Source organism: Homoserinimonas sedimenticola (assembly GCF_026094475.1).
GTDB classification, from domain to species: Bacteria; Actinomycetota; Actinomycetes; order Actinomycetales; family Microbacteriaceae; genus Homoserinimonas; species Homoserinimonas sedimenticola.
In genome coordinates, this window is record NZ_JAPELL010000001.1 from 400458 (window position 1) to 457064 (window position 56607).

The 56607-nt window shown below is 66.3% G+C and carries 49 protein-coding genes, 1 tRNA gene and 1 other RNA gene (1 of these 51 cut by a window edge); 24 read left to right on the forward strand and 27 right to left on the reverse strand.

The annotated features are described in order from the left end of the window. From OH146_RS01825 to OH146_RS01850, 6 genes are all read right to left on the reverse strand, one after another. Positions 1–95: the beginning of an alanine racemase C-terminal domain-containing protein gene (locus OH146_RS01825; protein ID WP_265156802.1), read on the reverse strand. It extends 598 nt beyond the left edge of the window; only the first 95 of its 693 coding nucleotides appear in the window; its start codon is at positions 93–95; the stop codon falls past the left edge of the window. Between the two features lie 5 nt (positions 96–100). Next, complete coding sequence (locus tag OH146_RS01830; RefSeq protein ID WP_265156804.1) at positions 101–850, reverse strand: type 1 glutamine amidotransferase; 750 nt, start codon at positions 848–850, stop codon at positions 101–103. Then, on the reverse strand, positions 847–2127 hold the full coding sequence (locus OH146_RS01835) for a MurT ligase domain-containing protein (protein WP_265156806.1): 1281 nt from the start codon (positions 2125–2127) through the stop codon (positions 847–849). Before OH146_RS01835 ends, OH146_RS01830 begins: the two co-directional genes overlap by 4 nt. A gap of 4 nt (positions 2128–2131) precedes the next feature. Next, positions 2132–3412 (reverse strand): RNA polymerase sigma factor, encoded by a 1281-nt coding sequence (locus OH146_RS01840; protein WP_265156808.1) that lies wholly within the window; start codon positions 3410–3412, stop codon positions 2132–2134. A 215-nt stretch (positions 3413–3627) separates the two neighbouring features. Then, a complete protein-coding gene (locus OH146_RS01845; RefSeq protein WP_265156810.1) occupies positions 3628–4941 on the reverse strand; it encodes an MFS transporter in 1314 nt (437 codons plus the stop codon). Between the two features lie 55 nt (positions 4942–4996). Further along, entirely contained in the window at positions 4997–5923 is a 927-nt protein-coding gene (locus OH146_RS01850) for a proteasome assembly chaperone family protein (RefSeq protein WP_265156812.1), read from the reverse strand. An 88-nt stretch (positions 5924–6011) separates the two neighbouring features. On the opposite strand from OH146_RS01850, the gene OH146_RS01855 reads away from it, so the two are divergent. The 3 genes from OH146_RS01855 (at position 6012) to sucB (ending at position 10889) form a co-directional block, all read left to right on the forward strand. Continuing rightward, positions 6012–7502, forward strand: a complete 1491-nt coding sequence (locus OH146_RS01855; protein WP_265156814.1) for a leucyl aminopeptidase — start codon at positions 6012–6014, stop codon at positions 7500–7502. Between the two features lie 92 nt (positions 7503–7594). After that, the gene (gene lpdA, locus OH146_RS01860) at positions 7595–8968 is read left to right on the forward strand and encodes a dihydrolipoyl dehydrogenase (RefSeq protein WP_265156816.1); all 1374 of its coding nucleotides are present in this window, start codon (positions 7595–7597) and stop codon (positions 8966–8968) included. A 52-nt stretch (positions 8969–9020) separates the two neighbouring features. After that, positions 9021–10889, forward strand: coding sequence for a 2-oxoglutarate dehydrogenase, E2 component, dihydrolipoamide succinyltransferase (gene sucB / locus OH146_RS01865; RefSeq protein ID WP_265156818.1), 1869 nt, complete (start codon positions 9021–9023; stop codon positions 10887–10889). Here sucB and OH146_RS01870 read toward each other — a convergent pair. Next, entirely contained in the window at positions 10886–12322 is a 1437-nt protein-coding gene (locus OH146_RS01870) for a protein kinase domain-containing protein (protein ID WP_265156820.1), read from the reverse strand. The genes sucB and OH146_RS01870 overlap by 4 nt on opposite strands. 120 nt (positions 12323–12442) lie before the next feature. Here OH146_RS01870 and OH146_RS01875 point away from each other — a divergent pair, with 120 nt between their 5' ends. Then, entirely contained in the window at positions 12443–13159 is a 717-nt protein-coding gene (locus tag OH146_RS01875) for a DUF4191 domain-containing protein (protein ID WP_265156822.1), read from the forward strand. Between the two features lie 24 nt (positions 13160–13183). Here OH146_RS01875 and OH146_RS01880 read toward each other — a convergent pair whose 3' ends face one another. Continuing rightward, positions 13184–13594, reverse strand: a complete 411-nt coding sequence (locus OH146_RS01880) for an RDD family protein (RefSeq protein ID WP_265156824.1) — start codon at positions 13592–13594, stop codon at positions 13184–13186. Between the two features lie 140 nt (positions 13595–13734). Between OH146_RS01880 and glnA the strand changes: the two genes are divergently transcribed. Further along, positions 13735–15159: a type I glutamate--ammonia ligase gene (glnA, locus tag OH146_RS01885; protein ID WP_265156826.1), complete on the forward strand. Its 1425-nt coding sequence runs from the start codon at positions 13735–13737 to the stop codon at positions 15157–15159. 111 nt (positions 15160–15270) lie between these two features. On the opposite strand, the gene OH146_RS01890 is transcribed toward glnA, so the two are convergent. Then, positions 15271–18219 (reverse strand): bifunctional [glutamine synthetase] adenylyltransferase/[glutamine synthetase]-adenylyl-L-tyrosine phosphorylase, encoded by a 2949-nt coding sequence (locus OH146_RS01890; RefSeq protein ID WP_265156828.1) that lies wholly within the window; start codon positions 18217–18219, stop codon positions 15271–15273. Between the two features lie 8 nt (positions 18220–18227). Beyond that, positions 18228–19565 carry a glutamine synthetase family protein gene (locus OH146_RS01895; protein ID WP_265156830.1) on the reverse strand — a complete coding sequence of 446 codons (1338 nt, stop codon included), beginning with the start codon at positions 19563–19565 and terminating at the stop codon, positions 18228–18230. A gap of 68 nt (positions 19566–19633) precedes the next feature. Between OH146_RS01895 and OH146_RS01900 the strand changes: the two genes are divergently transcribed. From OH146_RS01900 to gdhA, 3 genes are read left to right on the forward strand one after another with little or no spacing between them, the layout of a single operon-like run. Further along, positions 19634–21370 (forward strand): NAD+ synthase, encoded by a 1737-nt coding sequence (locus OH146_RS01900; RefSeq protein WP_265156832.1) that lies wholly within the window; start codon positions 19634–19636, stop codon positions 21368–21370. Between the two features lie 38 nt (positions 21371–21408). Next, positions 21409–22242, forward strand: coding sequence for a 3-methyl-2-oxobutanoate hydroxymethyltransferase (gene panB, locus OH146_RS01905; RefSeq protein ID WP_265156834.1), 834 nt, complete (start codon positions 21409–21411; stop codon positions 22240–22242). A 34-nt stretch (positions 22243–22276) separates the two neighbouring features. Then, on the forward strand, positions 22277–23629 hold the full coding sequence (gdhA, locus tag OH146_RS01910) for an NADP-specific glutamate dehydrogenase (protein WP_265156836.1): 1353 nt from the start codon (positions 22277–22279) through the stop codon (positions 23627–23629). A gap of 9 nt (positions 23630–23638) precedes the next feature. Here the strand turns inward: gdhA and OH146_RS01915 are convergent, their stop codons facing one another. Further along, positions 23639–23812, reverse strand: coding sequence for an SPOR domain-containing protein (locus tag OH146_RS01915; protein ID WP_265156838.1), 174 nt, complete (start codon positions 23810–23812; stop codon positions 23639–23641). A gap of 33 nt (positions 23813–23845) precedes the next feature. Between OH146_RS01915 and map the strand changes: the two genes are divergently transcribed. Together map and ppgK are read left to right on the forward strand one after the other, a co-directional pair. Then, positions 23846–24712 carry a type I methionyl aminopeptidase gene (gene map, locus OH146_RS01920; RefSeq protein ID WP_265156840.1) on the forward strand — a complete coding sequence of 289 codons (867 nt, stop codon included), beginning with the start codon at positions 23846–23848 and terminating at the stop codon, positions 24710–24712. A 15-nt stretch (positions 24713–24727) separates the two neighbouring features. Continuing rightward, entirely contained in the window at positions 24728–25492 is a 765-nt protein-coding gene (ppgK, locus tag OH146_RS01925; RefSeq protein WP_265156842.1) for a polyphosphate--glucose phosphotransferase, read from the forward strand. A 1-nt stretch (position 25493) separates the two neighbouring features. Here the strand turns inward: ppgK and OH146_RS01930 are convergent, their stop codons facing one another. From OH146_RS01930 to OH146_RS01955, 6 genes are all read right to left on the reverse strand, one after another. After that, on the reverse strand, positions 25494–26255 hold the full coding sequence (locus OH146_RS01930) for a L,D-transpeptidase (RefSeq protein WP_265156844.1): 762 nt from the start codon (positions 26253–26255) through the stop codon (positions 25494–25496). Positions 26256–26350: 95 nt separating this feature from the next. Further along, positions 26351–27733: a hypothetical protein gene (locus OH146_RS01935; protein ID WP_265156846.1), complete on the reverse strand. Its 1383-nt coding sequence runs from the start codon at positions 27731–27733 to the stop codon at positions 26351–26353. 374 nt (positions 27734–28107) lie between these two features. Then, positions 28108–28496, reverse strand: an RNA gene (gene rnpB, locus OH146_RS01940) — RNase P RNA component class A. Positions 28497–28528: 32 nt separating this feature from the next. Further along, positions 28529–29269 carry a zinc ribbon domain-containing protein gene (locus OH146_RS01945; RefSeq protein WP_265156848.1) on the reverse strand — a complete coding sequence of 247 codons (741 nt, stop codon included), beginning with the start codon at positions 29267–29269 and terminating at the stop codon, positions 28529–28531. A gap of 44 nt (positions 29270–29313) precedes the next feature. Continuing rightward, positions 29314–30132 carry a Nif3-like dinuclear metal center hexameric protein gene (locus OH146_RS01950; RefSeq protein ID WP_265156850.1) on the reverse strand — a complete coding sequence of 273 codons (819 nt, stop codon included), beginning with the start codon at positions 30130–30132 and terminating at the stop codon, positions 29314–29316. A 32-nt stretch (positions 30133–30164) separates the two neighbouring features. Then, positions 30165–33227, reverse strand: coding sequence for a purine-cytosine permease family protein (locus tag OH146_RS01955; protein ID WP_265156852.1), 3063 nt, complete (start codon positions 33225–33227; stop codon positions 30165–30167). Positions 33228–33349: 122 nt separating this feature from the next. On the opposite strand from OH146_RS01955, the gene OH146_RS01960 reads away from it, so the two are divergent. Together OH146_RS01960 and OH146_RS01965 are read left to right on the forward strand one after the other, a co-directional pair. Beyond that, the gene (locus tag OH146_RS01960) at positions 33350–34933 is read left to right on the forward strand and encodes a sodium-dependent transporter (RefSeq protein WP_265156854.1); all 1584 of its coding nucleotides are present in this window, start codon (positions 33350–33352) and stop codon (positions 34931–34933) included. Next, a complete protein-coding gene (locus OH146_RS01965) occupies positions 34930–35073 on the forward strand; it encodes a methionine/alanine import family NSS transporter small subunit (RefSeq protein WP_265156856.1) in 144 nt (47 codons plus the stop codon). Before OH146_RS01960 ends, OH146_RS01965 begins: the two co-directional genes overlap by 4 nt. Positions 35074–35139: 66 nt before the next feature. Here OH146_RS01965 and OH146_RS01970 read toward each other — a convergent pair whose 3' ends face one another. From OH146_RS01970 to OH146_RS01990, 5 genes are all read right to left on the reverse strand, one after another. Next, entirely contained in the window at positions 35140–35823 is a 684-nt protein-coding gene (locus tag OH146_RS01970; protein ID WP_265156858.1) for a hypothetical protein, read from the reverse strand. Positions 35824–35979: 156 nt separating this feature from the next. Continuing rightward, positions 35980–36642, reverse strand: coding sequence for a response regulator transcription factor (locus OH146_RS13850; RefSeq protein ID WP_265156860.1), 663 nt, complete (start codon positions 36640–36642; stop codon positions 35980–35982). Continuing rightward, positions 36629–38755: a sensor histidine kinase gene (locus OH146_RS01980; RefSeq protein WP_265156862.1), complete on the reverse strand. Its 2127-nt coding sequence runs from the start codon at positions 38753–38755 to the stop codon at positions 36629–36631. The genes OH146_RS13850 and OH146_RS01980 overlap by 14 nt, the downstream gene beginning before the upstream one ends. 98 nt (positions 38756–38853) lie before the next feature. Further along, a tRNA-Val gene (locus OH146_RS01985) sits at positions 38854–38926 on the reverse strand. A gap of 39 nt (positions 38927–38965) precedes the next feature. Further along, positions 38966–39427, reverse strand: a complete 462-nt coding sequence (locus tag OH146_RS01990; protein WP_265156864.1) for a peroxiredoxin — start codon at positions 39425–39427, stop codon at positions 38966–38968. Between the two features lie 185 nt (positions 39428–39612). Between OH146_RS01990 and aceE the strand changes: the two genes are divergently transcribed. The 7 genes from aceE (at position 39613) to OH146_RS02025 (ending at position 48388) form a co-directional block, all read left to right on the forward strand. After that, the gene (gene aceE, locus OH146_RS01995; RefSeq protein ID WP_265156866.1) at positions 39613–42339 is read left to right on the forward strand and encodes a pyruvate dehydrogenase (acetyl-transferring), homodimeric type; all 2727 of its coding nucleotides are present in this window, start codon (positions 39613–39615) and stop codon (positions 42337–42339) included. 8 nt (positions 42340–42347) lie between these two features. Then, a complete protein-coding gene (locus tag OH146_RS02000; RefSeq protein WP_265156868.1) occupies positions 42348–43556 on the forward strand; it encodes a PucR family transcriptional regulator in 1209 nt (402 codons plus the stop codon). 96 nt (positions 43557–43652) lie between these two features. Further along, positions 43653–44570, forward strand: a complete 918-nt coding sequence (locus OH146_RS02005) for an ACP S-malonyltransferase (protein ID WP_265156869.1) — start codon at positions 43653–43655, stop codon at positions 44568–44570. Continuing rightward, positions 44567–45571, forward strand: coding sequence for a beta-ketoacyl-ACP synthase III (locus tag OH146_RS02010; RefSeq protein ID WP_265156871.1), 1005 nt, complete (start codon positions 44567–44569; stop codon positions 45569–45571). Before OH146_RS02005 ends, OH146_RS02010 begins: the two co-directional genes overlap by 4 nt. Positions 45572–45611: 40 nt before the next feature. Continuing rightward, the gene (locus OH146_RS02015) at positions 45612–45860 is read left to right on the forward strand and encodes an acyl carrier protein (RefSeq protein ID WP_265156873.1); all 249 of its coding nucleotides are present in this window, start codon (positions 45612–45614) and stop codon (positions 45858–45860) included. An 88-nt stretch (positions 45861–45948) separates the two neighbouring features. Continuing rightward, positions 45949–47184 (forward strand): beta-ketoacyl-[acyl-carrier-protein] synthase family protein, encoded by a 1236-nt coding sequence (locus OH146_RS02020; protein WP_265156875.1) that lies wholly within the window; start codon positions 45949–45951, stop codon positions 47182–47184. 10 nt (positions 47185–47194) lie between these two features. After that, positions 47195–48388, forward strand: coding sequence for a glycosyltransferase family 4 protein (locus OH146_RS02025; protein WP_265156877.1), 1194 nt, complete (start codon positions 47195–47197; stop codon positions 48386–48388). On the opposite strand, the gene OH146_RS02030 is transcribed toward OH146_RS02025, so the two are convergent. The 5 genes from OH146_RS02030 to OH146_RS02050 all read right to left on the reverse strand — a co-directional run bounded on the left by OH146_RS02030 (position 48385) and on the right by OH146_RS02050 (position 53360). Next, positions 48385–48888, reverse strand: a complete 504-nt coding sequence (locus tag OH146_RS02030) for a DUF3145 domain-containing protein (RefSeq protein WP_265156879.1) — start codon at positions 48886–48888, stop codon at positions 48385–48387. The two genes, OH146_RS02025 and OH146_RS02030, sit on opposite strands and share 4 nt — an antisense overlap. A 152-nt stretch (positions 48889–49040) precedes the next feature. Further along, positions 49041–50681 carry a bifunctional 3'-5' exonuclease/DNA polymerase gene (locus tag OH146_RS02035; protein ID WP_265156881.1) on the reverse strand — a complete coding sequence of 547 codons (1641 nt, stop codon included), beginning with the start codon at positions 50679–50681 and terminating at the stop codon, positions 49041–49043. Between the two features lie 98 nt (positions 50682–50779). Then, complete coding sequence (locus OH146_RS02040) at positions 50780–51598, reverse strand: DUF1684 domain-containing protein (RefSeq protein WP_265156883.1); 819 nt, start codon at positions 51596–51598, stop codon at positions 50780–50782. A gap of 153 nt (positions 51599–51751) precedes the next feature. Then, positions 51752–51955, reverse strand: a complete 204-nt coding sequence (locus tag OH146_RS02045) for a cold-shock protein (RefSeq protein WP_265156885.1) — start codon at positions 51953–51955, stop codon at positions 51752–51754. 199 nt (positions 51956–52154) lie between these two features. Continuing rightward, the gene (locus OH146_RS02050; protein ID WP_265156887.1) at positions 52155–53360 is read right to left on the reverse strand and encodes an MFS transporter; all 1206 of its coding nucleotides are present in this window, start codon (positions 53358–53360) and stop codon (positions 52155–52157) included. Positions 53361–53465: 105 nt separating this feature from the next. On the opposite strand from OH146_RS02050, the gene OH146_RS02055 reads away from it, so the two are divergent. The 5 genes from OH146_RS02055 to OH146_RS02075 all read left to right on the forward strand — a co-directional run bounded on the left by OH146_RS02055 (position 53466) and on the right by OH146_RS02075 (position 56426). Next, positions 53466–54239, forward strand: coding sequence for a hypothetical protein (locus OH146_RS02055; RefSeq protein WP_265156889.1), 774 nt, complete (start codon positions 53466–53468; stop codon positions 54237–54239). 8 nt (positions 54240–54247) lie between these two features. Further along, a complete protein-coding gene (locus OH146_RS02060; protein ID WP_265156891.1) occupies positions 54248–54841 on the forward strand; it encodes a TetR/AcrR family transcriptional regulator in 594 nt (197 codons plus the stop codon). Between the two features lie 111 nt (positions 54842–54952). Then, entirely contained in the window at positions 54953–55480 is a 528-nt protein-coding gene (locus tag OH146_RS02065) for a hypothetical protein (protein ID WP_265156893.1), read from the forward strand. A 27-nt stretch (positions 55481–55507) separates the two neighbouring features. Beyond that, complete coding sequence (locus OH146_RS02070) at positions 55508–55915, forward strand: PRC-barrel domain-containing protein (RefSeq protein ID WP_265156895.1); 408 nt, start codon at positions 55508–55510, stop codon at positions 55913–55915. 19 nt (positions 55916–55934) lie between these two features. Further along, positions 55935–56426, forward strand: a complete 492-nt coding sequence (locus OH146_RS02075) for a hypothetical protein (RefSeq protein WP_265156896.1) — start codon at positions 55935–55937, stop codon at positions 56424–56426. Positions 56427–56607: the final 181 nt, after the last annotated feature.

Sequence of the window (56607 nt, forward strand, 5' to 3'; positions counted from 1 at the left end):
GCACGAAGATCGGCATACAACGGCGCAGACGCGTCAGAGCGCAGACGCTCGCCATTACCGACGATCGCGCCAAGAAAGATGCGAGCTTCCCGCATCGAGCTCAGATCCGCTTGAAATGGTGCTCCGCGTTCCGGCGGATTACGGCGCGTGCCTCACTCGCGTAATGGTCCAGCGCGCGGTGCTCCTCTAGACCTTCCTGACCGGCGCCGGCCGAGTAGGTCTCGCCGCGCCTAGCAAGCGCCCGAGACAAGATCGCGTCGGTGACGTCGGGGTTCAACGGAAGCACCGGGCCACCGATGAGCGTCGCGATGGCGGAACCGATGATGACGCCCTCCGCCTGTCCCGCGGGCACGACGCCCGCGCTCACGACGCCGAAACTCTCAGCGGAGTCGTTCCGAAGCCAGCGTGAAGCGTGGTCGGCGAACCCGACGACAGGACCATCGACGGAGTCGACGATGAGGTAGCCCACCACCCGCTCGCCAGTGCGCTCGGCGCGGAACGGGAAGACGCCGACTCCCGAGAGTTCCGCCTCCCCTGCCGTGACGCCGTGCGAAAGAAGCTCCGCCCCGGCGCCGTAGGCGAAGAAGGAGACGCCCGAGTCCGCCCACAACTTCAGCGTTTGTGCATTCGCCATCAAATCAGCGTGGATGCGCCGCATCGCTGACATGGGACCGCCACCGATCACGACAATGTCAGCGTTCGCCGGAAGTTCTTGCCCGACCTCATGGCGCACGACCTCTGTCGCGTGACCCGAGCGCCGTGCCCGTGTGCTGAGTGCAAGCACATTGCCGGCGTCCCCGGCAACGCCCATCTCATCGGGGTACAGCTGCACAATCGTGAGTGCGCTCATCGCTGGTTCTCCAGCTCGCCGAAGCCGATGAGCTTGCGCGCGAGCATCATCTGCTCGTAGTTGACAACCCAGGTCTTAATGCCGCGTGAGGGTTTGGGCAGCGACCGCATGATGTCGATCGCTCGGCGGAGGTCGGGCTCGACCCGACCGATCGGAATGCCCTCGTGCTCGAGCCGAAGTGCGATCTGCCAGGCCTTGGCACCCGTGATCACGTCGACATGGTCGAGGCCCGAGAAGTCGATGTCGTAGATCCAGGAGATGTCGGGGGTGCCCTCGTCGATCGCAAGAAGCACCTGCTCGGGGGGCTCGGGTAGTGCATCGAGATTGAGCTGAAGGCTGGCGGCGTTCTTGAACATGACGAACTCGACCTGCTCGTCACCGAACTGCAGGAGCTCCCCCCGGCCATAGGCGGGTTTCATCCGCTCGAAGGCGCGCTGGGCTGCTGAGTCCACAAATCCCTCGCCGAGAACGACTGCAGCGGTGGCAAGGGCGGCCGCCGCATCAATCGCGTAGTGCAGGCCCTTCGCGGGCAGAACGATCTCAATCTCGGAGTCTCGAACGGCGACAGTGGCGGAGGCGCCCTCGAGACCACGGAGCTCCCCGAGCGCGACATGCTCCTCACTCGAAGACTCGCCGTCGCGGTAGTCCGTGGCATTGAAGAGGCCGTGCGGTGAGGAGGCGATGACCTCAGCAGATGCACCGAAGTAGGTCACGTCCGGCTGGTCGCCGACAATCCGCCTCGCGATCTTGCTGAGATACGGATCCTCACGGTTCGTGACGATGTGCTCGGTAGCCCGTGCGCTCGTGTCGAGCATCATGTCGGCGACGCGCTCTGTCTCGTAGAAGCGATAGAGCTGGTCGACCTGGGTATTGAGCATCAGGACTGTTGAGGGTCGAAGAACCTTAGTGAACTCGAGAGCGTACGCCTCATCGACTTCGAGCACGGCGATATCGGCCTTCAGCCGTCCCGTCAGGCTGACTTCAGCAAGCAGTGAGGAGGCGATGCCCTGCGGAAGGTTCGCCCCCGAGGGATTGGTGAAGACGCGGACTCCGTGTGCACGCAGCACCTCGCTCAGCATGTGAGTCGTCGTCGACTTGCCGTTCGAGCCGAGCACGAAGACGACCCCGTGTTCGAACTGGCTCGCGACCTCATGCAAGAAGCGCGGGGCGAGCCGGAGTGCCGCGTAGCCGGGGAAGGCCGAGCCACCGCCCCTGAGGCGTGCGAGAACTCGCAGCGTCTTGCCGATGAGGATCGGCAGGACGTACGAGAACCCCATCGACCTACTCAAGGTAGTCCCGGAGCGACTGCGACCGGGACGGATGACGCAGCTTGGCCATGGTCTTCGACTCGATCTGGCGGATCCGCTCGCGCGTCACGCCGAAGGTGTCTCCGATCTGGTCCAGGGTCTTTGGCATCCCATCGCCGAGACCGAAGCGCATGCGGATGACGCCCGCCTCGCGCTCGGAGAGGGAGTCAAGCAGGCTCTCAAGCTGCTTCTGCAACATCGTGAAACCGACGGCGTCTGCCGGGACGACCGCCTCGGTGTCCTCAATGAGATCACCGAACTCGCTGTCTCCGTCTTCACCGAGGGGGGTGTGCAGCGAGATGGGCTCGCGTCCGTACTTCTGAACCTCGACGACCTTTTCCGGAGTCATGTCGAGCTCGCGGCTGAGCTCCTCCGGCGTGGGTTCGCGGCCAAGGTCCTGCAGCATCTGGCGCTGCACGCGGGCAAGCTTGTTGATGACCTCGACCATGTGCACCGGGATGCGAATCGTCCGCGCCTGGTCTGCCATCGCGCGCGTGATCGCCTGGCGGATCCACCAGGTCGCATAGGTCGAGAACTTAAAGCCCTTTGTGTAGTCGAACTTCTCGACGGCGCGGATGAGACCGAGGTTGCCCTCCTGAATCAGGTCGAGGAACTGCATCCCGCGGCCCGTGTAGCGCTTGGCCAGAGAGACGACGAGGCGCAGGTTCGCCCCCAGAAGGTGGCTCTTTGCGCGCTGGCCATCCTTCGCGACCCACTGAAGCTCACGCTTTTGGGCGGGCGAAAGTTTGTCTCCCTCGTTCGCGAGCTTGTCCTCGGCGAAGAGGCCCGCCTCGATGCGCATCGCGAGCTCGACCTCCTCAGCGGCGTTGAGAAGCGCGACCTTGCCGATCTGCTTGAGATAGTCCTTGACGGGGTCCGCTGTAGCGCCGGTGATAGCTGCGGAGTAGACGGGGATCTCGTCGTCCTCGTCGCCCATCGATAGCACGATCGCGCCGGTGGGAAGCTTCTCGTCGCTGGCGTTCGGCTTGTCGTCGTCGTCGCCCTCGGCAGCTCCGCCCTCTTCAGCGTCGACGGTGGGCTCCTCGACCGCGTCTTCCTCGCTAGCAGCGGAGGCGCTCTTCGCGGCCTTCTTGCCCGAGGAGGCGGACGTCTTCTTGCTTGCGCTGGTCTTGCTCGCCGACGTCTTCTTCGCCGCCGACTTCTTCGCTGGAGCCGTGGTCTCGTCGGCGGCGGTCGCCTCCGTTTCCTCGGGTTCGCGGGAGGTCTTGGGGGTGGTTGAGGTGCGGGTAGCCATGCGGATACCTTTCATTCGGAAGGAACGTGCCTTCCCTTCGGGCAGCACTAAGACCCATGTCAAGTCCGGTTACGAACCGCCATTGCAGCCGTCACCAGACCATCGAACGGGTCTCAAAGATCAATTATTGCACGCTTTGCAGCGGCTATCCTCCACGCTGCATCAACGGGCCGCTCGCGGAGCTGCTCGAGGGCAACAGCCGGGACGAAGGAAGTTCAGCGTGAGCGTTTCCGAAGGGTTCGTGATAATGCAACCCAAAGGGGGGCGACTCGTATTCCCTCCTCATCGCGGAGCTGCCGGCGGATACGGTCTCGAGTGATCAGGATGAAGGCCGTGCCGACCGCGAGCACGAGAAACTGCGTCGCGAAGGCGATACGGAAGGCCGACCACGTGTAGAGCCCCGAATCCTCGCCGGTGGAGGCCAGGTCGAGTGCCGCTCCCACGAGGAACATCATGGTGAGGCTGGCGACGAAGCCGCCCACGTTGACGATGCCGGTCGCGGAACCGTGACTGCGCAGCGGATTGAAGGACCGCGCGAACTCAAAACTGATGAGCGAGCCGGGACCCCCGACGCCCAGGACGATGATCAGCGTGGCGACGAGCCAGCTCGGTGGTTCCTCGGGGCGCGCAAGCACGACCGCCCAGGTCGCCGCAGTCACTCCCACAATGCCCAACACGAGCGATGAGCGGCGAAGGGGGTAGCGCACCGTCAGCACACCGAGAATGGGCCCCGCGACGATTCCGGAGATGAGGAGAAGGCTCAGGAGCCCGGCGGCGGCGCCGGCGCTGTAGCCGAGCCCTGTCACGAGGAAGGGGAAGCCCCATAGAAGGGCGAACATGGACCCCGGCGACTGTGTTGTGAAGTGCGACCAGAATCCGAGCTGCGTGCCGGGCCGCCGCAAGGCATCTCGTGCCTGGCGCAGAGCCTGCCCCCAACTCTCGCCCCTTTCCTGCCGCCCATCAGGGTCGGGATCATCACGGATCAGGCCGAATGCAATGAGAAACGAGAAGAGTGCCATGGCCGCGGCAATGCCGAAGGCGGGGGTCCATCCGACATCGTGAAGAAGCCAGGCGAATGGCAGCGCGGAGAGCAGCTGCCCCAGCTGACCCAGGTTCCCTGTCCACTGCGACACCTGCGGCAGGATCCGGCCTGCGAACCAGTGCGGCAGCAGGCGCAGGACCGAGATGAAGGTCGCGGCATCCCCAGCACCGACGAGGATGCGGCCGAGCACTGCCATCCAGAACTGTTCGGCGAACGCCACGGAGAGTTGGCCCAGGAACATCAGGATGGCGCCTGAACTGATGAGCGCTCGCGGACCTACCCGGTCGAGGAGAACGCCGACGGGAATCTGCAGGCCCGCATACACAATCAGTTGAACGACGGCGAGTGTCGACAGCACCGAGGCCGAGATGTCGAAACGGTCACTCGCCTCAACCGCCGCCACTCCGAGGGATGATCGCTGCAGGACAGCGACCAGATAGACCAGTACGCCGCAGCCCCAGACCAGCCAGGACCGTCGAGAGTTCACGGAACGAGCCTAGCTGCGATAGCACGGCAGCCAGGGCTACCACCGCGGAAGGGAGCTAGATGGCGGGCCCCTCGTCGTCACCGCGACGACGTGTCGCAAGGAACTTCTCGAGCTCGGCCGCGATCTCATCGGCGGTCGGAAGCGCTCCGGCCTCGTCCGTGAGTGGAGAGCGAACTGCGTTCCCCTCCATGTAGGCGTCGTGCCGCTCCTCGAGAGCGCCCACGAGCTTGGCGAGTTCGCCGTTCTCTGCGACCTGAAGATCTATCCGGGCAACGAAATCTCGCCCCTCTTCGCGGAGACGGTCGCTCGGGAAGATGAGCCCCGTCGCAGCGGTGATGCACTCGAGAGCCTTGACCGCGGCATCCGGAAACTCCGTGTCCGCGAGATAGTGCGGAATCAAGAGGACAAAGCCTGCGAGAGGCATCTCGGTCTCTTGAAGCGAGTACTCGAGCAAATGCAGGGCGTTTGCAGGCACGCGGGTGTGCGGGCGCCAGACCGACATCGCCTCGACGAGCTCGGAACGGGTGCCGCTGACGGTGACGCCGATGGGCCGCGTGTGCGGCACAGGCATAGGAATTGAGTGCACCCATGTGACACTGCTGACCTCGAAGTGCGCGATCAGCTCGTTCACCGCCGCGATGAAACCGTCCCACCGGTAGTCCGGCTCGTATCCCGAGAGAAGCAGGAAGGGCTTGCCCAACTCGTCGGTCAACAGGTCGAGCGAGAGCCTCGCCGGTACGTAGTTCGACAGATGGTCCTGGTCGAAGGAGATAAGCGGGCGACGCGCACGGTAGTCGAGCAACTCGTCGTTCACGAAAGCAGCGACCGTGCGCCACTCCAGTTCGTCCCTCAGGACCTCCGTGAACTGAGACACGGCATTCCCGGCGTCAGCGAATCCGGTCAGGGCCGCCACGAGCGGCAGTCCATGAGGCACCTCGGCGGCGCCATCGCCAAGCACATAGAGCGCATCCGTCCCCGTCATGCGTCAATCGTATCTAGGCACCCCCGGCGTCAGCCGTCCATTGGTGACAGCTCAGAACGCCATGAGCGAACACCAATAGCATGGGCGGATGACCACACCCCAGCTTTCCGTCGTCGGCACAGCACCCGAAAAGATCAAGGCAGACATCTTGGTTGTGGGGGTGAGCAGCGGTGACTCCGCACCCGTCCTCCACTCCGGACTGAGCGTTCTTGACCCCATCCGGGACAGGCTCACGGCCCTCGGGGTGACGGGAGCTCGGGATGAGATCGTGCGGGTGCCCGTCGAAAACATCGCCGCTGGCGCTGTCGCTCTCGTCGGTCTCGGACGGGGCGAGTTGTCGCCCGAGTCGCTCCGCCTGGCAGCAGGCAGCGCGAGCAGGCAACTCGTCGGCATCGACACGCTGGCTCTCGCCCTACCGGTCGTGAACGCCGAAGATCTCTCGGCCGTATTGGAAGGGGCTGCGATCGGGGCGTACGCCTACACCTCCTGCAGAGGCAAGACGCGAGAGAGCGCAAAGGTGCCGGCGGGCGAGATCCTCATCGCTTCCGATCTCTCCAACACTTCCAAGCAGGTCGAACGGGCCGCGGCGATCGCGCAAGCGATGGCGGTCGTTCGCGATCTGGTGAACGCTCCCCCGGCGGAGCTCTACCCTCAAACGCTCGCAGAACGAGCTGTGGCCGCCGCGGAGGGCCTCCCGATCGACGTCACGGTGCTCACAGAGATGGAGCTCGAGGCGGGCGGTTATGGCGGTCTGCTCGGGGTGGGCAAGGGGTCGTCTCGGGGCCCCCGTCTCGTACGGCTCGACTACGCCCCTCAGAACGCCAGCGGCCATCTCGCTCTCGTCGGAAAGGGCATCACCTTCGATACGGGAGGGCTTTCCCTCAAGCCCGCCGCTTCCATGGTGGGCATGAAGTACGACATGGCGGGTGCCGCGAGCGTTCTGGGCGTGCTTCTGGCTGCAGCTCGACTCGCACTGCCCGTACATCTCACGGGCTGGCTGTGCCTCGCGGAGAACATGCCGTCGGGCGACGCCATGCGGCCCAACGATGTCCTGACCGTGCGGGGCGGAACCACAATCGAGGTCCTCAATACGGATGCCGAGGGCCGGCTCGTACTGGCGGACGGCCTCGTCGCGGCGGGCGAGGAATCTCCGGACGCCATCATCGACATCGCAACGCTCACGGGTGCAGCCATCGTCGCGCTCGGCAACCGCTATTCCGGCGTGATGGGTGACGAGGCTCTTGTCTCCCGCCTTTGCGCGTCGGCGGAGCGGGTAGGTGAGAAGTTCTGGCCGATGCCCCTTCCCGAAGAGTTGCGCAGCTCTCTCAATTCCGACATCGCTGACATCGCAAACGCCAAGATCGGCAACACAGCGGGCGGGATGCTGCTTGCCGCCGTGTTCCTGAAGGAGTTCGCTACTCCGGCAGCGACAGCGGGCTCCACGATCCCGTGGGCACACATCGACATCGCGGGCTCCGCCAACAACTCGGGCTCCGGCTACGGTTTCACCGGCAAGGGCGCGACCGCGGTGGGAGTGCGGGCGCTGCTCGACCTGGCCGCCTCGTTCCGAGGAGCGTAGTACGCTGCAAAGTACGAAATATCTGCCGCTGGATGCGCACCTCCGTGCTGAGCTGCGATCCGCACAAAGCCTCATCCCCAAGGAGTTGACGGGTGCCCGAACAGACGTTTGACGTAGTGATCCTCGGTGGCGGAAGCGGCGGATACGCCGCCGCTCTGCGCTCAGTCCAGCTGGGCTTCTCCGTCGCCCTCATCGAGAAGAACAAGCTCGGCGGCACGTGCTTGCACGTGGGGTGCATCCCGACGAAGGCTCTGCTCCACTCGGCGGAGATCGCCGACGCCGCCAGGGATTCTTCTAAGTACGGCGTGAGGTCCACGTTTGACGGCATCGACATCGCTGGGGTCACCGCCTACCGGCAGGAAGTGGTGTCCAGCAAGTTCAAGGGGCTTACGGGTCTCCTCAAGATGCGCGGCATCACCGTGGTTGAGGGAGAAGGTCGTCTCGTGGCGCCCAACACCGTCGAGGTGGCCGGCACTCGGTACACGGGTAAGAACGTCATCCTCGCGACCGGCTCGTACTCTCGCACCCTCCCCGGTCTGGATATCGGCGGACGGGTCATCACCTCGGAGCAGGCCCTCGAGCTCGACTTCGTGCCGAAGAAGGTCGCCGTTCTCGGCGGCGGCGTCATCGGCGTCGAGTTCTCGAGCGTCTGGAAGTCCTGGGGCGCCGACGTCACCATTATCGAGGCACTCCCCCACCTCGTCCCCAACGAGGACGAGGCGATCAGCAAGCAGTTCGAGCGCGCCTTCCGAAAGCGCGGTATCAACTTCAAGGTAGGAGTCCGCTTCCAGGGCGTCACTCAGAACGATGAGGGTGTCGTCGTGACCCTCGAGAACGGCGAGACCGTCGAGGCCGAGCTCCTGCTCGTCGCCGTCGGCCGCGGTCCCGTAACGCAGGGCCTCGGCTACGAGGAGGCGGGCATTGCGATGGATCGCGGCTTTGTCCTGACCAACGAGCGCCTGGCCACCAACGTGCCGGGTGTCTACGCAGTCGGAGACATCGTTCCCGGTCTCCAGCTCGCACATCGGGGCTTCCAGCAGGGAATCTTCGTCGCCGAGGAGATCGCTGGCCTCAACCCGGTCGTGATCGATGACGTGAACATCCCCAAGGTCACATACTCCGACCCGGAGGTGGCGTCGGTGGGCCTCAGCGAGGCGAAGGCCAAGGAGGTTCACGGGGCCGACAACGTCTCGAGCTACGACTACAACCTCGCGGGCAACGGCAAGAGCCACATCATCGGAACCTCGGGGCTCATCAAGGTCGTACGCGTCAACGACGGCCCCGTCGTCGGTGTCCACATGATCGGCGCGCGTGTCGGCGAGCTCATCGCCGAGGCACAGCTGGTCGTTAATTGGGATGCTCACCCCGAGGACATCGCCCCGCTCCTGCACGCTCACCCCACGCAGAACGAGGCGCTCGGCGAAGCCTTCCTTGCCCTCGCTGGCAAGCCCCTCCACGCCGTCTGACCCTCTCCCGAACTATGCTGGAGCCACAGATTTCACCAAAGGAGCACCACAGATGAGCCAATCCGTCAACCTCCCGGCACTCGGTGAGAGTGTCACCGAGGGCACGGTCACGCGCTGGTTGAAGAACGTCGGGGACCGCGTCGAGGTCGACGAACCCCTCCTCGAGGTGTCGACCGACAAGGTAGACACGGAGATCCCGTCACCCATCGCTGGAGTGATCGAGGAGATCCTCGTGTCCGAGGATGAAACGGTCGAGGTGGGCGCTCCGCTCGTGCGTATCGGCGACGGCTCGGGCAGTGGCGACGCCGAGGCGGCGCCTTCCGAGTCTTCGGCTGCCGAGGAACCTGCCCCTGAAGCGGCGCCCGCAGCGACCCCTGAGCCCGCCGCTGAGGCACCCGCTCCCGCCCAAACTGAGCCCGCCCAGGCAGAGCCGGCCCAGGCTGCAGCTCCCCAAGAGACGCAGTCTTCGCAGGCTGCAGCACCCTCCGGCGGCACGGCCGTAACACTGCCGTCCCTCGGCGAAAGCGTGACGGAGGGAACCGTCACGCGACTGCTCAAGCAGGTGGGCGACAGCGTCGAGGTGGACGAGCCCCTGCTGGAGATCTCAACGGACAAGGTGGACACTGAGATCCCGTCCCCCATCGCGGGGGTTGTCCAGGAGATCCTCGTCGCCGAGGACCAGACCATCGAGGTCGGCGCAGAGCTTCTGCGGATCGGCTCCGGTTCCGATGCCGCACAGGCGCCCGACCAGCCCGCCCAGGAACAGCCCGCCCAGGAACAGCCCTCTCAGGAGCAGCCTGCCCAGGAGCAGCAGGAGTATCTGCCCTCCGAGCCTCCCGCAGCGGTTCCCTCGACCGCAGCTCCCGAGGACGACACGTCCGAGGCGGCGGCTATCGCCGCGGAGACGACTTCAGAGGAGCCCGCTGCCGCTGCGGATGAGCAGCCCTCGTCACAGCCTCAGGCCGACACAGCGCCGGCCGCCTCTGCTTCGCCTGCCGCTCAGAACACGGGCGGCGGTTCCGGCTATGTGACACCCCTCGTACGCAAGCTCGCGAACGAGCGCGGCGTCGATCTCGCCACCGTGACGGGGACGGGGGTGGGCGGCCGGATTCGCAAGGAAGACGTATTGGCTGTCACGTCCGAGACCTCTCAGCAGGCGGCACCCGAGACTTCAGCCGCAGCCCCTGCGAAGGTCGAGACGTCGCCACTGCGCGGAACGACGGTGCCAATGACCCGCCTGCGAAAGGTCGTGGCCGAGCGCGCAGTCGTGTCGATGCAGTCCTCGGCTCAGCTCACCTCAGTGGTCGAGGTCGATGTCACGAAGGTCGCTGCGCTCCGCGCCAAGGTCAAGGACGCCTTCCTTGAGAAGACGGGCACGAAGCTCTCGTTCCTGCCCTTCTTCGCCCTCGCGTCGGCCGAGGCCCTGCGGACGTACCCCATCATCAACGCCACGATCGACGGCGAGAACATCGTCTATCCGGCGCAGGAGAACATCAGCATCGCGGTCGACACCGAGCGCGGTCTCCTGACGCCCGTGGTCCGTGACGCGAGCTCCCTTGACATCGCTGGCCTGGCGAAGGAGATCGCCGACCTTGCTGACCGGACCCGCGAGAACAAGCTCAAGCCTGACGAGCTTGCAGGGGGCACGTTCACGCTGACGAACACAGGGTCGCGTGGAGCCCTCTTCGACACGCCCGTGGTGTTCCTTCCGCAGTCCGCGATCCTCGGGACGGGAATCGTCACGAAGCGGCCCGTCGTGGTCAGCGACGGCGGCAGCGATGCAATCGCGATCCGCTCGATGGTCTATCTGGCTCTCTCCTACGACCACCGCATCATCGACGGGGCGGACGCGTCACGCTTCCTCGTCGCTGTGAAGCAGCGGCTGGAGGCGGCTGACTTCGAGGGGTCTCTCGGCATCTAGGCCTCGAAGACGTCGCGAATTCTCCAGCCGGCCTCGGTTCTGATGATCAGAACCGAGGCCGGCGCCATTGTGCCCACGCTCCTGTCCCCCGCGGCGGGCGGTCGCACCTCGAGCAGGACGACTCCGCCCATCACGTCCACTACAGAGACCTCCACCTCATCACTCGAGAGTCGCTGCCATCCCAAGGTTCCCTCGCGGATCGCTGACATCCGCGCTGTATCGGTATCCCAGGCGGCCGAGTCCCGCTGCACGGCCAGCTCCAGGCAGTCCGTTGACCTCCGCTCGAAGCACTCGTCGCGCAGGCGGAGAAGCTCTTGCCCGGCAGCGACAGGATCATCTCCAGAGAGCGCAGCGCCCGGGATCACCGCGTCACGCTCGTCATCTCCGGCGTCATCAGCAGGCGGGCGGGCTCCCGAGTCCGACGGCGCTGGCGGTGCCGCCCCGTCTTTTGGCGAGGATGTGGAGGTGGCCTCCGATGCTCCCGCTTGGCCTTCCTGCGGTGAGAAGGCGAGGCCGCCGAGCGCCAGCAGCGCGACGACGCCCGCGACAGCGAGTACCCGGAATCGGGGCCGCACGGACGCCCATTGGCGCAAAGCGCGGTGAAGGAGAACCGCTGGCGCTAACTTCCACGGCTTCGCACCGGATAGCGTCTCTCGAGACGTAGACCGTCCCGAGGCACTCAGGGAAGCACGGTGATCTGAGCCGCCCTCGGCGAGTCGCTCCTTGCCGCTGAGTTGCGGTGGCCCGCCCTCATTCCACGGGATCCGAAGCGGCTCCGGCGACGCGAGATCGAAGGCGCGGGAGACAAGTTCGGAAGTGAAGTTCACGCTCTTCCAGCAGTCGTCAGACAGCCACGCCGAGAGCTTCTCAGCATCGCCGCCAGTGCAGCAGCCTGCGAGCTCCCGACTGAGTTGGGCAAGCGACCGCCGGTCCGCGAGAAGAGCCTCATTCTCGCGCTGTTCCCCCGGCGCCGGTGGTCTCGCCAACACACCCATACGCCCGCCTCCCACGAGAACGGGTGCGCCGTGGGAATCCAGCAACACCTTCGTCACCCTGAGGTCCCCGTGGACGACCCCGTTGGCATGGAGCACCGACACGGCGCGTGCCAGCGGAACGATCAGGGTGACGAGTTCCCCGGCCGAGACACGGGTGCGGATGGCAAGCAGACGGGAAAGTCCTCCCGGGTCGAGCCGCGGAAGCACCAGGCACGGACGAGTGTGATCGTCGATCGCAGCATCGAGTAGCGCGGTCACGTGGGGAGAATCCACCCGCGCGAGGGCGCGCATCTCCCGGTCCACGCTCGCGAAGTCGACGTCCGGTCTGTAAACCTTGAGCGCGACGGACGCTTCTGAGGCGTCCCTGCCGAGCCACACCTCGGCGCGTGAACCCGATCCAAGCCTACGCACCGCACGATACCCACCGAATACTCCCACGCGGCGAGTCTTGCTGGCGATTCTGGCCTCTGAGAGCGAGTTCCGGCATCCTGTGGATCGCGGACCCCCGGCGAGGGGGTGGAGGAACGGTCGGGTATCGCGAGGGCATATCCTTGATTCATGGCACGACGCAGCGACAAGGCACCGAAGGCCCCCAAGGAGCCGGGGCGCATCAAGCAGATGTACCAGGTCTTCACGATGACCCGGCGCCACGACCCCAGCTCGGTGTGGTGGATGCTTCTGGGGTTCCTGGTTCCTGCCGCGGTCATCATCGTCGCCGGCGTACTCATTTCCGGCGGCAACGTCTTCGCCATGGTCCTCTGGATCATCTCAGGCCTGCTCCTCGGCGTCCTCGTGTTCCTCATCGTCCTGAGCCGGCGGGCCGAGCGCGCTGCCTACTCTCAGATCGAGGGACAGCCGGGCGCTGTCGGGGCCGTTCTCAAGAGCTCGCTCCGCCGAGGATGGACTGCAAGCGAGATGCCCGTGGCGGTTAGCCCCCGCACCCAGGATGCCGTCTACCGCGCTGTCGGTCGCGGCGGTGTTGCGCTGATTGGTGAAGGGCCGAAGAGCCGTACGGCTCGAATGATCGACGACGAACGACGCAAGGTGGCGCGCATCCTTCCCAACGTTCCGATCAACGTCATCCATGTCGGCCCCGATGACGACTCCGTGCCGCTCCACCGCATTGCGCGAACGCTCGGAGGCTACAAGAAGCAGCTCACCAAGGCCGAGGTCTACGCCGTAAACAACCGCATTACATCTCTCGGTAGCAAGAGCGGACTCGCGATTCCTAAGGGGATCGATCCCACTCGCGCGCGTGCGCCGCGTCCGCGCTGACCGGACTGCGAGTTCCTGGCAAGCTCAGACCCTGACGAGCACAGTGCCGGCAATCTTGTCGTGAAGTCCGCGCTGATCGGTGTCCCAGATGAGTGCCGGGATCAGGAGCGCGAGGAGTACCGTTCGCACGACAGGGCGCCACACGCCTATCCAGCCACCCGTGACCGGTACGACGCGCAGGCCGAGGCACAGATGGCCGATACCGCCTGAAAGCAACGGGATGAAGAGCACCTGCATCGCCACGAAGATCAGGGTCGACGCCCACTGTTCGTCGCGGAAGAAGACCGCCCAGAGAAGCGACGCGAGCGCGAAGTCGATGAGGAGCGCGACTGCGCGCCGAGGGACTCGAGCCACGGATCGCGGTCCGCTTTCGGGAAGGCCCAGGCGACGGCCGGGCCAGTCGTGGTCGGATGGGGCGGCAAGCGGAACGGGCATCCTCCAAGTCTATGATCGGGCACACGCGTAACATCGCCGAAACAATTGCGACACCACAGAGAAACCCCTCCCCAATAGCCTCCTCATGGCTGCACACGCAGTCACCACTGAACAACCCCTCGCCCATTGGAGTCCATCGCATGTTCAATGATTCGTCCGAGGTGCTCAAGTACATCAAGGACAACGACGTCAAGTTCCTTGATATCCGCTTCACCGACCTTCCCGGTGTTCAGCAGCACTTCAACATCCCGGCCTCGACTGTCGACGAAGACTTCTTCCGCGACGGACAGCTCTTCGACGGGTCGTCGATCCGCGGCTTCGCGTCGATCCACGAGTCGGACATGCAGCTCATCCCCGATGTGACGACTGCGTACCTCGACCCCTTCCGGGCCGAGAAGACCCTCATCATGGTCTTCGACATCTTCAACCCCCGTAACGGCGAGGTCTATGGTCGCGACCCGCGCCAGGTCGCGAAGAAGGCGGAGAAGTACCTCGCCTCGACCGGTATCGCCGACACCGCATACTTCGCGCCCGAGGCCGAGTTCTACATCTTCGATGACGTGCGGTACGAAACGAAGCAGAACGCCAGCTTCTTCAGCGTGGACTCCGAAGAGGGCGCCTGGAACACCGGGCGCATCGAAGAGGGTGGAAACCTCGGTAACAAGACGCCGTACAAGGGCGGCTACTTCCCCGTGAGCCCCACCGACAAGCAGGCCGACCTGCGCGACGACATCAGCCTCAAGCTGATCGACGCGGGCCTCGTCCTCGAGCGCGCCCACCACGAGGTCGGCACCGGCGGCCAGGCGGAGATCAACTACCGCTTCGACACGATGGTGCACGCGGCAGACGACATCCTCAAGTTCAAGTACATCGTCAAGAACACGGCGAACGAGTGGGGCAAGACGGCAACCTTCATGCCCAAGCCGCTCTTTGGTGACAATGGCTCGGGCATGCACACCCACCAGTCGCTGTGGAACGACGGCAAGCCGCTGTTCTACGACGAGGCCGGCTACGGCGGGCTGAGCGACACCGCGCGGTGGTACATCGGCGGCCTGCTGAAGCACGCACCCTCGGTGCTCGCGTTCACGAACCCGACGCTCAACTCGTACCGCCGCCTCGTGCCCGGCTTCGAGGCCCCCGTCAACCTCGTCTACTCAGCGGGCAACCGCTCGGCGGCCATCCGCATCCCCATCACCGGCACGAACCCGAAGGCGAAGCGCATCGAGTTCCGCGCGCCGGATGCCTCGGGCAACCCGTACCTCGCCTTCGCCGCGCAGCTCATGGCGGGCCTCGACGGAATCAAGAACCGCATCGAGCCCCACGAGCCCGTCGACAAGGACCTCTACGAGCTTCCGCCGGAGGAGGCCAAGAACATTCCCCAGGTGCCCGCGAACCTCGCGCAGGCCCTCGACGCGCTCGAGGCCGACCACGAGTTCCTGCTCCAGGGCAACGTGTTCACGAAGGACCTGATCGAGACGTGGATCGCTTACAAGCGTGAGAAGGAGATCCTTCCCGCCGCCATGCGTCCGACGCCGATCGAGTACGAGCTGTACTACGGAGTCTGATCGCTGAAGTGGAAGGGCCGCAGGATTCGTTCCTGCGGCCCTTTCGCGTGTTGTGGGGTGGTGGAGTCGAAGCGCAGTGCCGGGCTCACAACACCAGGCATCGCCTGACGATCAGCCGATCGAGGGCTCGTAGGACTTCGTGACGCCGTAGAACCGCCGCTCGAACACGGAGCGAGCATGCCGGGTAGTGCGGAGATAGTCCTCCTCCAGAGCGGAGGCCGAGCCCGCCGGGTACTCGAGGAGACGCGCGATGCCGTCGAGCTGGGCGCGGTCCACCGGGACGACATCTGAGGTGCGACCGGACCAAAGGGTTATGGCGGAACGGATGCGCGAGGAGAGAAGCCACGCCTCCCGAAGCACAAGGGCCTCTGACTCATCGACATAGCCGTGCTTGGCGGCGGCGCTGAGCGCATCGAGAGTCGAAGCGGTGCGCAGATCCTCGTGAGCATGACCGTGCTGCAGCTGGATCAGCTGCACGAACCACTCGACATCGCTGAGTGAACCGCGGCCTAACTTGAGGTGTCGAGTGGGATCGGCGGCCTGCGGAAGGCGCTCGGACTCGACACGCGCCTTGATGCGCTTCACCTCCCGCACATCTGCCTCGGAAATCGCGGTGGGGTACCGCACGGAGTCCGCCAGAGTTGTGAAGTCCTCAAGCAGTGCGGCGTCGCCAGCGACGCAGCGCGCCCGAAGTAGCGCCTGAGCCTCCCATGTGAGTGACCAGCGCTCGTAGTAGGAGCGGTACGAGTCGAGCGATCGCGTCAGCGGACCGTTGCGACCCTCGGGACGGAGGTTGGCATCAAGCTCGAAAGGAAGCAGCAGATCTTCGGTGAGCGAGACGATCTCCGCGACGATCGAATCCGCGCGCCGCTGCGCATCGTGCGGCTCCGCCGTGGTCGGACGGTAGACGTACATGACGTCAGCGTCGGAACCGAAGCCGAGTTCGGCACCCCCGTAGCGGCCCATTGCCACAATCCCGAACTCTATTCCGTCGTCATCGCGCCGCACCGCCGAGAGGACACCCTCGAGCAGCATCGTGTTGACGTCCGAGAGTGCGACGCCGAGTTCATCGACGGTGATGAGGCCGAGGATCGCCCCGAGCGCGAGGCGAAGAACCTCACGCCGGCGGGCAGCTCGGAGCGCATCCGCCGCCGAGGTCGCGTCTGGCCGCCTGCGCAGCAAGGCCGCCGCCTCCTCCTGCAGGAGAGCTCGCGGACGAGGTCGCAATTCGTGGTCGTTCTCGAGCCACGCCGCAGACTCCGGCAGCTTCTCGAGAAGACTGCCGACATACCGGGAGCCGCTCAGCACCGCAGTCAGGCGCTTTGCTGCGCCTGAGGAGTCGCGCAGCATTCGCAGATACCAGTACGACTCCCCCAGCTCGTCGCTCAGGCGTCGAAACGCCAGCAGGCCGTAGTCCGGGTCGGCTCCCTCCGCGAACCACTGGAGCATCACGGGGAGGAGATTGCGTTGGATCTGAGCGCGCCGGGACACCCCCGACGTCATGGCGGCGATGTGAGAGAGGGCGCCCCTCGGATCAATGAAACCGATCGCCGCGAGTCGCGCCTCCGCCTGACTGCTGCTCAGCGCCAAACCGCCTTCCGGCAGCGCGGCCACGGCAGCGAGGAGCGGACGGTAGAACAGCTTCTCGTGCAGCGTCCTGACCGCAGCCTTGCGCGCGTTCCACTGTTCGACGACACCCTCGGCGGTGCTGGCGACGCCTGAGCCCCTCGCCAGAACGCGGAGCGCCTCGGGGTCGCGTGGCATCAGGTGCGTTCTCGTGAGCCGCACAAGCTGCAAGCGGTGCTCGAGCACGCGCAGGAACTGATAGTCGTGGGCGAACTCGGCGGCCTCCGCACGGCCGATGTATCCCTGCTCGGCGAGAGCGGAAAGCGCCGAGAGGCTATCCCGCTGCCGGACGTTCTCATCGGCGTTGCCGTGGACGAGCTGCAGCAGCTGGATCGTGAACTCGATGTCGCGGATGCCACCAGGCCCCAGCTTGAGCTGAATGTCGACCTCGTCGGCGGGGATGTGTTCCGTCACCCGCTCCCGCATCTTCTGGACGCCTTCGACGAAGTTCTCGCGCGAGGAGCTGCGCCACACGAACGGCGAAATGGCGGCTTCGTACCGCGCCCCGAGGTTCCCATCCCCCGCGAGAAAGCGCGCCTTCAGCAGGGCCTGGAACTCCCAACTCTTCGCCCATCGCTCGTAGTAGGCGACATGGGACTCCAACGTGCGCACGAGAGCGCCATCCTTGCCCTCGGGTCGGAGGTTCGCGTCAACTTCCCACAGGGCCGGCTCGCTCGCGAGATCGGTGATGCCCTTCATGGTCGCGACAGCGAGTCGCGTGCCGACATCGATCGCTCGGCCTGTATCGATGCTGCTGTCACCCTCGACAACGAAGATGACGTCGACGTCGCTGACATAGTTCAGCTCGCGCGCTCCCGCCTTGCCCATGCCAATGATCGCGAGACGAGTCGCCGCGATCTCCTCTGGAGAGAAGGGCACTCCGGTGCGTGCCACAGCGAGCGACGCTTCAAGAGCAGCCGCAGCGAGATCCGCAAGAGCCGCCGTCACCCGGGAAACCCCCGCGAGGGCATCGTCGAGCCCCAAATCGTAGGCGGTGAGAGCGACCAGGTGCCGGCGGTAGCGAATGCGCAGCCGATTCCACCCATCCTCCCCCGTATGTCCTTCGACGGCGGCGATGAGATCGTCGCGATAGGCAATCGGCGCCCAGGGGGCGGGAAGAGGCGAATCGAGCACGGAAAGCTCTGACGGATGCCGGCGCAGGAACTCGCCCAAGCCCGTTGACGCACCGAGAACGCGGATGAGGCGCTCGGCTCCCCCCGGACGATCGAGGAGCCCCTTGGTCTCGTCGGGGGCGGCTCGGAGGAGCTCGAGAATGAGCCGCAAAGCTTCGTCAGGGTCTGCCGCCTGCGAGAAGGCAGGAAGCAGCTCCTGCGCGCGCGTCGCCCCCATCCCCGTGAGCATCTCGCGGGCCTCACTCAGGCGTGCGAACCCGAGACGGGCCAGTTCCGTCAGCGATGTCTGGTCCCGGGACATGGCGTCGCTTAGAGCATCTCCAGGTTTCGGTTCAGCTCGTAGGGGGTGACCTGCGAGCGGTACTCGCGCCACTCCTGACGCTTGTTACGCAGTACGAAATTGAAGACCTGCTCCCCGAGCGTCTCGGCAACGAGCTCCGAGTCCTCCATGAGGGACACGGCGTGGTCGAGGCTGGCAGGCAGGGAGCTGTAGCCCATGGCTCGGCGCTCCGAGTCCGTCATCTGCCAGACGTTGTCCTCGGCCTCGGGCTGGAGCTCGTACTCCCCCTCGATGCCCTTGAGACCCGCCGCGAGCAGAAGCGCAAAGGAAAGGTACGGGTTGGAGGCCGAGTCGATGCCTCGGTATTCCACACGGGCACTCTGTCCCTTGTTGGGCTTGTAGAGCGGCACGCGGACGAGCGCCGATCGGTTGTTGTGCCCCCAGGTGATGAAGCTCGGCGCCTCGTCGCCTCCCCACAGTCGCTTGTAGGAATTGACGAACTGGTTCGTCACCGCAGTGATCTCGGGGGCGTGCGTGAGGAGCCCCGCGATGAACTGTCGGCCCGTCTTCGACAGCTGGTACTGACCGCCGGCTTCGTAGAAGGCGTTCGAGTCCCCCTCGAAGAGCGACATGTGGGTGTGCATTCCTGAGCCAGGGAACTCCGAGAAGGGCTTGGGCATGAACGTCGCGTAGACGCCCTGCTCGATCGCGACCTCCTTGATGACGGTGCGGAAGGTCATGATGTTGTCAGCCGTCGTGAGCGCGTCCGCGTAGCGAAGGTCGATCTCATTCTGCCCGGGCCCCGCCTCGTGGTGACTGAACTCGACCGAGATACCGAGGTCCTCGAGCATCCGCACGGAACGCCGACGGAAGTCGTGCGCAGTGCCGCCGGGTACGTTGTCGAAGTAGCCTGCCGAGTCAACCGGCTCGGGCCCCTCGACGCCGAACTTGGAGCTCTTGAGCAGGTAGAACTCGATCTCGGGATGCGTGTAGAAGGTGAATCCCGCATCCGCGGCCTTGGCGAGCGTGCGCTTGAGCACGTTGCGCGGGTCGGCGATTGCTGGCTGCCCGTCGGGCGTCATGATGTCACAGAACATGCGCGCTGTCGGGTCGATCTCACCCCGCCAGGGCAGAATCTGGAATGTGGCGGGATCCGGGTGCGCGAGCACGTCTGCCTCATAGGAGCGGGTGAGCCCCTCGATAGCGGAGCCGTCGAAGCCCAGGCCCTCCGCAAAGGCCCCCTCCACCTCTGCCGGTGCGATGGCGACCGACTTGAGAGTGCCGACCACATCCGTGAACCACAGGCGGATGAACTTGATACCGCGCTCCTCGATGGTACGAAGTACGAAGTCCCGCTGCTTGTCCATGTGCCCCTCGTGGTCTCGACTGAATCGACCCCTGAGCAGGTCGATGATGCGCTATTAGGCTACTGGCTATGGGACGACTTCGCTTGGCACTCGCGCAGACAAACCCCGTGCTGGGAGACCTACAGGGCAACAGCGACCAAGTGGTCGAGGCCGCTAGGCGGGCGAGGGCCAAGGGTGCCGAAGTGCTCGTGACCGGGGAGATGGTGCTCACGGGCTACCCGATCGAAGATCTCGCCTCCCGCCCCAGCTTCCTCGCCGCAGCGACGGATGCAGTGCGGATCCTGGCCAAGCGCCTCCAGGACGAGGGCCTCGGCGACCTCGTCGTGATCGTCGGGCACCCCGACGGCCCCCATGAGCCGCGCCTTCTGGGCACCAGCAGCGCTCCCACGGCGATCGCCCGGAACGCCGCAAGCGTGCTTCACCACGGCCACATCAAGGCGACCTACGCGAAGCACCACCTGCCCAACTACTCGGTCTTCGACGAATACCGCATCTTCATCCCGGGAGACGAGCTTCTCGTCGTGCGGCTGAACGGGATCGACGTGGCCGTGGTCATCTGCGAGGACCTCTGGCGCGATGGGGGCCCTGTCGGGCGCGTGCTCGAAGCGGATGCCGGCATCCTCGTCGTGTTGAACGGTTCGCCCTTCGAACGAGACAAGGACGAGGTGCGGCTACCCCTCGTGACCCGGCGCGCGGTCGAGACCGACACCGTGGTCGCGTATGTCAACCTCGTGGGCGGGCAGGACGATCTCGTCTTCGACGGTGACAGCGTCGTGGTCGACGGCAGCGGCACGATCCTCGCTCGGGCTCCCCAGTTCGAGGAGCATCTGCTGGTACTCGACGTCGACGCCGCCGACGCGACGGACACCCCCCTGCCTGCCAACGTGCACCGCATCGAACTCACCACGACGAGCACGGTGCAGACGCCCCTCGAGAAGGATGTCGCCGAACTCCCCGACGACCGTGAGCAGCTGTGGAATGCCCTCGTGCTGGGCCTTCGCGACTACGTGCGCAAGAACGGGTTCCGCAGCGTCGTGCTCGGCCTCTCGGGCGGCATCGACTCGGCGGTATGTGCCGCGCTCGCGGTTGACGCGCTCGGGCCTGACACCGTGCACGGCGTCTCGATGCCCAGCCAGTGGTCGTCCGAGCACTCGCGCTCAGACGCCGACGATCTGGCGGAGCGGACGGGCATCCACTTTCAGACTCAGGCGATCGCGGACCTCGTCGACCCCATCGAGAACCAGCTCGCGCTCGACGGCATCGCGGCGGAGAACCTCCAGGCGCGCATCCGGGCCGTCATTCTCATGGGCCTCTCAAACATGCACGGTCACCTCGTCCTGACGACTGGAAACAAAACTGAGCTCGCGGTCGGTTACTCGACGATGTACGGCGACTCCGTGGGAGGCTTTGCCCCCATCAAGGACGTGCCGAAGCTTCTCGTCTGGGAGCTCGCGAAGTGGCGGAACGAGTTCGCCGCCGCGCGAGGCGAGAGTCCCCCGATCCCCGAGAACTCGATCCTCAAGCCTCCCTCCGCGGAGCTGAAGCCCGGCCAGGTGGACCAGGACTCGCTGCCGCCCTACGAGATCCTTGACGGCATCCTCGAGGCCTACGTGACTCAGAAGCTCGGCGCGGCCGATGTCGTTGCCCTCGGCTTCGATGCCGCGACCGTCGAAGAGGTCACGACGCTCGTCGACCGGGCAGAGTGGAAGCGCCGACAGGGTGCGATCGGGCCCAAGATCTCCGGCATGGCATTCGGACGTGATCGGCGTCTTCCGGTGACCTATCGGCCCAGTCGCGCCGAGTAACCGGGGACGGCAGGCTCGGCACGGTCTAGAGTTGCAGCATGAGCGAATCCAATGGTGCTTCTGCCCAGCCTCCTGTCAAGCGCGTGCGCACCCGCCACTTCCAAGCGGCCAAGGAGAGCGGCATCCGCATCACGGGGCTCACCAGCTATGACTACCTCACCGCGCGGATCTTCGACCAGGCGGGCATCGACTTCCTCCTTGTGGGCGACTCCGCGGGAAACACGGTGTTCGGCTACGACACGACGCTCCCTGTCACGATCGACGAACTGATCCCGCTCGCACGCGCCGTCGCAGTCGCCGCCAAGCGGGCCTTCGTCGTCGCGGACCTGCCGTTCGGCTCCTACGAGACGGGTCCAGACGAGGCCCTACACACGGCCTTCCGCTTCATGAAGGAGACCGGGGCGCACGCGGTCAAACTTGAGGGCGGGGAGCGCAGCGCCGAACAGATCCGTCGCATCGTCTCAGCGGGAATCCCCGTCATGGCACACATCGGGTTCACCCCGCAGAGCGAACACGGGCTGGGGGGACACATGATCCAGGGCCGAGGCGACCAGGTGAAGCAACTGCTCGCGGATGCTCACGCCGTGCAGGACGCCGGTGCATTCGCCGTCGTGCTCGAGATGGTGCCCGCTGACTCGGCGGCACTCGTTACCAAGGAGCTTCGCATCCCCACGATCGGCGTCGGAGCCGGCCCCGATGTCGACGGCCAGTTGCTTGTCTGGACGGACTGGGCGGGCCTTGCGGAGGGCCGAATCCCCCGCTTCGTCAAGAAGTACGCCGATCTGCGCGGCACCCTGATGGACGCGGCAACAACCTTTCGCAGCGACGTCGACGCAGGAACATACCCGGGCCCCGAGCACTCCTACGAGTGACCGCGCCCGTACTCACTCCCTCCAAAGGACCACCATGCAGCACACAGCACTCACCCCTGCCCTCCGCGACGTCTACGACCGTGCCGTACTCCGCAGCCCTGGCGAGCTCGAGTTCCATCAGGCTATGAGCGAGGTGCTGGAGTCCATCGCCCCCGTCGTGGAGCGGCACCCCGAGTATCTGGAGAGTGGGGTTGTCGAGCTCCTCGTGGAGCCCGAACGCCAGATCATGTTCCGGGTACCGTGGACCGACGACAGCGGCAACGTGCACGTGAGCCGTGGTTTCCGGGTGCAGTACAACTCTGCCCTCGGTCCCTATAAGGGCGGGCTACGCTTCCACCCCAGCGTGAACCTCAGCATCATCAAGTTCCTCGGTTTTGAGCAGGTCTTCAAGAACGCACTCACCGGGCAGGGTATCGGTGGCGCGAAGGGTGGAGCGGACTTCGATCCTCACGGGCGTTCCGACGGAGAGATCATGCGCTTCTGCCAGAGCTTCATGACGGAGCTCTATCGCCACCTCGGTGAGCACACCGATGTGCCCGCCGGCGACATCGGGGTGGGTGCACGCGAGATCGGCTTCCTCTTCGGTCAGTACCGACGGCTGACGAACCGTCACGAGTCGGGCATGTTCACCGGCAAGGGCGTCCTCTGGGGAGGTGCCCAGGTGCGCACGGAGGCGACCGGATACGGCGCGGTTTTCTTCATGGACGAGATGCTCGCGATGAAGGGCGACCGCATTGAGGGCAAGACCGCTCTCGTCTCCGGATCAGGCAACGTCGCGATCTATGCCATCGAGAAAATCAATCAGCTTGGCGGGCGCGCGATTACGGCCTCAGACTCAAGCGGGTACATCGTGGACGAAGCAGGCATCGACCTGGACCTGCTCAAGCAGATCAAGGAAGTTGAGCGAGCAAGGATCTCGGCATACGCCGAGCGTCGTCCCGGGGCACGCTACGTCGAGCGCGGCCGGGTCTGGGACGTGCCTGCACAGCTGGCATTCCCGTCGGCCACCCAGAACGAACTGAACGTCGATGACGCCCGTACCCTCATCGCCAATGGTGTGCTCGCCGTCTCAGAGGGCGCCAATATGCCGACGACGCCGGATGCCGTCGCTCTCCTTCAGGAGGCAGGCGTGTTGTTCGCGCCCGGCAAGGCAGCCAACGCGGGAGGAGTCGCGACGTCGGCACTCGAGATGAGCCAGAACGCTGCTCGACAGCGCTGGGACTTCTCGACGAGCGAGGACCGGCTCCGCTCAATCATGGGCGATGTGCACCGCGCAGCGTACGAGGCGGCCGAACACTACGGTGCGCCGGGCAACTACGTCGTCGGGGCAAATGCGAGTGGGTTCCGCCGGGTCGCTGACGCGATGATCGCGCAGGGACTCATCTGACGAAACGTCCTAGCGCTCGTCGCGGCCTTCTTCCTCGGCCCAGCGGCGAGAACGCTCCGCGATGATCTCGGGTGCGCGGAGGGCCTCTTCGCGTGAACTGAAAGGTCCGGCCCTGTCGATCGCGGGCGATTGCATGCCCTCCTCGACCTCACCGGTTCTCGTGTTGTACCACCACTCGGACATGACACCTCCGACTCTCGATCTAAGATCGATCCTATGCCCAAGGACTCCCGCGGCCACCTGATTCCCGGCGCCATCTCTCCCATACGCCCCGTCCCCACCACGATCGAGCGCCCGGAATATGTGGGCAAGGCGGCGCCCGCCAAGCACACGGGTGGCGATGTCTACACGTCGGAGCAGATCGAACTCATCCGAGAATCGGGGCGCATCGCAGCATCCGCGATCGATCGTGTCGGCGATGCCATCCGCCCCGGCGTCACGACCGAGGAGCTCGATCGGATCGGTCACGAGGCCGTCGTCGACGCGGGTGCCTACCCTTCATGCCTCGGCTATCGCGGCTTTCCCAAGGCCGTCTGCACCTCCGTCAATGAGGTGATCTGCCACGGCATCCCCGACGACACCGTCCTCGCCGAGGGTGACATCGTGAACATCGACATCACGGCCTACAAGAACGGCTTCCACGGTGACACCAATCGCACGTTCATCGTCGGCGAGGCGCGCCCGGAGGTCGCCGACCTGGTGACGCGCACGGAGGAGGCTCTGCGGCGGGGAATCAAGGCCGTCGCTCCGGGGCGCCAGGTCAACATCATCGGGCGTGCCATCGAATCGTATGCGCGGCGCTTTGGCTATGGAGTCGTGCGTGACTTCACGGGCCACGGTGTGGGTGCCGCCTTCCATTCTGGGCTCATCATCCCGCACTACGACTCCGCGCCCCAGTTCGACACCGTCATGGAGGTCGGGATGGTCTTCACGATCGAGCCCATGCTGACACTCGGCACACACGAGTGGGACATGTGGAGCGACGATTGGACGGTGACCACGAAGGACAAGAGCATCACGGCCCAGTTCGAGCACACCATCGTCGTGACGGAGCGCGGCGCAGAAGTGCTGACCCTCTCCTGATCGAAGGGAAGCGACATGAGCACGGCAGTAGGCATCGACATCGGTGGGACGGGCATCAAAGGCGCGCTCGTCGACCTTGATTCCGGGACGCTGATCACCGACAGGCGCAAGATCTCGACGCCCGAGGGCGGCGAACCCGGCCCCATCATCGACGCGGTGGTGGAGATGATGTCGGGCTTCGAGGAGATCGACGACGACACCCCGGTCGGCGTGTGCTTTCCCGCAGTAGTCCGGCACGGGCGCACGATGTCGGCTGCGAATGTGAGCGACGAATGGATCGGTGTCGAGGCGGAAAAGCGATTCGAAGATGCCCTGGGCCGCGACATCCACTTCGTCAATGACGCGGATGCTGCCGGTATCGCCGAGGCGCGCTATGGAGCCGCGCGAGGCACTGACGGCCTGGTCATCATGACGACGCTGGGGACGGGAATCGGCACGGCACTGATCAACAACGGCATCCTCGTGCCGAACGCCGAACTGGGCCATCTCGAGATCGACGGCGTGGACTGGGAGACCGTGGCCTCAAACGGTGCCCGGGAGCGTGAGGAACTCGACTGGGAGACGTGGGCGGAGCGGCTCCAACGTTTCTACCGTCGGCTCGAAAGCCTCTTCAGTCCGGAACTCTTCGTCGTCGGAGGAGGAGTTTCGAAGAACCATGAGCAGTTCCTCCCCCTTCTCGACCTTGAGACACGGATCGTGCCCGCCGAGCTCAAGAACAACGCGGGCCTGATGGGTGCGGCACGCCTCGCCCGGCCCGAAGAGACGCAGCGCCCCGCCTGAGCTACTCGCCGATGATGATGGGGGTGCCCAGCGGAAGGATGCCCGCGAGTTCGGTGATGTCTGCGTTCGAGAGACGAATGCAGCCGTGACTCGCCGCTGTGCCAATACTGGCAGCGTCATCCGTTCCGTGCACGCCGATCTGCCCGGAACCTCCCCCGAAGTCGTTCAGGACTTCCGAATAGGCGCTCAGACCGTAGGCATACGGCCCATAACCGGCGTTAGTGGGCGCCATCAGCTCGGTAAGGAAAAAGGTGCCGAGAGGAGTGGGCGTACCTCCTGTGCCCGTCGCGACCTGAAACTGCCTCGCAAGCTTCCCCTCCTCGTACAGCTCCATCACGTTCCTGCCAACTGACACCTCAAGACGAAACGGCATCTCGAACACATTCACTGCCCGAGTCATGATCCACCCCGAGGCACCGTTAGGTCTGGAAGGAACATAGACCTCAAGCCAATCGCCCTCGTGCCCCTTGACGAGGAAGTTCAGCGGTGCGCCGGACTCCTGAGGGTGAGAAAAGGTATGGGTGACCGCTCCGCCCGGCGAGGCGTGCACCGACACCGCTGGCACCACTGCCTCCGCCGCATAGTATTTGTCCGCCTCAAACGGGGCTGGCTCGGCCGAGGGCGACTCGGCCGCCCCGATCGGTGCGTCGGCCTCGGCGGAAACCTCGACTTCATGGTCCGAAGGCTCAGCGGCGCAGCCAGCCAAGGTCAGCGCGGTGGCGACGAGAACCGCGCAAGCGCCTCTGGAAAGGGAGCGGGGCATCAGGGATTCTCCTCTCAACGAGACCTCTGAGAGCGAGCGAGGGCCGACATCGGTCGACCCTCGCTCCTCATGTGACCTGTACTCAGTAGCCAGCCCTAGCCGGTGTATGTCACCATTCCCGGGATCGCCTGCGGCACGCTCGCGCCGCCGGGCGTCACCGTGACAACGGTGGTCATACCGCAGGCCGCTACCGCAGCAGCGAACTGCTCTTCCAGGGCCGCGAGCTCCGCCTCGAGGTTGTTCGAGTCGGTCTCGGCAAAGGCCACGACAGCGAGGCGGGCCGCGTCGACCTCTGCCTCCGCGGCAAGAATCGCGTCCGCGTTGGAAACGAGGGCGAGCGTCTCCCGCGCGGCGACGACGCGTGTAGCCGCTGACACAAGGTCGGCTTCTGCCACAACGACGGCCTCCGCAGCGATAGCGGCTTCAGCTTCCGCAGCCTCCAGCTCAGCCTGCAGAGGGATGAGCGCCGCTTCAGCCGTGGCGAGCACGTCGGCCGCATCGACGACGAGGCTCTCGGCGGCATCCAACTCGAGCTCAGCGTTCATGACGGCCACTTCCGCGCCAGCACGAGCAGCGACAGCGGCCTCCGCCGCGAGCTCCGCATCCGCGAGTGCAGCCTCGGCGTTGGCCAGTTCAACGTGCGCGGTCGCCTCGGCCTCCACCGCTGCTGCAAGCGTCTCCTGCGCGATCGCCAACAACGCGTCCGCGTCTGACTGTGCGATCACGGCGGCGTCCAGCTCGGCCTCTGCATCCTCGATCGCGTACGGGTCACCGGAGTCGATCGCGGCGGCGAGAGCCGCTTCAGCATCCGCGACATCTGCTGCGGCCGCGGCTGCAGAGGACTCGAGCGCGGGAATGGCGGCCTGTGCTGCGGCAAGGGCGGCCTCGGCGTCCACAACACCCTCCTCCGCGACCGACACCGCCACAGCGGCAACGGCGACCGCATCAGCCGTGGTCACGACGGCAGCCTCAGCGGCGGCCAGGTCTGCCTGAGCGGTGATGAGCGCATCAGCTGCTGCTGCCGCCTCCGCCTCGGCTGCAGCCAGCGCCTCTGCCGCTTCGACAACGTCAGCTTCGGCTTCAGTCAGCAGCGCAGCTACGGAGCCGACCTGCACATCGGCATCCGCTGCAATGGCGATGGCAGCGCCCAGCGCGGCCTCGGCGTCGGCCTCCACTTCGAGGGCCGCCTCCAGCGCGGCCTCCGCCTCGGCAACAGCAGCATCGCCGACTGCGGCGAGGAGGGCATCGAGGTACTCCTGAGCCTCAAGCAGCTCCGTAAGAGCCGACTCCACCTGGACCGCCGTATCGGTGTCGATCGCCATCGAGGCCAGCGCGGCCCGGAAGTCCGATTCCGCTGCAAGGCACGCCGGGTCCCCGGGCGCGGCAGCCGCGGGCGCCGCGGCGACGAAGACTCCGCCGGAAACGAGTGCAGCCGATCCCGCCATTGCGAGCACCTGCTTGCGCTTCTGATTGGGCATGAACTCTCCATTCCATTCGAATCGCCTGTTCGACACCGACTCGTGCTCGGTCGAAGGGCGATGAGCATGTCGAAGCTCGGCTGACTGCCGGCTCCGTTCCCCCATCGCTCGTCAGGGTGCGCTGACTTTTGCCGCGCAGCAAGGGCGACCTCTGCCCTGAGCCCGGCCTGAGAACGGACGCCTTGTTGAGGGTGCACACCGGTGGTAGCTTCACAAGGTTCGAGGCTCGGAGCGCTCGGTCGCCATTCTGACCCCTGTCGAGAAGAGGAGCCGTGCTAGCCGGTCATGCTGCCCCCTGAACGGGGGTCACCTGAGGCCGAAGCTGAGAAACGGCCCACAATGCAGAGGGGATTGCCAGCGCTTGCCCAGAAAGACGAATGGGTCGGCTGATACGCCGGGTTCTGTTCACACCCTGAGGTGCTGGACGGTCATCTATCTCGGGACTGCGTTGCCACAGCCCTCCAGCGGTCTACCCGGAAGCTGGGCGAGCAACCCGTGACGCTTCCTGTCTGACCTTGCTCCGGACGAGGTTTACCCAGCCGACCCGATCACTCGGGTCGCTGGTGGTCTCTTACACCACCGTTTCACCCTTACCGCGGTCGCGCCCGAAGGCGTAGCACCGTGGCGGTCTGCTTTCTGTTGCACTTTCTCGCGGGTTACCCCGGGTGGGCGTTACCCACCGTCCTGCTCTGTGGAGCCCGGACGTTCCTCGGCGCCAGCGCCTCCGAGAAGGCGCGGGCGACGCGACCGTCTTGCCGACCCATTCGCTCCCGCAAGTCTACGGTGCGGAGACCCTCACAGACCCGATTCGGCAGTACGAACGAGTATTGCCTCGGAGTCGGGACACATGACGACGTCGTCGGGAGCGGCCGCCCTTATCGACGCCATGTCGCTCTCTGTGAGGCGCACACCACTGGCGGAGGTAACCCCGCCGCGCAGATGCGATGCGCCAATGCCGTAGCGGGAGCGCTGTCGCTCATAGAGCGCGAGCAGGTCCTCGGGAATCGTGGCCGCGACGGATGCTCGGTGCGCTTCAGCACTCGAACGCTCCTGTGCCAGCGCGCTGAGCGAGGCATCCCTCTCTCGCTCGACGTCGGTGATCGTCTCGCGCACGGAGTCGAGGAGGGCACCCGTCTCCTCGGCTGTCGCCTCGAGGCCCTCCAGTCGCTCCATGACCCCGAGCTGGATCTCCTCCAGGTCGTCGCGACGCTTGCGCAGAGACGCGATCTCATGCTCGAGCCCCGCGACATCCTTGACCGAGGACGAGCCGGCGAGCCGCTCGGCGTCCCGCGCCATGCGTGCCTCGACGACCGCGACATCAGCCTCGACGCGCGACAGCTCGAGCCGGGCATCCTCGACCGCGCCCATCTCGACGAGGAGCTGCTGCCGGAGGTCCTCTGCCTGCTGACCAAGCTCGGCGAGACGCGCCGTCTCCGGCAGCTTCTTCGCCTGATGAGCGAGCTGCTGAAGCCGGGTATCGCTCGCCTGCAGCGTGAGGAGCGCCTCTTGCGATTCGGGGCTGGCTTTCAGTGCCATTGGGTGTCGCTTTCTATCGAGTGTCTTCGGATGCCGCGTGCCGGTCACTGCACAATGAGGAAGTCCCACGGGTCGGTGCGCAATTCGCTCACGGTGACCGTCACACCTGGGAGGGCGGAACGCAGCTCCTCCCCGGCCGTCTCAAGCCACAACCATTCCGCGGACCAGTGGGAGACATCGATGAGCGCGGGTCCACGCCCCAGGAGGGCAGCCTCGCGTGCCTCCGACGCGGGGTGGTGGCGCAGGTCGGAGGTGAGGTAGACGTCCGCGCCGGTCACGGTCGGGTGTCCCAGGAGGGAATCGCCCGCTCCCGCACACAACGCGACCCGCGAAACCGCGCGGTCGTAGTCTCCGGCCACGCGGATTCCTCCGGCCGTGGGAGGCAGGATGTCACTGAGAGCGCGAGCCAAGCGGCCGAGACTCGTCGGCTCGCGAAGGGTTCCGACCCGACCGAGTCCGCGGGACGGGGACTCCCCTGCGACGATCGGCGCAGCATCCGCAAGTCCGATGCGCGAGGCCAGAACGGCAGAGGTGCCCGTCTCTACGACGTCGGCATTGGTGTGGGCGGCGAGGAGAGCGGTGCCGCCCCGGATGAGTCGGGACACGACTGCCCCCTTGTAGCGGTCCTCGGCGACGGAAGTCACGCCTCGCAGCAGTAGCGGATGGTGCACCAGCAGCATGTCGGCGCTCGCCTCGACCGCTTCGTCGACCGTGTCGAGGACGGCGTCGACTGCAAGATGGATGCGACGCACCTCGGCGTCGGGATCTCCCGCGACAAGCCCCACGGCGTCCCAGCCCTCGGCGCCGGAGGCGGGCCACAGCGACTCCACGGCTGCCGCTACGTCGGCGACGGTTGTTGGCATCCTGCAAGTCTAGCGAGGAGCGTGCAGCGGAGTCAGCGCGTCGCCGCCTCCTGGCGCCGGACCCGGGCCACGCCGAACAGGAGCGGTGCAGACAGCCCCACGGTCAGGGCAAGCAGGACTCCGAGATCGCTTGAGGCGAGCGGATCTGTCGCCTCGACCCCGAGCGGCGCCCACAGAAAGCCCTGCCAGGAGAAGCCGGGCAGGGTCCCCGCGGCGAAGCCGAAGCCGACGGCGCTTGCCACGACGAGCGCCGCGATGTTCGCCCAGTTGACATCACCATAGGTACTGCGTCGCCGCATGAGAGCTGCCCCGTCAAAGCGCTCGTGCCGGATCATCAGGTCGCTCGCAAAGATGCCCGCCCAGGCGGCCACCGGCACGGCGATCATCGTGGCGGCATCAGTAAACAGGATGCGGGGCTCGCCCTCGATCGCGAGAAGGCCTGCCGCTCCCGCGGCGACCAGCACTGCCACGATAACGACCCCAGCAGGACGTGGGGCGGCTAGGCCGGCCGACTGCAACGCGAAGGCGCCTGAGTAGAGCGTGAGCGTAAGCCCGCAAAGCAGGCTGAGCACGAGCGCAGCGATGAGTGGCAGCGGATACCAAGAGGGAAGAAGGGTGCCGAGAGCCCCGATCGGGTCGACCACCAGCTGATCACGAAGCACCGGATCGGATGCCGCGAGCAACACGCCATAGCCGATCAGCACGATCGCCGGAAGAGCAGCGCCCGCCATCGTGAAGACGATGGACCCCGTGCCCGAACCCGTCGGTCGCTGGTAACGTGCGACCTCGGCAGCGCTGTTGGCCCACGCGAGCCCCACGACGCTGAAGACGAGGACGGCTCCCGCCACGACGGTTGCCCAAGAACCGTCGCCAAGGAACAGCGCCGCTGCGAAGTCAACCCGCGGGGCTGACAGGGCGACGAGACCCGCAACAAGCACGGCGCTCAGGATGCCGAGTACCGCGGCGACGCGAGTCAGCAGTGCATATCCAAAGAGCGCGACGAGCGTGGAGATTGCCAGAGCTGCCGCGATCGCCGCGAGCATGACCCAGGATGACTCAATGCCAGACGCGATGCCGACACCCGACGTGATGCCCACACCGAGCACCGCGAGGATGACCGCTCCCCAGAAGACGCGCGTCAGAACCGCGAGGATCGCGGGTAGCAGGTTACCCACGACTCCGAATGCGGCACGAGAGACCACCATGGTCGGTTGCCCGCTCCACTTGCCCGCCAAGGTAGCGAGCCCGAGCGGCAGCAGAGAGAGCGCAACGCCGGCGAGTACGGCGACGAGAGCTTGCCGCGCGCTGACCCCGAGCCCCAGCACTATTGCGCCCACGGCGAAGCTGATGACAGAGGAATTGACGGCGAACCACTGCCAGAACATGCGGGCCGCCCTTCCCGCGCGAAACTCGAGCAGTGTCGGCTCGCCATTGTTGGCCTCCAAGGAGAAGGCGCGCTGCCTCATGACAGCCTCCTCCGCGATGACAGGAGTGTCGTCGTGGATCACAGGTGCGGGCGGTGGGACGGATGCCGCGACGGGCACGCCTTCGACGGAAACACGTTCATCGCGAGTTGACTCGGGCCACACAATGCGCGCCCAATCCGTCTCGTCGATACTCTCTGCATCAGCGAGCCGGTCGTCGACTTCCAGGTCGGCGCTATCCGTCGCGTCTGCCGGCACAGTCGTGTACCCCGTGGGCGTGTGAGGGGCCGTCGGAGTGTCAGCCGCAGTCGCGAACGAGGTGAGCGGGGGCCCCGCTGCGGCCTCAAGCTCAGACTCAGGCTCAGGGGCTGGACCGTTCCATAGCTCGGGCGAGGGCGCGGGCGCGGGCGCGGGCGCAGCCTCGGGCTGGAGCTGCAATTCAGCCTCGGGCTCTGGCTGAGCGCCACTTTCGGCCTCTGGCTCTGGCTCTGGCTCTGGCTCTGGCTCTGGCTCTGGCTCTGGCTGAGCGTCAGCCTCAGCGAAGGGGACCGTGAACCGATCCCCGACTCGCGCCCGCACGCGATCAATCGCGGTGAAGGCCTCATCGGTGCCGATGGCGCGCAAGGCACGCTCCCACGATTCGAACTCGCGCGCATCCTCCTGGCGGAGCTGCATCTGCACCTCGAGTTCCGCCAAGGCGCCCGCGACGCCGATCCGCGCTGTAGTGCGGTTGAGGACAGTCGCGAGGGAGTCGTCGTCGAGCGAGCGAAGGCGGGGAGGTTCAGGCAGCGCTGCGCCGGGCGGCGGCACCGCGACGCTGCCGGGAATCGGAGGTGGTGCGGCTCGGAGGAGGGAACTCAGCGGAACCTGCGCCGGCTCATTCGAGGGCGGGACCGGCGGTTCCACGAGGGGCGGTGGCGCCAGCGATTGCTGCTCAATGACTGGCGGTGGCGCGGGCTCCTCAATGACTGGCGGTGATGCGGGCTGCTCGACGACCGGCGATGAGACCGGCTGCTCGACGACCGGCGATGAGACCGGCTGCTCGACATCGGGCAAGGGGACCGGATACTCGACAACCGGCGACAACAACCGAGGATGCTCTTCACTCGCAGCATCCGCAACGGGCTCGACCTCAGGCTCAGGAAGCAGAGCCAGATCACGCCACTGCTCGGCTCCCGGCTCATATCGCGGCGGCTCCGAGGGCAGGTAGGCGGTTTCAGGGGCCTCTGATTCCTGCGGGACCGGTGCTGAGGAGGGGAGGAACTCCGTCGGCTCCCAACGCGCTCCGACGCCCAACTCCTCAGCTTCTGGCTCCGCAGCGACTGGCCTCTGGACGACCGGCAGCTCAGCGACAGGGGCCCCGCTGAATGGCTCCTCAACAGGAGAGGGTTCCAATACCTCGACGCCTACGGCGCGCTCGCTCGAGCTCGGCTCCGACACCGATTCGCTGTCGGCCATGAGGGCGGAGAAGAGGTCGTCCGCCGAGTAGGCGGTCTCGCTGCTTCGAGGAGTGATGATGGGCAACGACGACGTCACCGCCGCCACCTCGGCCGCGAGAGCATCCGCCAACGCATCGTCGTCGAGTCGGTCAGTCTCGCGGTTCTCGGGGACGTCACGCCACGTCGAGCGGCGCCGCAGATCCTCGGCAGCCTCGGGATTGGCGTCGTCCATGGGCAAATACTAGCGGGCAGCGCGCCCCAGCAGGAGGAAGGCTCGCATTCGCCCCCTGTCCGGAGTCGGAGGGCGCTGCTACCGTGCTTGCTACCTCCCTCAGTAGACGGAATCGAGGAGCCATGACCGCGAGCAAACCCGTCGTCCACCGGCCACGCGAGGAGTGGACGGGCCAGGTCGGATTCATCCTGGCCGCAATCGGTTCTGCGGTGGGTCTTGGCAACATCTGGCGATTCCCCGGAGTGGCCTACGAGAACGGTGGCGGAGCGTTCCTCATCCCGTATCTGGTCGCGCTTCTGACGGCGGGCATCCCCATCCTCTTCCTCGACTACGCAATCGGGCACCGCTTCCGGGGGTCCGCCCCGACCGCCTTCCGCAGGCTGGGAGGCGAACGCGCACGCTGGCTCGAGTCGCTCGGCTGGTTCCAGGTAGCGATCGCCTTCGTGATCGGGCTGTACTACACAGCCGTCATCGCGTGGGCGCTGAGCTACTTCGTCTTCTCTTTCGACCTGCGCTGGGGCGATGACCCCGCCGCGTTCTTCACGGGCGAATACCTCAGCACAGGGTCGCCTGGTATCAGCCTCGAGTTCGTTCCGGGTGTCCTCATCCCGCTCGCCCTCGTCTGGGTCGCCACCATAATCGTGCTCGCGGCGGGCGTCGCGAAGGGCCTCCAGCGCGTCAACGTGGTCTTCCTGCCCGTGCTGATCGTCGCGTTCCTGATCCTTGTTGTGCGCGCGCTTCTCCTCGAGGGGGCCAGCTCGGGTCTCGACGCCCTCTTCACGCCGGATTGGTCAGCCCTCGCCAACCCTGACGTCTGGATCGCGGCCTACAGCCAGATCTTCTTCTCGCTGTCGATCGCCTTCGGCATCATGATCACCTACGCCTCATATCGGCGCCGGCGGTCGAACCTGACGGGCCCGGGACTCGTCGTCGCCTTCGCCAACTCGTCTTTCGAGATCCTCGCGGGCATCGGCGTGTTCGCGACGATCGGATTCTTCGCCGTCCAACAGGGAGTGAGCGTCGCTGAGGTCGAAGGTCTCACCGGCGTCGGGCTCTCCTTCATGACCTTCCCCGCGATCGTCTCGCAGATGCCGGGCGGCGCCATCTTCGGATGCCTCTTCTTCGGTTCCCTCGCGATGGCCGGCTTCACCTCGCTCATCTCGGTGCTGCAGGTCGTGACGGCCGCAGTTCAGGAGAAGTTCGACCTGGGGCGCCGCGCCGCCGCGCTCAGCGTCGGCGGCATCTCCGCAGTGCTCTCCATCCTGCTCTTCTCGACCACGACAGGCCTCCTCGCCCTCGACGTAACCGACCAGTGGGCCAACAACGTGGGCGTCGTCGCCTCCGCAGTGCTCGTCACAATCCTTGTGGTCTGGGTGCTGCGCCGAGCTGCTGAGCTCCGCGGCCACCTCAACGCCGTCTCCACCTTCCAGCTCGGCTCCATCTGGGTCGCCCTCGTCGGGGTGGTGGCTCCCGTCGTGCTCGGATACATGCTCGTGCAGCGGATCATCTCACTCGCTATCGACGGTTACAGCGACATGCCTGGCTGGTATCTGCTCCTCTTCGGCTGGGGCACGATCGCCTTCATTCTTGTCGCGGCCGTCGTCCTGGCGCTGCTGCCGTGGCGGCGCTCCCCCGACGAGTTCATACCCTGGCCGCCTCGCGCCCTCGACACTCCCCCGTCACGTCGAAAGGAGGCCTCGCGATGAGCACTCTCGCGATCGTATTCCTCGTGCTGTCGATCCTGATCGTCTGGGGTGGCCTGAGCGCGAGCATCCTCTATCTGCGCTCGCACCCTGAACGAGCCGACTATCCTCCGGGCGGCGACGAGCACTACACGCCCCGGTGACGCGACGACGCGACAGAAGGGGCGACCGAGTGACCCCGGTCGCCCCTGACTGTGGCAATCTTCCGATCAGCGATCGGCAGCTCCGCGAAGGAGCTTCAGTCCCGCCAGCACCACGGGAGCCATAAGCGGCACAAATGCGAGGGCGGCGAGTGCGCCCAGGTTGAACATCGGCACGATGAAGGCCAACAGCGGCAGAGGCGCGATCCACCAGCTCACGACACGCGCACGGGCGAGGCCGAGCGTGAGGGCGGGGATGCCGAGGATCGTGAAGACCTGAGCGGAGATGAGCCAGCCGACGACGCTCAGCTCCTTGGCGGCACCGTCAAGAGCGAGGGCCTGTTCCATCTCGAGCGTGTTGCCCGCGGCGATGAGGAACCAGTCCGACAGGAGCAGTCCCGACATCTGGACGGACCCGAATGCCACGAGCACTGCGGCCAGCGATACCCAGATGCGTCCGCGCCGCCCCACGAGGCCGATGAGCCCCATGACGCCGAGGGCAAGTGCGACCCAGGAGTAGTGCAGCAGGTTCGCCGAGAGGATGCTCGCGGCCGGGTCGGCGGCAAGGGAGGCGATGTAGCCGGCGCCACCCTCCTCGGTCTGGGGCGGCGAGAACACCATCCCGGCCGCGAAGAGCACGGGGAAGGCGGTGAGGGCGGCTCCCGCGAAGCGGAAGAGGCCGCGCGGGATCTGGCGCTCGGCGGCGTCGCTCGGCGTCTCGGCGCGGGTGGCAGGAGCGAAGAGGTCGGTCATTGAAGTTCCTTTCGGGGGGTCGTGTTGTCGATGACTCGACTCTCCCGTCTCGACGACCCGGGCGAACAGGGCACCGCGTCCCGATCCCGGTCCCGACTTTTCGCCCCGAATCGTTCCCGGCCTGCGCCCGCCCTGTCCCGTGCAGGCGGGACTCCGTCAGGAGCGCCCCAGTCCCGACTCCCGCGCGCGCACGATTGCTTCGGCACGATCGGCGACCTGCAGCTTGGCAAAGATGTTCGAGGTGTTGTTGCGCACCGTCTTGGGTGCAAGGAACAGCGCTTGCGCGATCTGGGCGTTGGATCGACCTGCCGCGAGGAGGTTCAGGATCTCGCGCTCCCGCGCCGTCAGCTGAGGAAAGGCCTCCTCGGGCACGTTCCACGGCGGCCCCGAGGTGAAGAACTCGCCGACACGCCGGGCGACGGATGCCCCGAAAACGAGCCCGCCCGAGGCGACCATCTCGATCGCCTGGCTGATCTCCGACTGTGCCGCACCCTTGAGCAGGTAGCCGCGCGCCCCGGCGCGCATGGCCGCGAAGACTGTCTCGTCATCGTCAGACATCGTCAGCACGAGAACCGCGATGTGCGGATGCCGCGCGAGGATGTCGCGCGTTGCAGAGATGCCATCGCGGCCGGGCATTTGCACGTCCATAACCACGACATCTGGCTGATGAGCGTCGACGCTTTCCACCGCAGCGCTACCGTCCGAGGCGGTGGCGACAACCCTCATGCCGTCAAGCGATGACAGGAGCATGGCCAGGCCCTCCCGGTAGACCGGGTGGTCATCGACCACGATCACGTCGACCGGCTCAGTGCCGTGCACGAGTGTCCTCCTTGTCTGCGGCACTGGCCGCGCCCTGATCGATAGCCGCCTCGGAGAAGTCGAGGCGGCGCAAGGGCAGCCGCGCGTGCACGCGAGTGCCGGGACGGTCAGCTCCCTGCTCGACCGCCTCGAACGCGACACTGCCGCCGAGTTCCGCAGCCCTCGCCCGCAGAGAGACAAGCCCCACGCCTGCGACGGCCTGCGACGCCATGCCGACCCCGTCGTCGTCAACCTCGATAATGAGGTCATTGTCCTGGGCTTTGATTCGAACGACAACGTGCTCGCCGCCCGAGTGGCGGCTCGCGTTCGTCATAGCTTCTGAGGCGATGCGGTAGGCGGCGACCTCGAGTGCCGCGCTGAGCGGAGGGAGTTCCTCCGCCTGCAGGGTGATGTGGAGTCCGCCTCCCGTCAGACGCTCCGCCTGTTGCTCGATCGCGCGCACGAGGCCCAGGTCGTCGAGTGCGGGCGGTCGTAGGTCGTGGACGAGACGGCGGATCTCTGCGACCACCTCACTGGACTCCTCGATCGCTGCGTCCAGTGCCGCGAGGGACTGCTCTGGCTGTCGTTCTATCAGGTTGCGCGAGGTCTCGAGTCGTAGGCGGATTCCTCCCAGCAACGGGCCCAGCCCGTCGTGTAGTTCGCGCCGAAGACGTGAGCGTTCCTCCTCGCGCGCGGAGACCAGATCCACGCGGATGCCCTGCAGTTCGCGGCTGAGCTCCGCGTTGAGCAGGGCCGCCGCCGCGAGACGCACGAGGTCGCTGAGCAGCGTCCTGTCGCGCGCTGAGAGAGCCGGCCGACGACCGGGCTGCATGCGAATGCGTCCGATCTCGCTGCCCTCGTGTGTCAGGGGAAGTGTGATGGCCGACGGGGTCGGAGCACCCGTCTGAGCCACCAGCGGCGGGCCCTCGGGACGTTCAAGTTCGACCCTCACGAAGCTGGATGCGAAGGCACGCGCGATACAGGCGGAGAGCTCATCCAGTCTCGTCTGCGTGTCGCCCGCGGCTTCAAGGCGATTTGCGAGCGTCGACAGGACCTCGTAGGGGTCGTCGCGTGACCCGTTGACCCAACGGGTCACGAGCCGGAACAGGCGATCGCGGAGGGGGGTGTAGACCGCGAGCACCGCCAACAGCGCGATGAGGAGCACGGCGCGGTCGTCGAAGAGCGATCCGACGAGCACGTACAGCGCGACATCCACCAGCACGACGCTTGCGAACAGCACGGCGTAGACGATCGTCCAGCTCAGGAGCCGGTCGATGGCGTAGAGCCCGTACCGCGCTACCGCGATGACGATCGCCGCACTGACGAAGGCGATTCCGAGGGCGAAGAGCACATCGCCCAACTCGGACGGCATGATCTGCGACATGAGCAGAAGGGCGACGAAGATGACGCCGGCGAAGATGAGCCAGCGCAACTGGGAGCGCTGTTCGGCGGAGGCTCCGCGGCGACGGCTGACGGTGACGGCAAGGGCCACGGCGGCTCCTGCGGCGGCACTCGGGAACGCAGCCGCCAGAATGACGCTCCAGAGCGCATCCGGAAGCGGGAGGGTTGGCAGGCCGGGGTCGAATCTCGCGAGCTGCTCAGCACGACCCGGCTCGTCCGCCGCAAGAACTTGCGCGGGCGCGAAGATGAAGGCGAAGGGCAGGATGCTGGCGAGAGCCAGGCTGAGGACTGCCGCGCCGCGCCATCCTCCTTTAGGCAACCGCCCATCTGGAAAGAGCAGCAGGATCAGCAGGATCGGTAGCAGTAGGATGGCGCCGAATCTCGCGTAGTACCAGAAGGCTGCGCGGGCCAGCGGCGTCACCTCATCGCCCGCGATCGCTACATTGAGGATTCCCGCCGCGACGCCGTCGAGCCCCCACAGGACGCCAAACCCAGTCAGGATCACGGCGATCGGGTGGCCGCCGAGACGCCACATCAGCAGGGCGCCGGGGAGCGCCATCGCGAGCCCTGGAATAGTGCCCGATGCGGCAGAACCCGTGCCATCGGCAGGATCGGCAGGAGCGAGCGCATCAAGCCTCAGCCCCGCGACAGTGCACGCTATGACGAGGATGACCGTGATGGCCGCGGCGGCGCGCCAAACAGTGAGGGCGGGCTGATCCCGCGCGATGCTCATCGCCCTATCGTGGCAGGCGAGGAGTCCCGGAGTCACGGGACTCATGTCCCGGATGTCTGACCGCTCCCGGCCCTGCGGGCGTGCCAGAGTTCGAACGGTGGGCCCTGCCGGGATCGAACCGACGACATCCACGGTGTAAACGTGGCGCTCTACCAGCTGAGCTAAAGGCCCATGCGCACTAGGTGCGCTGCTACATAGTACAGGGGGCAGTCATGCCAGGGCAGAGACCGCCTCGCGGTAGGCGGCAAGATCGCGTGCCTCCCCCGGCGCCGTCATGAAGGCACCACTGACCACGCCGTCGCCGCGGATGACGAAGGTCGCGCGTGTCGCAACGCCTCTCTCCTCCAGGAACACGCCGTACTCACGAGCAACCGCACCGTGAGGCCAGAAGTCCGCAAGAAGGGTGAACTCGAAACCCTCGCGCTCCGCGAAGGCGCGCAAGGTGGCCTTGCTATCCACGGAGATCGCGACCAGCTGGACGCCGGCGTCGTCGAACACCGCGAGGTTGTCGCGGAGCTCGCACAGTTCGCCGGTGCAGATGCCGGTGAAGGCGAGCGGGAAGAAGACGAGAGCAACAGGACCGCCTTCAAGGAGGGTCGCGAGTTCGATGTTCTCGCCGAACTGACTCTCCAGAGAGAAGCCGGGAGCCTTGTCACCGGGAGCGATGGGCATCCGGCTCATCCTTTCGACGGCATTGGTGAGGAACAGGTCCAAACACTAACGAGCACTGTGGGAACTATCCAAACCTCGCGCCATTTTCCTCACTAGGATGGTCGAGCCCGCCCAACGCCGCGTCGAGACCCGACGAGAGCCTTCGGCGGGATCGAAGAGTCCGCAGACCAAAGTGAGGCAAGACCGTGACGATTCACGACCAGGACCCGTATTCGGTGAATCACATCGATTCGGACCCGCAGGAGACGGCGGAGTGGCAGGAGTCACTCGACGGAGTCGTTGCGAGCCAGGGCCGCGGCCGGGGCCGCGACATCATGCTGAGCCTGCTCAAGCGTTCCAAGGAGCTGCAGCTCGGCGTGCCCATGGTGCCGACGACCGACTACATCAACACGATCGCGGCGGAGAACGAACCCGAGTTCCCCGGTGACGAGGAGATCGAGCGCCGCTACCGCGCGTGGATCCGCTGGAACGCCGCCATCACGGTGCACCGCGCGCAGCGCCCCGACATTTCCGTCGGTGGCCACATTTCGACCTACGCGTCGTCCGCCTCGCTCTACGAGATCGGCCACAACCACTTCTTCCGGGGCCAGGACCACCCGGGTGGCGGCGACCAGATCTTCTACCAGGGGCACGCCTCCCCCGGCATGTATGCCCGCTCCTTCCTCGAGGGCCGCCTCGGCGAGGACCAGCTCGACAGCTTCCGACAGGAGAAGTCGCGCGCTCCCTATGGGCTCTCCTCCTACCCGCACCCCCGGCTCATGCCGGACTACTGGCAGTTCCCCACCGTCTCGATGGGGCTCGGCCCCATCAACGCGATCTATCAGGCGCAGGTCAACCGCTACCTCACCAACCGCGGGATCAAGGACCTCTCCGACTCCCAGGTCTGGGCCTTCCTCGGTGATGGCGAGATGGACGAGGTCGAGTCCCGGGGCGCGCTCCAGCTCGCCGCAAACGACGGACTGGACAACCTCAACTTCGTCATCAACTGCAACCTGCAGCGGCTCGACGGCCCTGTGCGCGGCAACGGCAAGATCATCCAGGAGCTCGAGAGCTTCTTCCGCGGCGCCGGCTGGAACGTCATCAAGGTCGTGTGGGGTCGCGAGTGGGATGACCTGCTCGCCCGGGACACGGACGGCGCCCTCGTCAACCTCATGAACATGACGCCCGACGGCGACTACCAGACCTACAAGGCCGAGGATGGCGCCTACGTGCGCGAGCACTTCTTCGGCCGCGACCCCCGTGCCCTTGAGCTCGTGAAGGATTACACGGACGAGCAGGTCTGGGGTCTCAAGCGCGGCGGCCACGACTACCGCAAGGTCTATGCGGCGTTCAAGGCTGCCGCCGAGCACAAGGGGCAGCCCACCGTCATCCTCGCCAAGACGATCAAGGGATACGGTCTCGGCAAGTCCTTCGAGGGCCGCAACGCGACCCATCAGATGAAGAAGCTGACGCTGACCGATCTCAAGCAGTTCCGCGATGAGATGCGCATTCCCATCTCCGACGCGCAGCTCGAGTCGGACCCCTACCGCCCGCCGTTCTACCACCCCGGCAACGACGACGAGGCCATCCAGTACATGCACGAGCGCCGTCGCGCGCTCGGTGGATACCTTCCGGAACGGCGCTCCAAGTACACGCAGGTGAACGTGCCGGATGCCTCGACCTATGACGTCGTGCGCAAGGGTTCCGGCAAGCAGGAGGTCGCCACGACCATGGCGTTCGCGCGCCTGCTGAAGGACCTGCTCCGTTCTAAGGACTTCGGCGCCCGTATCGTGCCGATCATCCCCGACGAGGCTCGTACCTTCGGCATGGACGCCTACTTCCCCACGGCGAAGATCTACAACCCCAACGGGATGCACTACACCTCTGTGGACCGAGAGCTACTGCTGGCCTACAAGGAGAGCGTGCAGGGTCAGATCCTCCACACGGGTATCAACGAGGCCGGCGCCTTCGCGGCCTTCACCGGCGTCGGCACCTCCTACGCGACGCACGGCGAGCCACTCATCCCCGTCTACGTTTTCTACTCGATGTTCGGCTTCCAGCGCACGGGCGACGCCATGTGGGCGGCGGGCGACCAGATGGCCCGCGGCTTCATCATCGGAGCCACGGCGGGGCGCACGACGCTGACGGGCGAGGGCCTTCAGCACGCCGACGGACACTCGCCGCTCCTTGCCTCGACCAACCCCGCCGTCGTGACCTACGACCCCGCGTGGGGGTACGAGCTCGGCCACATCGTCAAGGCTGGTATCGAGCGGATGTACGGGGGCGAGCATCCGGACCCGAACGTCATGTACTACCTCACCGTCTACAACGAGCCGCTCCCGCAGCCGGCGGAGCCGGAGAACCTTGACGTGGAGGGTCTGCTCCGCGGGATCTACCGATTGAACCGCAACGAGGCGCAGGGGCCGAAGGCTCAGCTCCTGGCTTCAGGCGTCGCGGTGCCCTGGGCTCTCGAGGCGCAGGAGCTGCTGGAGAAGGACTGGGGCGTCTCGGCGGATATCTGGTCCGTGACGTCCTGGACGGAGCTGCGCCGCGACGGCATCGCCGCCGACGAGCACAACTTCCTTCACCCCGGCGAGGAGCAGCGGGTTCCGTATGTGACGGAGAAGCTGCGCGACGCGGAGGGTCCCTTCATCGCGGCGACCGACTTCATGCACGCCGTGCCCGACCAGATCCGGCAGTTCGTGCCCGGCGACTACGCGACGCTTGGCGCCGACGGCTTCGGCTTCTCCGACACGCGCGCGGCGGCCCGCCGCTACTTCAAGATCGACGGCCCGTCGATCGTCGTGCGCACGCTTCAGTCGCTCGCGGCTCGGGGCGCGGTCGACGCCGGTCTTCCCGCACAGGCCATCGAGCGGTATCGCCTGCACGACGTCACGGCCGGCACGACCGGCACGGCCGGCGGCGAGAGCTAGGCGGGGGTATGGCTGCGCCGCGGACGAAGGAGCAGACGCTCGCCTGGCTCAAGACCATGTCGGGCGAGCTCGCGACGGCGACCCTCAAGCGACTCGAGGAGACCCTCCCCTGGTACGGCGAGATGCCGCCCGGGAGGCGCTCCGCCGTCGGGATGGTCGCGCAGAACGGCATCACCTCCTTCATCCACTGGTACGACGACCCCTCGTCGACGCCATGGATCGCGGCCGATGTCTTCGGCGCAGCCCCCCGCGAGCTTCTCCGCTCGGTCAGCCTCACGCAGACCCTGCAGCTCATCAAGGTCACCGTGGAGGTCGTCGAGGAGCGGATCAAGGGCCGCGACGAATCCCTCGCGGAGGCGATCCTGCTCTACTCGAGGGAGATCGCCTTCGCCGCCGCCGACGTCTACGCAAGGGCGGCCGAGGCCCGCGGGCTGTGGGATGCACGCCTCGAGGCACTCGTCGTCGACTCGATCCTCAGCGGTGAGTACGACGACGAGCTGCCGAGCCGAATCGCCGCCCTCGGCTGGCACGGCCACGGCGAAGTGTCGGTGCTCGTCGGAACGGCCCCGCGGATGCTCGACGTCGACATGCTTCGCCGCACGGCCCGACATCTCGACGCCGACGTCCTCATCGGCGTGCAGGGCAGCCGTCTGGTGCTCGTGATCGGTCGGGCGACCCCTGCTTCCGCGGAGGCGGAGGAGACGGCATCCGCCCCCCGTGTGTCGTTCCTCGACATCGCTAAAGCGCTCGAGCCAGGCTTCGGAGAGGGCTACCTGATCCTTGGGCACGAAGTGCCGTCGCTCGTTGACGCTTCGCGGAGCGCGAAGGCCGCGCTCGCGGGATTCGCGGTGGCGCGCTCGTGGCGAAATGCACCGCGGCCGGCGCTCGCCGACGATCTCCTGCCGGAGCGCGCCCTCGCCGGCGACCCACTCGCCCGGGCTACCCTCATCAACCGCATCTACAAGCCGCTGCAGGCTCACTCGACCGAGCTGCTCGGAACCCTCTGGTGTTACCTCGACAATGGACGCTCCCTCGAGGCGACTGCGCGCGAGCTCTTCGTGCATCCGAACACCGTGAGGTACCGACTCAAGCGTGTCTCCGAGGTCATCGGATGGGACGCGACGGGCGCGCGGGAGTCGCTCATCCTTCAGGCAGCGCTCATCGTCGGCTCCATCGCCGAGACGGAACATGCGCCACGACGGCGAGCGGGGCGCTGAACGACTCGAAGCAGGTTGACGGCACCCACAAGCCTTCAGTGAAATCTTCGTCGAGCACCACAGCGCAATATCGAGACGGATTGGGAGACTAGAGAAGTGATCGCGATTGTGTGCCCCGGGCAGGGGTCCCAGACCCCCGGGTTCCTCGAGCCGTGGCTCGCCGACCCGAAGTTCGCCTCCCAGCTCGAGGCACTCTCGGAGGCAGCCGGGATGGACCTCGCCGCTCACGGCACCGTCTCCGACGCCGAGACCATTCGCAACACCGCTGTTGCGCAACCACTCATCGTCGCGGCAGGCATCCTTACGCTTCGAGCCCTGCAAGAAGGGCGCAGCGACCGCATCGGGGGCATCGCCGGCCACTCGGTGGGTGAGTTCACGGCGGCGGCCGGCGCGGGCATCCTCAGCGATGCCGACGCCGTGCGACTCGTCGCCGCCCGCGGCGCTGCCATGGCGGATGCTGCGGCCGTGACCGCGACCGGAATGAGCGCCGTCATCGGTGCCGATCAGGACGCGCTCCTCGCACGCCTCGACGAGCTCGGTCTCGAGCCCGCAAACTTCAACGGCGGTGGCCAGATCGTCGTCGCCGGCGAGCTCGACGCTCTGGAGCGACTGCAGGCCGAGCCGCCCGCCAAGGCGCGTGTCATCCCCCTGCAGGTCGCAGGCGCGTTCCACACCCGCCACATGGCTCCCGCGGTTGAACGCCTGCGCGCCGCCGCCGCGGGGGTTGCGGCATCCGACCCCCGCCTGTCCATCTGGACGAATCGCGACGGCTCCCTAGTGGCAGAGGGTGGCGAATTCGTCGACCTTCTCGTGGGACAGGTCTCCTCGCCCGTACGCTGGGACCTCACCATGGAGTCCCTCGCCGCCGCCGGTGTCGAGGGGATCATCGAGGTCGCTCCCGCCGGCGCTCTCGTCGGTCTTGCGAAGCGCGCCCTCAAGGGCGTTCCGACCGTGGCCATCAAGACGCCTGACGACCTCGCCGCAGCCCACGACCTCATCGACGGGAAGTCATGACTCGCCCCACCCTCATCCAGTCCACCGGTGCCCAGTACACGCGCATCTACAGCTATGGAGCCGCGCGCGGCGACCGCGTCGTGCCCAATGACGAGCTCGTCGGCCCCATCGACTCGAGCGACGAATGGATCCGCCAGCGCACAGGGATCATCACGCGCACCCGCGCCTCGGTCGGCGTGCTCGCGCTCGACCTTGCGACCGACGCCGCGCGTGAGGCGATTGAGAAGTCGGGCGTGGCCCCAGAGCTCATCGACCTCGTGATCGTCGCGACCATCAGCAATGTGCAGCAGACGCCCTCGATCGCCGCTGTGGTTGCCGACCGGGTCGGGGCCAACCCCGCCGCCGCCTACGACGAGAACGCCGCCTGCGCGGGCTTCAGCTATGGAGTGACGCAGGCGGATGCCCTCATCCGCAGTGGCGCGGCGAACTACGCACTCGTGATCGGTGCCGAGAAGCTCTCGGACATCGTCGACCCCACTGACCGATCAATCTCGTTCCTCCTCGGTGACGGGGCGGGAGCGGTCGTCATCGGCCCCAGTGACTTCCCTGGGATCGCGGCGCCCGTGTGGGGCTCCGACGGCTCCAAGGCCGCGGCGGTCGGCATGAACGCGACGCTCGTCGACTTCCGCGACGGGGACGCCGCGTGGCCGACGCTCCGCCAGGAGGGCCAGACGGTCTTCCGCTGGGCCGTGTGGGACATGGCGAAGGTTGCGAAGAAAGCGATCGAGGTCGCCGGCATCACGCCCGAGGATCTTGTGGCCTTCATCCCCCACCAGGCGAACATGCGCATCATCGACGAGTTCGCCAAGCAGCTCGGGCTGCCGGAGAGCGTTGCGATCGGTCGCGACATCGCGACGACAGGCAACACGTCGGCCGCCTCGATCCCACTCGCGACGCACCGGCTGCTCGAGGAGCACCCCGAGCTGAGCGGCGGACTCGCCCTGCAGATCGGCTTCGGCGCGGGCCTCGTCTTCGGCGCCCAGGTCATCGTTCTGCCCTAAACTTGCCCACGGTCATACGACACCTCAAGGAGAAAAACACATGGCATTGTCAACCGAAGAAGTTCTGGCCGGCCTCGCCGAGCTGATCAACGACGAGACCGGGATCGCAACCGACACGGTTGAGCTGGACAAGTCGTTCACCGATGACCTCGACATCGACTCGATCTCCATGATGACCATCGTCGTCAACGCGGAGGAGAAGTTCGACGTGAAGATTCCCGACGACGAGGTCAAGAACCTCAAGACGGTCGGCGACGCCGTCAACTTCATCGTCTCGGCCCAGGGCTAAGTCGTAGCGCGCTGCCGACCGACCTGTCACTGCGCGGGTCGGTCGGCAGAGCCCTGAGCTTCATCACACGCCGACAGAGAGTTTCGTCATGACCAAGAAGATCGTCGTCACCGGCCTCGGCACCACCTCCCCCCTGGGCGGCAACGTGCCCGACACCTGGCGCGCCCTACTCGCGGGTGAGTCGGGCGTTCGCCCCCTCGAGCAGGAGTGGGTCGAGAAGTACGAACTGCCGGTGAAGTTCGCCGGGCAGGCGAAGGTACCCGCCGCCGAGGTTCTCGAGCGCGTCGAGACGAAGCGCCTCGACCCCAGCAGCCAGTTCGCTCTCATCGCAGCCCGCGAGGCTTGGGCGGACGCCGGAGCGCCGGATGTCGACCCTCTCCGTATCACGGTCGACTACGCGACCGGAATCGGCGGCGTGTGGACCCTGCTCGATGCCTGGGACACCCTGCGCGAGAAGGGTCCGCGCCGCGTACTGCCCATGACGGTGCCCATGCTCATGCCCAACGGCCCCGCCGCTGCCATCTCGATGGAACTTTCGGCGCGCGGCAGTGCTCGCACGGTTGTCTCCGCCTGCGCATCCGGCACCGAATCGATCGCGAACGCCTATGACCACCTGCAGGCCGGGCTCGCGGATGTCGTCATCGCGGGCGGTTCGGAAGCGGCCATCCACCCGCTGCCGATCGCTGCCTTCGCCTCCATGCAGGCCCTGTCGAAGCGCAATGACGACCCTCAGGGCGCCTCTCGTCCCTACGACGTCTCACGTGATGGCTTCGTGCTCGGCGAGGGCGGCGCCGCGATCGTTCTGGAGACCGAGGAACACGCGCTCGCGCGTGGCGCCCACATCTATGCCGAACTCGCTGGCGGAGCGGTCACGAGCGATGCTCACCACATCACCGCTCCGGATCCCGAGGGCACCGGCGCGGCACGTGCCGTCGTTGCGGCACTGGAGCAGGCGGGAGCCGTGCCCGACGAGGTGCAGCACATCAACGCGCACGCCACGAGCACGCCGGTCGGCGACGTCGCCGAGTACAACGCGCTGCTGTCCGTTTTCGGTGACCGCGTCCACAGCATCCCTGTTTCGGCGACCAAGGCATCGACCGGCCACCTACTCGGCGGCACGGGCGCGCTGGAGGCGATCTTCACGATCCTCGCGCTCCACGAGCGCACGGCTCCGCCGACGATCAACCTAGGCCAGCAGGACCCCGCGATCCCCCTCGACGTGGTGACGGAGGCGCGCTCGCTCGGCGAGGGTCCGCTTCTCGCGATCAGCAACTCCTTCGGCTTCGGCGGCCACAACGCCGTCGTTGCCTTCCGCAGCGTCTAGGCGCGGCGGGATGCGCATCGCGATCGTCAGCGACTACTTCCTCGACTACGTCGGCGGCGCGCAGACCTCCATGCTGCAGCAGCGCGCCGCGCTGTCAGGCGCGGGCCACGATGTCCTGATGGTGTCGACCAAACGGATGCGCGGGGCGCGCGTGCAGGAACACGCGGGTGAGCTGCACATCGGGCCAAGCTTCACGATCCCGGGCCTGCTGCTGCCGGTCGTGCCCAACTCGGCCAGCGTGCGTGCCGTTCTCCGCGACGCCTTCCGGCGCCACCGGGTCGAGGCGGTCCACGTGCAGACCGAGTTCGGCCTGGCCCACGCGGCGGCGGACGTTGCGGCAGAACTTGGCGTGCCGGTCGTCCACACCGTGCATACTTTCTACTGGGCGAGCGAGGGACGCTGGCACCTGGCCCTGGCGCCGCTCACCCGATGGCTCCTGACACGCTTCACGGGCGCGAGCATCCCACGCCTGCCCCTAAGCCCTCGCGGCGGTTTCGACAACCTCCTGCGCAACCTGACGCTCGCGATGGCGCTCCGAGCTGACCGCGTCGTCTCGCCCTCCGCGCATCAGGCCCGCGATCTCTCTGCCGCAGGGGTGCAGGGCGAGATCGCGGTCGTCCCGAACCCCATCGCGACCTCAGGGCGCGCGTCGGTGCCGCTCGCACCTGAGGCAGCCGGGCATCCGTCATTCCTGTGGGTTGCCCGCTGCGAGGCGGTCAAACGGCCGCTCGTCTTCGCGGAGGCGGCCGTCGCGGCACTCGAGAAGGCTCCGAGCTCCTTCACGGTCGATTTCGTGGGTGAGGGCTCCGAGTTGCAGGCGCTTCGTCGCGTGGTCGACGGTAGGCACGAGATTCGTGTCCACGGCAACCTGCCGCACGAGCGCGTGCTCGAGCTCATGGACGCCTCGGCGGTCGTGGTGCTCACCTCGCTGGGCTTCGACAACCAGCCCATGACCATTGCCGAAGCTGTGAGCCGCGAGCGGGGCGTGCTCTACTGCGACCCCAAGCTCAAGGAGGGGCTCACGCATTCGGGGCATCTGGCCGAGACCCCGGATGCTGCGGGGCTCGCCGCCGCACTCGCGGCGCTGTCGAGCGACCCCGAGCGCGTGCTGCAGCTCTCCCGCGGAGCCCTCATCGACCGTGAGCTCTTTGATCCGGCGAACTATGTCGCTCGGATGACCGCTCTCTACACGGCGGAGAGCTAACCGACCTTGTGCAGCCAGGCCACCTGATGGTCGTCGCTCGCGTGGCGGAAGGCCTCAAGCTCGTCATCCCACGCCTGGCCGAGGGCGAGACGCAGCTCACGGTGCAACTCGAACGCGTCGGATCCCGCGACCTCCATGGCGTAGCGGATGCGCTCCTCGGGGATGACCACGTTGCCCGCCGTGTCTGTCTGCGCGAAGAAGATGCCCAGGTCCGGGGTGTGCAACCAGCGGCCGCCGTCGCTGCCGGGCGTCGGGTCCTCCGTCACCTCGTAACGGAGGTGCTCCCAGCCTCGGAGCGCCGACGCGAGAGCCGCACCGGTCCCCTGCTCGCCCTCCCAGTAGAACTCGGTGCGGAGGGAACCCTTGAGCACGGGCTGGTTCGCCCAGTCGAAGTTGACGGCGCGATCAAGAGCGCGACCTGCAGCCCACTCGATGTGCGGGGCAAGCGCGCGAGGAGCGGAGTGCACAAAGAGCACCCCGCGTGCAGTTGCTGCAGCCACAATCTCTCCATTCCCTTTGGTGCGACTTCCCCATCGACCACTGGAATGCGTGATTGCCGTGCAGCGAGCTGTTCGGTTGTGACGTTCACCTCGAATTATGCCCGAAAGCGACGGGGAATCACAAGCGTGTGATTAGCAGCGCGCCTGGGAATTCACTTCGCGTCGGCATAGCTCTGCACGGTCGCGACCGTGAGGGGGAAACGGATGGGGAGCTCGCCGAAGAGGAGGCGGCCCGCCTCAACAGCGGCCTCGCGAATGGCGTCAGCCGTGACATCCGCCAGTTCGCTCGGAGTGTGGACGACGACCTCGTCGTGGAGGAAGAACGCGAGCTGCGGTGCTCCGCCCAGGGCATGAAGCTTCTGTCGCAGCGTCGCCATCCAGCACAGCGCCCATTCGGCGGCGGTGCCCTGCACGACGAAGTTGCGCGTGAAGCGGCCCCACGAGCGGGCGGCGGCCCGCGCTCGCTCCTGGAGAGCAGTCGAGGCACCCTCCGCCGAGGCCAAGGACTGGAGCTCGTGCCAGTCCTCGCCTGGGAGGGGTGAACCGCGACCGAGGAGCGTCGAGACCCGCTCCCCGCGTTCACCGACTCGAGCGGCCCCCTCGACAAGGCGGATCGCCCCAGGATAGGCACGGGCGAGCGCCGGTATGAGCCGACCACTCTCCCCCTGCGTCGCGCCGTACATGGCGCCGAGCATCGCGAGCTTCGCCTGCTCCCGTGTCGCCACTGCGCCGCTCGCAACGATGCCGGCGTAGAGATCGCCCTGTGCTCCCGCCTCGACCATCGCGCGGTCGCGCGCCATCGCCGCGAGGATGCGCGGCTCGAGCTGCGACGCATCCGCGACGACGAGCACGTGCCCCGGGTCGGCGAGCACGGCGCCACGCACCTGCTTGGGAAGCTGCAGCGCTCCCCCGCCGCCGCGGCTCGCCCATCGGCCAGTCACGACGCCTCCCGGCACATAATCGGGGTGGAAACGTCCGTCGCGCACGTTCGTGTCAAGCCAGTGCCAGCCATTGGCGCTGTAGAGCCGCGCGAGGGACTTGTACTCCAGCAGAGGCGTGATCACCGGATGCTCGACCCGCTGCAGCTCCCACTTGCTCGTTGACTCGACCCGCAGACCCGCCCGCTGCAGCGCCCTCAACAGCGTCCCCGCGGAGTCCGGGTTCAGTTCGGGTGCGTCAAGAGCGGCGCGGATGTCGCGGGCGAGGGCTTCCATGCGGCCGGGGCGCTCCCCGACTCTCGGGCGGGGGCCGAGCATCCGGGTCAGGAGCTCGTCGTGCACCTCCGCCCGCCACGGCAGACCCGTGTGCTTGATCTCAGCGGCGACAAGGGCGCCGGCCGACTCGGCCGAGAGGAGCAAGGCGAGCGCGGGCGGTGCCGCCGCGCGCTGGCGGAGGAACTCGCGCAGGGGATCGAGCTGATCGCCGGGACGCGCGGGCTCGAGGTCGAACAGGGTCGCTCCGACTGCGGGACTGGCAGCATCAGCCGGGGGCTCATCCCAGGCGTCGGGAGGTGCGGCCGCGACATCCGTCGACTGTGTCAGGGGAGAGTTCCGCAGGATGGCGCGACAGAGCCTGAGGTCGACGCAGCGTTCGACACGCACGCCCGCCTCCAGCAGTCGGGGGTACCAGTGCTCGGTGTCGCTCCACACCCAGCGCGGTCGGGAAGCCTCGCGGCGGGCGACCTCGGCGGAGAAATCCGACTCGGAGACAACGGACTCCCCCACGAACGCGCCTGTGTCATCGAGCGTCGTGAGAGTGACTCCGGACGAAGACGACTCTACGACGATGTGCACTGCATAAGTCTGACGGAGGCGTGTGACATCCGGTGACCGCGGTTTCGATACAGCCCTGGCGGGCCTACTCAACCCGCGGGTCACTCAACCAGCGGGGCTCAGTGCAGGAGCGAGCCGTCCTTCGCCAGCACGTTCTTCTCCCCCGCCTCGATCGGTACCGCGAAGCGATTCTGCTTCGGCGGCATTGGGCAGTTGAAGGCGTAGGAGAAGGCGCACGGCGGCAACACCGCGAGGTTGAAGTCGAGCGTGATCGTGCCGTCGGGGTTGGGGGCCACGAAGAGGAAGCGACCGACGCTGTAGGTGCTCTCGCCGTTCGTCGCATCTGCAAAGACCAGCTGGAGAGCGCGCCCCGACTTGAACGCTGCGAGGTTGTACTCCGTGCCGTCCTTCTCGAAAGAGATCTCGCCCGGGATCACCATGTCGCGCGTCTTGCCCTCATCCTTGAGATGCTCGAACCCAATCGTGGTGCCCTCCGGGTTCTCCCGGAACGTGGCCGTGATCACCCAGTCGGGGTTGTAGGGGAACGCATCGATGCCGCCGAAGTTCTGGATCGCCTCCGACTTCGCATCCCAGACCCGCAGGGCGTAGCCGCCCTCGACCGCGATGATGAAGCCCATGACGGTGTCGCTGAATCGAACGACCGAGGGGGCCTCGGAGTCCTTGCCCGTCACGACAACACTGCCGTCGACGAGCGCGTCGTCCACGCGGATGCCGTCGGCAGCAGCTGCCGTCAGGCGCACGCCGGACTCGCCTTCCGGGAGCGGGGCCCAGGTGCCCGGTACACCCCAGACCGACTGCTCCGAGTCGATCAGCTGCGTCGTCGTGAGGGCGAGGCTGCCCTGGGGCTGAACCACGGATTCGTCGCGGCGGCGGCGGAAGGTCTCGAGGCGGGCTTCGGGCGTGGCGGTGTCGGTCATGTCGTCCATCCTTCCGGGTTCCCGCTGTGCAACGCGGATGCTACGGCGCGTGTTCCCGCCGCGGCATCCGTCACACAACAAAAAGGTCGGCCCCCACCGAATGGTGAGGGCCGACCGAGGTTTCACATGACGACTCGACGTCGTCACTCACACCTAGAGGGGGCGGATGTTCTCCGCCTGCGGGCCCTTGGGGCCCTGCGCGAGGTCGAACTCGACCCGCTGGTTCTCGTCGAGCGAGCGGTAGCCGCTGGACTGGATCGCCGAGTAGTGCGCGAACACGTCGGGGCTTCCATCCTCGGGGGCAATGAAGCCAAAGCCCTTCTCAGCGTTGAACCACTTCACGGTTCCTGTTGCCATTTTTCCTTCTCCTTCAGGAGCTAGTCGCGTGACTCCGACCTCCGGAGCCACTCGTCGCGGTGATCATCGTCCGCTCCCGAAAGAAACCCGAACGCCTCAGAATGGGGCGCACGGTCAATCAAGATCTGCGAGGTACTGCAACTGCACTATCGACACTAGTGCACCACTCCCCCTGATGAACAGGGCGAATACGTGACATTCACGACCTTGTTACCGGGTGTTGCCCCTCCTGACGCGGCATTCGGAGTGCCGCGAGGGATGCAGCAAGCAGAAGTACCGCCGCCGAGCCGAACGCAACCGGATAGGAGAACGCGTCGAGTAGCGCTCCCGCGACAAGCGGGCCGACGATGGCGCCCGCATCGGCGCACGCCGAGAAAATCGCCACGGCCCTCGGATTGCGCGGCCCCGCGGCATCCCCCAGTGCGGCGGCGGGAGCGGTGCCCATGAATGCGGCGGCGGCGCCGTACAGGCAGAGCAGCACAATGAGGGCGGCAAGGCTTTCCACGAAGGGAATCACCATGAGAAGGACTGCAGCCACGGCGTAGGCACCGATAATCGCGGGGCGTCGACCCACGCGATCCACGAACCGCCCGGCGGGAGCCAGAGTGATCGTCTGAGAGACCGCCGCAATGGCAAAAGCGACACCCGTCCAGGCGGCGGTACCGCCGAACGCCTCCACGACGAGGACGGGGATGAGAGCGCTGCGCACCCCCATGGATCCCCAACCCTGGGCGAGGTTCGCGAGACACGCCGTCAGGAAACGTGAGTCGCGGACGACAGCACGGAACGGAATGGCGGGAGGTGGAGCATCCGTCGACTCGACCCGGACGCGGCGGAGCAGGATGAGCCCCACAAGCCCGGCTACGAGCAGCGTGCCCGCATAGAAGAAGAAGGGTGCCCGAATCGACACGGCCGCGAGGATGCCACCCACGGCCGGCCCCGCCATTCCCCCGACGAGGAACCCGCCCTGGTAGAAGCCCATCGATCGCCCTCGAGTGGCGGGGCTCGCGCTGGCGAGCAAAAGCGTCATGGCCGAGACCGAGAACATCGCGGACCCGATGCCGCCGGCCCCGCGCAGCAGGAGTACTTCAAGGTAGCTTCCCGCAAGACCGACAAGCCCGCTCGAGACCGCCACAATGCCGATGCCGAGCGCAAGAATCGTGCGCTCGCCGCCACGATCCAGTAGGCGACCGACGAAGGGGGTTGACACGAGTCGCATGAGCGCGAACGCGGAAACGACCGCTCCGACCTCAAGAAAGCCGACATCGAAGCTGCGCACGAAGACGGGCAGCACGGGAATCACGACACCGAAGCCCAGCATCACGAAGAAGGCGATGACGCCGAGGACGATCACGTCGCGATCGAGCCGATCCTCCCGTGACACGAAACGGGAGAACGGATGCACCCCTTCAGAGTAGGCGGAATCTGCGGTAGCTTCTGCGGAATGAACATTCATTCCGCTACAATTCGCAGCGGCGATAGGGCAAGGACGCCCAGAAGGAGGACGACCGTGGCGGACCCCACGATTGACATCTACGACCTCATGGCCTGCAACGTATACATGGACTTCGACGACATGACGATGCAGCACGAACAGCACAAGTTCCTCGTCGCGTTCCGTCCCACGGGCGCCGCGTCTGTACACGAGTACATCGAATCGCTCACAGCGAGAGGCCCTGGCGGCTATGAGACCGCCATCACCAACCAGCCATTCACCAATGAGAACCATGACGGCCACATCTACGACAGAACGACGGATGCCCACTGGTACATGGTCAACATCGACGGAGGCTTCCTCGAATCGGGTGAGTACACAGTCGAGGCACGCCTTCGAGACGGCAGCAGCCGCAGCATCTCCCGAGTGCAGGACAACGGCCCGGGGATGCGGCTGCTCGACGCGTATCGAGAACACCGCGACACTCTTCGGAACAGTTGGCGGCCCGCCCGCGGTGAGAAGCTCGACGACAGCGCCGACCTCACCAGTGTCGAGGTCACCCAGGCCGATCTGAAGGAGCTCAGCGGCGTCGACGCCTTCCACATCTTCCGAATGTGTCAGGGCAGCGGAAGGGCGGACTGGGACACCCAGAACCTGTACTGGTGGGACAACATCTTCCTCCAGCGCCTGCGCGACCCGCAGGCCGGCCTCAATCGGAATACAGTGCAAGTGCAGGCCGCCCTCCAGCCGGACACGCCATACGTGTACTTCACCGAGCTGACCGACAGCAACCGGATGGGCGACACCAATATGTGCATCTTCCAGCCACACCAACACTTCGTCAGCTGAGGTACCCGATGTCCACCCCCAAGCGCGACGCCATCGTGAACGCCGCCCTCGAAGCCTTCGCCGATCATGGTGTTGGCGGAGTCGCCGTACCCCAGATCGCCGCTCTCGCGGGGGTGGGCACGGGCACCATCTACCGCTACTTCGCCAACAAGGAGGACCTCATCAACGAGGTATTCCGCGCGCAGAAGCGTCTCCTCGATCGCGTGCTCTGGGAGGAGCGAGACGCGGATGCAACGCCTCGCGAGCGATTCGATGCGTTCTGGGCACGCCTGCTGGGCTTCGCCCAGGAACATCCGCGGTCCTTCCGCTTCCTCGAGATGCAGGACCATAGCCCCTACCTCACTGCCGAGAGCCGAGAGCTCGAGAAGGAAATCCTGGTGACGATCGTGCGGCGGGTCGATGCTCTGCGGTCGGAGCAGGGAACGACCTCCCAAACGCGCAGCGAGGTCGTCGTCGCACTCGTCTGGGGGTCTTTCGTGCAGCTCCTCAAGAGCGAGCGCGCGGGACATCTCACCGTGAGCGAGCAGGACCTCGCCGCGGCGCGTGACCTCGCCTGGAACATGCTCACGGAGTCGGATAACGCGGGGGTAACGAAGCTCTGAGCGCTTACTCAACCCGGGTTAAGAATCCAGAGGCGCATACCTAACGTCGGCGGCGCAAGGCAACCAGAGGACGAGCGGCCAAACGGGCCGCCACACCGGAAGGAGACCGCCATGCTGACGGACACGAACTGGCTCACACGACTCGGCGTCGGGAGCGTTGTTGCACTTGGAGCGCTGAGCTTCACGGGGTGCACGACCGACGGCGAAGAGGTCGAGGACATCGTCGAGAGTGCAGAGGAGATCGAGGAGGAAGTCGAGGACCAGGGCGAGGAGGCCACCGAGGAGGGCTTCGAGGGTCCCTACGACCAGAACTTCTATGACGACATCGAAACCCTTGACGGGCAGACGGTGAGCCTGTCGGCGACGGTCGGCCAGGTCATCTCCGACAACGCCTTCACGATCCTGGGCAGCGATGACCTCACGACCGAGGAGCTGCTCGTGATCCACGAGGGCATGACCCCCGCTCTGGAGACGGACGACACCGTGCTCGTGATGGGAACCGCACGCAACACCTTCATCCTCGAAGAGGTTGAGGAAGGCGGAACCTGGGACCTCGACCCCGGTGTCTTCGCTGAGTGGGAGACCCTTCCCTACATCGAGGCCGACAGCGTGCAGCTCGACCCGGCCGAGGCCGAGTAGACCAACGCATCCCCGCAAGGAGGAATCATGGCAGAGAGCACCCTCATCAAGCTCAGCGAGAGTGACGAGCGCATCGAGAACGGGAGTGCTGACATCCGTGGCCTGAAGGTCAAGGATGCTGGGGGCGAAGACATCGGCACGGTCGACGACCTGCTGATCGACCCCGACGCCGACGAGGTGCGCTTCATCGTCGTCGCTTCGGGCGGCTTTCTCGGAATCGGCCAGGATGAGACATACATCCCGGTCGAGGCCGTCACCGACATCTCGGATGACGTGTCGGTGGATCTGAGCCGCGAGAAGCTCGAGGGAGCCCCCGGGTACGACCCTGAGCTGGCCCCCGATCGCGGCTACTACGACCGTGTGTACGGCTACTACGGGTACTCCCCGTACTGGGCACCCGGCTACGCCGCGCCTCCCTACGCCGCGTTCTACTGAGCAGGAGCGAAGAATGTCAATGAGTTCACGCGCCCCGCGACCGCACCGCATCGCTGCCGTTCTGGCAGCCCTGGCGGTCGCGGGCGCGATGAGCGGTTGCGACCAGGCCGAGACGGTGCCCTCACAGGAGAAGGAAGGTGTCGCCGCCGGCGTGAATCTCGAGTTGGGGATGCTGGAGGCCGAGAACCTTCTGATCATCTCGACCGCCGAGGGCGAGCCTGGCAGGCTCCTCGGCACCCTCTACGCCAACACGGAGGACGCCATCACGGTGACCTTCGCGGATGACGACGAGGAGATCACGATCGAGCTCGAGGGTGGGATAGGTCCGATTCAGGAGGATGACCCCGCCGGGTATGACCTCCAGGAGCAGGAACACCTCTTCTCGACGACGGCGGATCGACCGGGCGGGCGCGCCCCTGTCGAGATCACCACGGACGGCGCGACCGAGTCGGTGACGATCCCGGTGCTCGACGGAAGCCTCGAGCGGTATGAGCCGTTCGTGCCCGAGTAGGTCGGGTACGTGTAGGGCGGACGGGACTTGAACCCCGAATGCGCCGACAGGCGGATTCGGCCCCCGGCCCACCGCAACCACATCGGGTACGTGTAGGGCGGACGGGACTTGAACCCCGAATGCGCCGACAGGCGGATTCGGCCCCCGGCCCACCGCAACCACATCGGGTACGTGTAGGGCG

What these genes read in the sequence shown, in the direction of transcription:
- OH146_RS01830 (WP_265156804.1), bottom strand. Translation starts at nt 850, where the DNA reads ATGAGCGCACTCACGATTGTGCAGCTGTACCCCGATGAGATGGGCGTT.
- OH146_RS01835 (WP_265156806.1), bottom strand. Translation starts at nt 2,127, where the DNA reads ATGGGGTTCTCGTACGTCCTGCCGATCCTCATCGGCAAGACGCTGCGA.
- OH146_RS01840 (WP_265156808.1), bottom strand. Translation starts at nt 3,412, where the DNA reads ATGGCTACCCGCACCTCAACCACCCCCAAGACCTCCCGCGAACCCGAG.
- OH146_RS01850 (WP_265156812.1), bottom strand. Translation starts at nt 5,923, where the DNA reads ATGACGGGGACGGATGCGCTCTATGTGCTTGGCGATGGCGCCGCCGAG.
- OH146_RS01855 (WP_265156814.1), top strand. Translation starts at nt 6,012, where the DNA reads ATGACCACACCCCAGCTTTCCGTCGTCGGCACAGCACCCGAAAAGATC.
- sucB (WP_265156818.1), top strand. Translation starts at nt 9,021, where the DNA reads ATGAGCCAATCCGTCAACCTCCCGGCACTCGGTGAGAGTGTCACCGAG.
- OH146_RS01875 (WP_265156822.1), top strand. Translation starts at nt 12,443, where the DNA reads ATGGCACGACGCAGCGACAAGGCACCGAAGGCCCCCAAGGAGCCGGGG.
- OH146_RS01880 (WP_265156824.1), bottom strand. Translation starts at nt 13,594, where the DNA reads ATGCCCGTTCCGCTTGCCGCCCCATCCGACCACGACTGGCCCGGCCGT.
- glnA (WP_265156826.1), top strand. Translation starts at nt 13,735, where the DNA reads ATGTTCAATGATTCGTCCGAGGTGCTCAAGTACATCAAGGACAACGAC.
- OH146_RS01890 (WP_265156828.1), bottom strand. Translation starts at nt 18,219, where the DNA reads ATGTCCCGGGACCAGACATCGCTGACGGAACTGGCCCGTCTCGGGTTC.
- OH146_RS01895 (WP_265156830.1), bottom strand. Translation starts at nt 19,565, where the DNA reads ATGGACAAGCAGCGGGACTTCGTACTTCGTACCATCGAGGAGCGCGGT.
- OH146_RS01900 (WP_265156832.1), top strand. Translation starts at nt 19,634, where the DNA reads ATGGGACGACTTCGCTTGGCACTCGCGCAGACAAACCCCGTGCTGGGA.
- panB (WP_265156834.1), top strand. Translation starts at nt 21,409, where the DNA reads ATGAGCGAATCCAATGGTGCTTCTGCCCAGCCTCCTGTCAAGCGCGTG.
- gdhA (WP_265156836.1), top strand. Translation starts at nt 22,277, where the DNA reads ATGCAGCACACAGCACTCACCCCTGCCCTCCGCGACGTCTACGACCGT.
- OH146_RS01915 (WP_265156838.1), bottom strand. Translation starts at nt 23,812, where the DNA reads ATGTCCGAGTGGTGGTACAACACGAGAACCGGTGAGGTCGAGGAGGGC.
- map (WP_265156840.1), top strand. Translation starts at nt 23,846, where the DNA reads ATGCCCAAGGACTCCCGCGGCCACCTGATTCCCGGCGCCATCTCTCCC.
- ppgK (WP_265156842.1), top strand. Translation starts at nt 24,728, where the DNA reads ATGAGCACGGCAGTAGGCATCGACATCGGTGGGACGGGCATCAAAGGC.
- OH146_RS01930 (WP_265156844.1), bottom strand. Translation starts at nt 26,255, where the DNA reads ATGCCCCGCTCCCTTTCCAGAGGCGCTTGCGCGGTTCTCGTCGCCACC.
- OH146_RS01935 (WP_265156846.1), bottom strand. Translation starts at nt 27,733, where the DNA reads ATGCCCAATCAGAAGCGCAAGCAGGTGCTCGCAATGGCGGGATCGGCT.
- OH146_RS01945 (WP_265156848.1), bottom strand. Translation starts at nt 29,269, where the DNA reads ATGGCACTGAAAGCCAGCCCCGAATCGCAAGAGGCGCTCCTCACGCTG.
- OH146_RS01950 (WP_265156850.1), bottom strand. Translation starts at nt 30,132, where the DNA reads ATGCCAACAACCGTCGCCGACGTAGCGGCAGCCGTGGAGTCGCTGTGG.
- OH146_RS01955 (WP_265156852.1), bottom strand. Translation starts at nt 33,227, where the DNA reads ATGGACGACGCCAATCCCGAGGCTGCCGAGGATCTGCGGCGCCGCTCG.
- OH146_RS01960 (WP_265156854.1), top strand. Translation starts at nt 33,350, where the DNA reads ATGACCGCGAGCAAACCCGTCGTCCACCGGCCACGCGAGGAGTGGACG.
- OH146_RS01965 (WP_265156856.1), top strand. Translation starts at nt 34,930, where the DNA reads ATGAGCACTCTCGCGATCGTATTCCTCGTGCTGTCGATCCTGATCGTC.
- OH146_RS01970 (WP_265156858.1), bottom strand. Translation starts at nt 35,823, where the DNA reads ATGACCGACCTCTTCGCTCCTGCCACCCGCGCCGAGACGCCGAGCGAC.
- OH146_RS01980 (WP_265156862.1), bottom strand. Translation starts at nt 38,755, where the DNA reads ATGAGCATCGCGCGGGATCAGCCCGCCCTCACTGTTTGGCGCGCCGCC.
- OH146_RS01990 (WP_265156864.1), bottom strand. Translation starts at nt 39,427, where the DNA reads ATGCCCATCGCTCCCGGTGACAAGGCTCCCGGCTTCTCTCTGGAGAGT.
- OH146_RS02000 (WP_265156868.1), top strand. Translation starts at nt 42,348, where the DNA reads ATGGCTGCGCCGCGGACGAAGGAGCAGACGCTCGCCTGGCTCAAGACC.
- OH146_RS02010 (WP_265156871.1), top strand. Translation starts at nt 44,567, where the DNA reads ATGACTCGCCCCACCCTCATCCAGTCCACCGGTGCCCAGTACACGCGC.
- OH146_RS02015 (WP_265156873.1), top strand. Translation starts at nt 45,612, where the DNA reads ATGGCATTGTCAACCGAAGAAGTTCTGGCCGGCCTCGCCGAGCTGATC.
- OH146_RS02020 (WP_265156875.1), top strand. Translation starts at nt 45,949, where the DNA reads ATGACCAAGAAGATCGTCGTCACCGGCCTCGGCACCACCTCCCCCCTG.
- OH146_RS02025 (WP_265156877.1), top strand. Translation starts at nt 47,195, where the DNA reads ATGCGCATCGCGATCGTCAGCGACTACTTCCTCGACTACGTCGGCGGC.
- OH146_RS02040 (WP_265156883.1), bottom strand. Translation starts at nt 51,598, where the DNA reads ATGACCGACACCGCCACGCCCGAAGCCCGCCTCGAGACCTTCCGCCGC.
- OH146_RS02045 (WP_265156885.1), bottom strand. Translation starts at nt 51,955, where the DNA reads ATGGCAACAGGAACCGTGAAGTGGTTCAACGCTGAGAAGGGCTTTGGC.
- OH146_RS02060 (WP_265156891.1), top strand. Translation starts at nt 54,248, where the DNA reads ATGTCCACCCCCAAGCGCGACGCCATCGTGAACGCCGCCCTCGAAGCC.
- OH146_RS02065 (WP_265156893.1), top strand. Translation starts at nt 54,953, where the DNA reads ATGCTGACGGACACGAACTGGCTCACACGACTCGGCGTCGGGAGCGTT.
- OH146_RS02070 (WP_265156895.1), top strand. Translation starts at nt 55,508, where the DNA reads ATGGCAGAGAGCACCCTCATCAAGCTCAGCGAGAGTGACGAGCGCATC.
- OH146_RS02075 (WP_265156896.1), top strand. Translation starts at nt 55,935, where the DNA reads ATGAGTTCACGCGCCCCGCGACCGCACCGCATCGCTGCCGTTCTGGCA.